The 55468-nt window shown below is 71.7% G+C and carries 59 protein-coding genes (1 of these 59 cut by a window edge); 32 read left to right on the forward strand and 27 right to left on the reverse strand.

Annotated features, from left to right (window positions below):
• Nucleotides 1–146: 146 nt before the first annotated feature.
• The 7 genes from MED01_RS12340 to MED01_RS12370 all read right to left on the reverse strand — a co-directional run bounded on the left by MED01_RS12340 (nt 147) and on the right by MED01_RS12370 (nt 5577).
• Nucleotides 147–896 (reverse strand): ZIP family metal transporter, encoded by a 750-nt coding sequence (locus MED01_RS12340; protein WP_238668667.1) that lies wholly within the window; start codon nt 894–896, stop codon nt 147–149.
• Nucleotides 897–950: 54 nt separating this feature from the next.
• Complete coding sequence (locus MED01_RS12345; protein ID WP_238668668.1) at nt 951–2126, reverse strand: GNAT family N-acetyltransferase; 1176 nt, start codon at nt 2124–2126, stop codon at nt 951–953.
• 83 nt (nt 2127–2209) lie between these two features.
• Nucleotides 2210–2902 (reverse strand): ABC transporter permease, encoded by a 693-nt coding sequence (locus MED01_RS12350; RefSeq protein ID WP_238668669.1) that lies wholly within the window; start codon nt 2900–2902, stop codon nt 2210–2212.
• A complete protein-coding gene (locus tag MED01_RS12355) occupies nt 2899–3744 on the reverse strand; it encodes an ABC transporter ATP-binding protein (RefSeq protein WP_238668670.1) in 846 nt (281 codons plus the stop codon). Before MED01_RS12355 ends, MED01_RS12350 begins: the two co-directional genes overlap by 4 nt.
• On the reverse strand, nt 3741–4079 hold the full coding sequence (locus tag MED01_RS12360; protein WP_238668671.1) for a PadR family transcriptional regulator: 339 nt from the start codon (nt 4077–4079) through the stop codon (nt 3741–3743). The genes MED01_RS12355 and MED01_RS12360 overlap by 4 nt, the downstream gene beginning before the upstream one ends.
• A gap of 102 nt (nt 4080–4181) precedes the next feature.
• Complete coding sequence (locus MED01_RS12365; protein ID WP_124770664.1) at nt 4182–4901, reverse strand: PP2C family protein-serine/threonine phosphatase; 720 nt, start codon at nt 4899–4901, stop codon at nt 4182–4184.
• A 115-nt stretch (nt 4902–5016) separates the two neighbouring features.
• Nucleotides 5017–5577, reverse strand: coding sequence for an XRE family transcriptional regulator (locus MED01_RS12370; RefSeq protein WP_238668672.1), 561 nt, complete (start codon nt 5575–5577; stop codon nt 5017–5019).
• Between the two features lie 55 nt (nt 5578–5632).
• Between MED01_RS12370 and MED01_RS12375 the strand changes: the two genes are divergently transcribed.
• The gene (locus MED01_RS12375; protein WP_238668673.1) at nt 5633–7078 is read left to right on the forward strand and encodes a benzoate/H(+) symporter BenE family transporter; all 1446 of its coding nucleotides are present in this window, start codon (nt 5633–5635) and stop codon (nt 7076–7078) included.
• Nucleotides 7079–7145: 67 nt separating this feature from the next.
• On the opposite strand, the gene MED01_RS12380 is transcribed toward MED01_RS12375, so the two are convergent.
• The 4 genes from MED01_RS12380 to MED01_RS12395 all read right to left on the reverse strand — a co-directional run bounded on the left by MED01_RS12380 (nt 7146) and on the right by MED01_RS12395 (nt 9499).
• Nucleotides 7146–7517: a hypothetical protein gene (locus tag MED01_RS12380; protein ID WP_091395802.1), complete on the reverse strand. Its 372-nt coding sequence runs from the start codon at nt 7515–7517 to the stop codon at nt 7146–7148.
• A gap of 431 nt (nt 7518–7948) precedes the next feature.
• The gene (locus MED01_RS12385; RefSeq protein WP_238668674.1) at nt 7949–8200 is read right to left on the reverse strand and encodes a hypothetical protein; all 252 of its coding nucleotides are present in this window, start codon (nt 8198–8200) and stop codon (nt 7949–7951) included.
• Between the two features lie 81 nt (nt 8201–8281).
• On the reverse strand, nt 8282–8743 hold the full coding sequence (gene mscL / locus MED01_RS12390) for a large conductance mechanosensitive channel protein MscL (protein ID WP_238668675.1): 462 nt from the start codon (nt 8741–8743) through the stop codon (nt 8282–8284).
• Nucleotides 8744–8782: 39 nt separating this feature from the next.
• Nucleotides 8783–9499: a FadR/GntR family transcriptional regulator gene (locus MED01_RS12395; RefSeq protein WP_372493652.1), complete on the reverse strand. Its 717-nt coding sequence runs from the start codon at nt 9497–9499 to the stop codon at nt 8783–8785.
• A 179-nt stretch (nt 9500–9678) separates the two neighbouring features.
• Here MED01_RS12395 and MED01_RS12400 point away from each other — a divergent pair, with 179 nt between their 5' ends.
• Nucleotides 9679–10830 (forward strand): MFS transporter, encoded by a 1152-nt coding sequence (locus MED01_RS12400; RefSeq protein ID WP_238668898.1) that lies wholly within the window; start codon nt 9679–9681, stop codon nt 10828–10830.
• Nucleotides 10831–10843: 13 nt separating this feature from the next.
• On the opposite strand, the gene MED01_RS12405 is transcribed toward MED01_RS12400, so the two are convergent.
• Nucleotides 10844–11200: an STAS domain-containing protein gene (locus MED01_RS12405; protein ID WP_238668677.1), complete on the reverse strand. Its 357-nt coding sequence runs from the start codon at nt 11198–11200 to the stop codon at nt 10844–10846.
• A gap of 163 nt (nt 11201–11363) precedes the next feature.
• Between MED01_RS12405 and MED01_RS12410 the strand changes: the two genes are divergently transcribed.
• The 6 genes from MED01_RS12410 to MED01_RS12435 are packed head-to-tail and all read left to right on the forward strand — an operon-like array spanning nt 11364 to nt 16961.
• Complete coding sequence (locus tag MED01_RS12410) at nt 11364–12224, forward strand: STAS domain-containing protein (protein ID WP_238668678.1); 861 nt, start codon at nt 11364–11366, stop codon at nt 12222–12224.
• Entirely contained in the window at nt 12224–12634 is a 411-nt protein-coding gene (locus MED01_RS12415; RefSeq protein ID WP_124854579.1) for an STAS domain-containing protein, read from the forward strand. The genes MED01_RS12410 and MED01_RS12415 overlap by 1 nt, the downstream gene beginning before the upstream one ends.
• A complete protein-coding gene (locus MED01_RS12420; protein WP_238668679.1) occupies nt 12631–13050 on the forward strand; it encodes an anti-sigma regulatory factor in 420 nt (139 codons plus the stop codon). The genes MED01_RS12415 and MED01_RS12420 overlap by 4 nt, the downstream gene beginning before the upstream one ends.
• Entirely contained in the window at nt 13047–14060 is a 1014-nt protein-coding gene (locus tag MED01_RS12425; protein ID WP_238668899.1) for a SpoIIE family protein phosphatase, read from the forward strand. The genes MED01_RS12420 and MED01_RS12425 overlap by 4 nt, the downstream gene beginning before the upstream one ends.
• 32 nt (nt 14061–14092) lie before the next feature.
• The gene (locus MED01_RS12430) at nt 14093–15418 is read left to right on the forward strand and encodes a sensor histidine kinase (RefSeq protein WP_238668900.1); all 1326 of its coding nucleotides are present in this window, start codon (nt 14093–14095) and stop codon (nt 15416–15418) included.
• A 4-nt stretch (nt 15419–15422) separates the two neighbouring features.
• Nucleotides 15423–16961 carry a SpoIIE family protein phosphatase gene (locus MED01_RS12435; protein WP_238668680.1) on the forward strand — a complete coding sequence of 513 codons (1539 nt, stop codon included), beginning with the start codon at nt 15423–15425 and terminating at the stop codon, nt 16959–16961.
• 39 nt (nt 16962–17000) lie between these two features.
• On the opposite strand, the gene MED01_RS12440 is transcribed toward MED01_RS12435, so the two are convergent.
• Entirely contained in the window at nt 17001–17828 is an 828-nt protein-coding gene (locus MED01_RS12440) for a helix-turn-helix domain-containing protein (RefSeq protein WP_238668681.1), read from the reverse strand.
• Between the two features lie 31 nt (nt 17829–17859).
• Between MED01_RS12440 and MED01_RS12445 the strand changes: the two genes are divergently transcribed.
• The 4 genes from MED01_RS12445 (at nt 17860) to MED01_RS12460 (ending at nt 21361) form a co-directional block, all read left to right on the forward strand.
• On the forward strand, nt 17860–18444 hold the full coding sequence (locus tag MED01_RS12445; protein ID WP_274525628.1) for a TIGR03086 family metal-binding protein: 585 nt from the start codon (nt 17860–17862) through the stop codon (nt 18442–18444).
• 162 nt (nt 18445–18606) lie between these two features.
• A complete protein-coding gene (locus MED01_RS12450) occupies nt 18607–19143 on the forward strand; it encodes a PadR family transcriptional regulator (RefSeq protein ID WP_238668682.1) in 537 nt (178 codons plus the stop codon).
• Nucleotides 19140–19841: an ABC transporter ATP-binding protein gene (locus MED01_RS12455; RefSeq protein WP_238668683.1), complete on the forward strand. Its 702-nt coding sequence runs from the start codon at nt 19140–19142 to the stop codon at nt 19839–19841. The genes MED01_RS12450 and MED01_RS12455 overlap by 4 nt, the downstream gene beginning before the upstream one ends.
• A complete protein-coding gene (locus MED01_RS12460) occupies nt 19838–21361 on the forward strand; it encodes an ABC transporter permease (protein WP_238668684.1) in 1524 nt (507 codons plus the stop codon). The genes MED01_RS12455 and MED01_RS12460 overlap by 4 nt, the downstream gene beginning before the upstream one ends.
• A 28-nt stretch (nt 21362–21389) precedes the next feature.
• On the opposite strand, the gene MED01_RS12465 is transcribed toward MED01_RS12460, so the two are convergent.
• Together MED01_RS12465 and MED01_RS12470 are read right to left on the reverse strand one after the other, a co-directional pair.
• Complete coding sequence (locus tag MED01_RS12465) at nt 21390–21575, reverse strand: hypothetical protein (protein WP_238668685.1); 186 nt, start codon at nt 21573–21575, stop codon at nt 21390–21392.
• A gap of 170 nt (nt 21576–21745) precedes the next feature.
• Complete coding sequence (locus MED01_RS12470) at nt 21746–23842, reverse strand: S9 family peptidase (protein WP_238668686.1); 2097 nt, start codon at nt 23840–23842, stop codon at nt 21746–21748.
• A 96-nt stretch (nt 23843–23938) separates the two neighbouring features.
• Here MED01_RS12470 and MED01_RS12475 point away from each other — a divergent pair, with 96 nt between their 5' ends.
• Complete coding sequence (locus MED01_RS12475; RefSeq protein ID WP_238668687.1) at nt 23939–25297, forward strand: FAD-binding oxidoreductase; 1359 nt, start codon at nt 23939–23941, stop codon at nt 25295–25297.
• Between the two features lie 17 nt (nt 25298–25314).
• On the opposite strand, the gene MED01_RS12480 is transcribed toward MED01_RS12475, so the two are convergent.
• Both MED01_RS12480 and MED01_RS12485 read right to left on the reverse strand, forming a co-directional pair.
• Nucleotides 25315–25722 carry a hypothetical protein gene (locus MED01_RS12480; RefSeq protein WP_238668688.1) on the reverse strand — a complete coding sequence of 136 codons (408 nt, stop codon included), beginning with the start codon at nt 25720–25722 and terminating at the stop codon, nt 25315–25317.
• Nucleotides 25723–25770: 48 nt separating this feature from the next.
• Complete coding sequence (locus tag MED01_RS12485; RefSeq protein WP_238668689.1) at nt 25771–27843, reverse strand: SpoIIE family protein phosphatase; 2073 nt, start codon at nt 27841–27843, stop codon at nt 25771–25773.
• Between the two features lie 294 nt (nt 27844–28137).
• On the opposite strand from MED01_RS12485, the gene MED01_RS12490 reads away from it, so the two are divergent.
• Together MED01_RS12490 and MED01_RS12495 are read left to right on the forward strand one after the other, a co-directional pair.
• The gene (locus MED01_RS12490; RefSeq protein WP_238668690.1) at nt 28138–32505 is read left to right on the forward strand and encodes a HAMP domain-containing protein; all 4368 of its coding nucleotides are present in this window, start codon (nt 28138–28140) and stop codon (nt 32503–32505) included.
• Nucleotides 32502–33056 carry a response regulator gene (locus MED01_RS12495; RefSeq protein WP_091395745.1) on the forward strand — a complete coding sequence of 185 codons (555 nt, stop codon included), beginning with the start codon at nt 32502–32504 and terminating at the stop codon, nt 33054–33056. The genes MED01_RS12490 and MED01_RS12495 overlap by 4 nt, the downstream gene beginning before the upstream one ends.
• A gap of 15 nt (nt 33057–33071) precedes the next feature.
• On the opposite strand, the gene MED01_RS12500 is transcribed toward MED01_RS12495, so the two are convergent.
• Complete coding sequence (locus MED01_RS12500) at nt 33072–33407, reverse strand: STAS domain-containing protein (RefSeq protein ID WP_088951070.1); 336 nt, start codon at nt 33405–33407, stop codon at nt 33072–33074.
• Nucleotides 33408–33583: 176 nt separating this feature from the next.
• On the opposite strand from MED01_RS12500, the gene hemL reads away from it, so the two are divergent.
• Genes hemL through ccsB form a run of 6 tightly spaced genes read left to right on the forward strand, consistent with a single transcriptional unit; the run spans nt 33584 to nt 39573 of the window.
• Nucleotides 33584–34921, forward strand: a complete 1338-nt coding sequence (hemL, locus tag MED01_RS12505; protein WP_238668691.1) for a glutamate-1-semialdehyde 2,1-aminomutase — start codon at nt 33584–33586, stop codon at nt 34919–34921.
• A 6-nt stretch (nt 34922–34927) separates the two neighbouring features.
• Nucleotides 34928–35575 (forward strand): histidine phosphatase family protein, encoded by a 648-nt coding sequence (locus tag MED01_RS12510; RefSeq protein WP_124854176.1) that lies wholly within the window; start codon nt 34928–34930, stop codon nt 35573–35575.
• Nucleotides 35575–36141 carry a TlpA family protein disulfide reductase gene (locus tag MED01_RS12515; protein ID WP_238668692.1) on the forward strand — a complete coding sequence of 189 codons (567 nt, stop codon included), beginning with the start codon at nt 35575–35577 and terminating at the stop codon, nt 36139–36141. The genes MED01_RS12510 and MED01_RS12515 overlap by 1 nt, the downstream gene beginning before the upstream one ends.
• On the forward strand, nt 36141–36959 hold the full coding sequence (locus MED01_RS12520) for a cytochrome c biogenesis CcdA family protein (RefSeq protein ID WP_238668693.1): 819 nt from the start codon (nt 36141–36143) through the stop codon (nt 36957–36959). Before MED01_RS12515 ends, MED01_RS12520 begins: the two co-directional genes overlap by 1 nt.
• The gene (gene resB, locus MED01_RS12525) at nt 36959–38602 is read left to right on the forward strand and encodes a cytochrome c biogenesis protein ResB (protein WP_238668694.1); all 1644 of its coding nucleotides are present in this window, start codon (nt 36959–36961) and stop codon (nt 38600–38602) included. Before MED01_RS12520 ends, resB begins: the two co-directional genes overlap by 1 nt.
• Nucleotides 38602–39573 (forward strand): c-type cytochrome biogenesis protein CcsB, encoded by a 972-nt coding sequence (gene ccsB, locus MED01_RS12530; protein WP_238668695.1) that lies wholly within the window; start codon nt 38602–38604, stop codon nt 39571–39573. Before resB ends, ccsB begins: the two co-directional genes overlap by 1 nt.
• A 36-nt stretch (nt 39574–39609) precedes the next feature.
• On the opposite strand, the gene MED01_RS12535 is transcribed toward ccsB, so the two are convergent.
• Nucleotides 39610–39828 carry a hypothetical protein gene (locus MED01_RS12535; protein WP_124774705.1) on the reverse strand — a complete coding sequence of 73 codons (219 nt, stop codon included), beginning with the start codon at nt 39826–39828 and terminating at the stop codon, nt 39610–39612.
• 330 nt (nt 39829–40158) lie between these two features.
• On the opposite strand from MED01_RS12535, the gene MED01_RS12540 reads away from it, so the two are divergent.
• Both MED01_RS12540 and MED01_RS12545 read left to right on the forward strand, forming a co-directional pair.
• Nucleotides 40159–40965, forward strand: a complete 807-nt coding sequence (locus MED01_RS12540; RefSeq protein WP_238668696.1) for a helix-turn-helix domain-containing protein — start codon at nt 40159–40161, stop codon at nt 40963–40965.
• Entirely contained in the window at nt 40956–41144 is a 189-nt protein-coding gene (locus tag MED01_RS12545) for a DUF397 domain-containing protein (protein ID WP_238668697.1), read from the forward strand. The genes MED01_RS12540 and MED01_RS12545 overlap by 10 nt, the downstream gene beginning before the upstream one ends.
• Nucleotides 41145–41235: 91 nt before the next feature.
• Here the strand turns inward: MED01_RS12545 and MED01_RS12550 are convergent, their stop codons facing one another.
• The gene (locus MED01_RS12550) at nt 41236–41712 is read right to left on the reverse strand and encodes a MarR family winged helix-turn-helix transcriptional regulator (protein WP_238668698.1); all 477 of its coding nucleotides are present in this window, start codon (nt 41710–41712) and stop codon (nt 41236–41238) included.
• Between the two features lie 82 nt (nt 41713–41794).
• On the opposite strand from MED01_RS12550, the gene MED01_RS12555 reads away from it, so the two are divergent.
• Nucleotides 41795–42349 carry a carboxymuconolactone decarboxylase family protein gene (locus tag MED01_RS12555; RefSeq protein ID WP_238668699.1) on the forward strand — a complete coding sequence of 185 codons (555 nt, stop codon included), beginning with the start codon at nt 41795–41797 and terminating at the stop codon, nt 42347–42349.
• Nucleotides 42350–42373: 24 nt separating this feature from the next.
• Here MED01_RS12555 and MED01_RS12560 read toward each other — a convergent pair whose 3' ends face one another.
• Complete coding sequence (locus tag MED01_RS12560; protein ID WP_238668700.1) at nt 42374–43411, reverse strand: alpha/beta fold hydrolase; 1038 nt, start codon at nt 43409–43411, stop codon at nt 42374–42376.
• Between the two features lie 100 nt (nt 43412–43511).
• Here MED01_RS12560 and MED01_RS12565 point away from each other — a divergent pair, with 100 nt between their 5' ends.
• Nucleotides 43512–44972: a menaquinone biosynthesis decarboxylase gene (locus MED01_RS12565; protein ID WP_238668701.1), complete on the forward strand. Its 1461-nt coding sequence runs from the start codon at nt 43512–43514 to the stop codon at nt 44970–44972.
• Nucleotides 44972–45883 carry a menaquinone biosynthesis prenyltransferase MqnP gene (mqnP, locus tag MED01_RS12570; protein WP_238668702.1) on the forward strand — a complete coding sequence of 304 codons (912 nt, stop codon included), beginning with the start codon at nt 44972–44974 and terminating at the stop codon, nt 45881–45883. The genes MED01_RS12565 and mqnP overlap by 1 nt, the downstream gene beginning before the upstream one ends.
• A gap of 21 nt (nt 45884–45904) precedes the next feature.
• On the opposite strand, the gene MED01_RS12575 is transcribed toward mqnP, so the two are convergent.
• A complete protein-coding gene (locus tag MED01_RS12575; protein WP_238668703.1) occupies nt 45905–46891 on the reverse strand; it encodes a terpene synthase family protein in 987 nt (328 codons plus the stop codon).
• 151 nt (nt 46892–47042) lie between these two features.
• On the opposite strand from MED01_RS12575, the gene MED01_RS12580 reads away from it, so the two are divergent.
• Nucleotides 47043–47672: a UbiX family flavin prenyltransferase gene (locus MED01_RS12580; RefSeq protein ID WP_238668704.1), complete on the forward strand. Its 630-nt coding sequence runs from the start codon at nt 47043–47045 to the stop codon at nt 47670–47672.
• 143 nt (nt 47673–47815) lie between these two features.
• Here MED01_RS12580 and MED01_RS12585 read toward each other — a convergent pair whose 3' ends face one another.
• Nucleotides 47816–48082, reverse strand: coding sequence for a BldC family transcriptional regulator (locus tag MED01_RS12585; protein WP_007454516.1), 267 nt, complete (start codon nt 48080–48082; stop codon nt 47816–47818).
• 270 nt (nt 48083–48352) lie between these two features.
• On the opposite strand from MED01_RS12585, the gene MED01_RS12590 reads away from it, so the two are divergent.
• Genes MED01_RS12590 through cds1 form a run of 3 tightly spaced genes read left to right on the forward strand, consistent with a single transcriptional unit; the run spans nt 48353 to nt 50814 of the window.
• Nucleotides 48353–48811, forward strand: coding sequence for an Lrp/AsnC family transcriptional regulator (locus MED01_RS12590; protein ID WP_238668705.1), 459 nt, complete (start codon nt 48353–48355; stop codon nt 48809–48811).
• Nucleotides 48812–48859: 48 nt separating this feature from the next.
• Nucleotides 48860–49690 carry an SDR family NAD(P)-dependent oxidoreductase gene (locus MED01_RS12595; protein ID WP_238668706.1) on the forward strand — a complete coding sequence of 277 codons (831 nt, stop codon included), beginning with the start codon at nt 48860–48862 and terminating at the stop codon, nt 49688–49690.
• Nucleotides 49691–49722: 32 nt separating this feature from the next.
• A complete protein-coding gene (gene cds1, locus MED01_RS12600) occupies nt 49723–50814 on the forward strand; it encodes an L-cysteine desulfhydrase Cds1 (RefSeq protein WP_238668707.1) in 1092 nt (363 codons plus the stop codon).
• 90 nt (nt 50815–50904) lie between these two features.
• On the opposite strand, the gene MED01_RS12605 is transcribed toward cds1, so the two are convergent.
• The 3 genes from MED01_RS12605 to MED01_RS12615 form a co-directional block, all read right to left on the reverse strand.
• On the reverse strand, nt 50905–51525 hold the full coding sequence (locus MED01_RS12605) for a putative glycolipid-binding domain-containing protein (RefSeq protein WP_238668901.1): 621 nt from the start codon (nt 51523–51525) through the stop codon (nt 50905–50907).
• 102 nt (nt 51526–51627) lie between these two features.
• Nucleotides 51628–53586 carry a DEAD/DEAH box helicase gene (locus MED01_RS12610; protein WP_372493654.1) on the reverse strand — a complete coding sequence of 653 codons (1959 nt, stop codon included), beginning with the start codon at nt 53584–53586 and terminating at the stop codon, nt 51628–51630.
• Between the two features lie 197 nt (nt 53587–53783).
• Complete coding sequence (locus MED01_RS12615) at nt 53784–54140, reverse strand: hypothetical protein (RefSeq protein WP_238668708.1); 357 nt, start codon at nt 54138–54140, stop codon at nt 53784–53786.
• A 13-nt stretch (nt 54141–54153) separates the two neighbouring features.
• On the opposite strand from MED01_RS12615, the gene MED01_RS12620 reads away from it, so the two are divergent.
• Both MED01_RS12620 and MED01_RS12625 read left to right on the forward strand, forming a co-directional pair.
• Complete coding sequence (locus MED01_RS12620) at nt 54154–54747, forward strand: hypothetical protein (RefSeq protein ID WP_238668709.1); 594 nt, start codon at nt 54154–54156, stop codon at nt 54745–54747.
• Between the two features lie 9 nt (nt 54748–54756).
• Complete coding sequence (locus tag MED01_RS12625) at nt 54757–54909, forward strand: hypothetical protein (protein WP_238668710.1); 153 nt, start codon at nt 54757–54759, stop codon at nt 54907–54909.
• A gap of 548 nt (nt 54910–55457) precedes the next feature.
• On the opposite strand, the gene MED01_RS12630 is transcribed toward MED01_RS12625, so the two are convergent.
• Nucleotides 55458–55468: the 3' end of a C40 family peptidase gene (locus MED01_RS12630; RefSeq protein ID WP_238668711.1), read on the reverse strand. Its footprint extends 1537 nt past the window's final position; only the last 11 of its 1548 coding nucleotides appear in the window; the start codon falls outside the window, past its right edge; its stop codon occupies nt 55458–55460.

Below are 55468 nucleotides of genomic sequence, written 5' to 3' on the forward strand. Positions count from 1 at the left end.
TTATATTCTTTCAGTTTTTTTTGTAAGGGTACGACGACCACCGTGAGCCGCCCGTCGCCGCTCGCCCGCCGCCCGGGCTCGCCCGCCGCTCGCCGTCGCCGGCCGCCCGCAGACCGCCGCGCCGGTTGTGGCGGCGTGACCGGTGGTCAGGTGTGGGAGAGGGCGAAGGCGGTCAGGAAGCCGGCGACCGTGATCAGACCGACGAGCAGGTGCGCGTTCTCGAACGCCTCCGGGACCATGGTGTCGGTGATCATCGCGAGGATCGCCCCGGCGGCCAACGCGGTGATGGCGGCCATTACCTCCGGCGGCGCGCCGCCCAGCAGCGTGTTGCCGACCAGCGCGGCGACGCCACTGATCAGCGCGATCCCGGTCCAGAGCAGGAACACGTACCGTCGGCTGCGGCCGGCCTGGCGCATGCCGGCCGCGCTGGACAGTCCTTCCGGAACGTTGCTGAGGAACACCGCCGCCACGGTGACCAGGCTGACGGTGCCGCCGCCGAGCAGGCTGGCGCCGATCACCACCGATTCCGGTACGCCGTCGAGCAGCGCGCCGACGGCGAGCGCCGAGCCGGAACCGGGCTGCTCGCTCTCCGAGGGTTGCTGGTCGCCGGACCGCTTCCGGTGCCGGGCGCCGTGCCGGGCGAGTGCCAGGTTGGCGAGGGTGTAGGTCACCGCACCGGTGGCAGCGCCGAGAGCGGTGGGCAGCAGCCCGCCCTGCGCATGCGCCTCGGCGATCAACTCGAACGACACGGCGGAGAGCAGCACCCCCGCACCGAACGCCATGATCGACGCGATGACGCGCTGCGGCACCCGGGCGAACCAGCCGACCGCCGCCCCGACCAGCAGAGCCGACCCGGCCAGCAACCCCCAGCCACCCGCCTGTAACCACTCCGGCATTCGCGGGACCGTACCCACGCCTGCCGAGGCGACAAACCCGATTGTGAGGAGGGCTCAGAAGTCGGCGAAGAGGTACGGCACCCGGCGGGGGAAGAGGCCGCGCAGTTCCGTGGCGGCGTCCACCGGCACCTCGCCCAGACCGCGTAGCGGCAGCTCGGCCGGGTCCAGCACCCCGTACGCGAGGGCGGAGAGCCCGGCGGCGGTGAGCGTTGCCGTCGGCGCGCGGCCGGTGGTGTCGTCGACCAACTCCAGCGCGCCGGTAGTGCCGTCGAGCAGGTGGGTGCCGGCCAGCCAGCGGTCCCCGGTCAGCTCGATCCGCACCCGACCAGGGCCGGCGGGTAGCCCGCTCAACGCGTCCAGCGACAGCAGCCGGGCCATCGGCGCTGACGAACCAGGCACTGCCGTACGGGCCTCGACGTGTACGTCCAGGTCGGTCAGCCACAGCTCGGGCAACTCGTCCGGCGGAACCTGAACGCTGATCCGCTCGATCTGGTCGACGTGCCGGGCGAAGAACTGCAACAGCAGCGTCCGCGCGAGCGGGTCGGTGACAAGCAGTTCGTTGCCGTGCAGCGTGCCGCCGTGTTCGTCGATCCGGTACGTCACCGCGCCGGTGACCGCCCCGTCGACCCGCGCGGTGAGCAGCCAGTACTCGTCACGGTCACGCATTCCGACCGCCCGGTAGTCCGGGAAGATCGCGAAGCCGTGTCGTTCCTGGAGGTTGCGCTCGGTGAACGCCCGCCACGCCGGATAGCCGGCGGCGACGCGTTCCCAGCCGACCTCGCCGGGCAGGTCCACCCGGAGCAGCGAGCCCAGGTTGGCCGGAGTGAAGGTGACCCGGCGCGGCTTGGGCAGCCCGATGTAGCCGAACCGGGCGTAGAAGCTGGGCCGGAACGGGTAGAGCGCGCTGAGCGGGTGGCCCTCGTCGCGCATCTCGTCGAGGAGTTGGTGCAGCAACGTCCGGACGTGCCCCTGCCGGCGGGCCAGCGGATGGGTCGCCACCCCGGCGACACCGGCCATCGACAGCACCACCCCGCGCAGGTTCTGTCGCATCGGGATGGCCGAGACGGCGGCCAACGTGATGCCGTCCTCCTCGGCGATCAACGTCCGGTTGCCCTGGTTGTAGGGCAGGTAGTCCCGGAACTCCGCGGTCCGGGTGGCGCTGAGCGGCGAGGACTCGAAGGCGTACGCGGCCAGCGGGAAGCTGGTGGTGAGACGGTCGTCGTCGGTCACCCGGCGGATGGTCATTCGCCCATCTCAACCCGCCGCGCGGGTCGCAGCAACCGGATTGGCCCGATCCGCGGCCGGCACGGCGGTCAGCCGACCGGCAGGTGCCGCAGGTGGCGACGGCGGCGCAGGCGGACGCTGGCCACCGCGGCCACGCCCACTGCCAGCAGGGCGGTGACGGCGAGCCCGTGCAGCAGGCCACGGGAGAGGTAGCCCTGGTCGGTGTTGTCGACCGTCCAGGTGGCGATCTCCCGACTCGACCAGAACGGCGTCAACCTCGCCCCGGACCCGGCCGGGTCGATCAGCATCTGCACCGTCACCACTGTGAGCAGCAGCAGCGTGCCCTCCAACTCGCGGGGCAGCAGCGCACCGATCAGCATCCCGAACGGCGCCGCCACCGCCACTGAACAGAGCAGCGCCGCCGCCAGGCCGCCGTACCGCAGGTCCGCGCCGTCGATCATCGGGAGCAGGAAGAAGGGTACGGAGATGACCAGCCCCACCGTCCACAGGCCGAGCATCCGACCGAGATAGAGATGGTGTGGGCGGTACCCGGCCAGCCGCAGCCTCGGCTCCAGTTCGCGGGCCGCGGTCGTGGCGAACAGCGCGGCGGTGCTCACCGCCCAGCCCACGCCGAGCAGCAGCGAGCGAACCGACTGCCCGAGGTAGGCGTCCCGCCGGATCAGGTAGAAGGTCAACGGCATCAACAACAACAGCAGGAGTACGCCCCGACGTCGCAGCAGCTCCCGCACTGTCATCTCGGCGACGGTGACGAGCCGGTTCACTGGCGGCCTCCCTGGCTGTCGCGCGCGTGCCGCACGGTCTCACGTGCCGGGGTCAGGTCGAGCACGATGTCCACCCGGTCGAGTTGGTTGAGCAGGTGGGTCACCACGACGATGGCCGTGCCGGCGTCGCGCAACCTGCTGAGCTGGTCCCAGAAGTTGACGTACGTGCCCTGGTCGAAGCCCTGGTACGGCTCGTCGAGCAGCAGCACGTCAGGGGCGCTGAGCGTGGACATTGTCAGGTTGAGCTTCTGTCGGGTGCCGCCGGAGAGATGGCGGGCCTGCACGTCGCCGCCCGCCTCCCAACCGAGCTGCCGCGCCGCCGCCCGACCGGCACGGCGGGCCGGGCCCCGGGCCACACCCTGACCGGCACCGACCAGCACGAAGTGCTCGTCGGCGAGCAGGAAGTCGGCGGTCCCGCCGGACTGCGGGCAGTAGCCGAGCCGCCCGGAGACGGCCACCTCGCCGGCGTCGGGTGACATGAGTCCGGCGCAGATCCGGAGGAAGGTGCTCTTGCCGCAGCCGTTCGCGCCGACGACGGCGGCGATCTGTCCGGCCCGGACGGTCAGCGTGGCGTCGCGCAGCACGGTTCGTCGGCCGTACCTCTTGGTGATGCCCGCCGCGTGCAGCCGGACCGGCCCGGGGCGCGGTCCGGGCGCGGTGCCGATGCTCTCCACGACCGCGCCCGCGTACTGCTGGGGTGGGCCGAAGACGACCCAGGGGTCGCCGCCGCCCTCGCGCAGGTGGGTGGCGGCCTCGGCGACCACGTGCCGTGCGGCGTCCGCCGCGACCCGGCGCTGGTGCAGCTCGGCTGTGAGCGTACGCAGCCAATCGTCGGCGTTCACCGGGTGACCCCCTTCGTGACGATGTCGTTCACCGGCCGGACGAAGCTGAGCCAGGCGCTGCCACCGGCGCGGAGCGCCGCGTGCCCGTCGTCGGTGAGCCGGTAGTACTTGCGGGCCGGCCCGGCGCTGCCCTCCCGCCACTGCGCGGTCACCAGGCCGGTCTTCTGCAGGCGTAGCAGCACGGGATAGAGCGTGCCGCCCTGGATCGGCCCGACGCCCGCCACGTCGAGCGCCTGGGCGAGCTGGTAGCCGTAGGACTCGCCTTCGGACAGCAGGGCCAGGACGCAGATGTCGAGCACCCCCCGCAGCCACTGCCCGCGCCGGTCGGAATCCACGCGTCGGACAGTAGCGGCGCAAGCTAGATGGCACAACCACCTACTGTGGCAGCGGAACCCGAACCAGTCGGTCCGGGTGAGCCGCCGAGTGAGCCGTACGGGTCAGCGGGCGACGACGTCGGAGACCACGACTGTGACGTTGTCCGGCGCGCCGGCGTGGTGGGCCAGCTTCACCAGCTGCTCACCGCACTGCTGGCGGTCGGCGTACATGCCCAGGGCCGCGGCGATGGCCTCGTCCTCGACGTAGTCGGAGAGCCCGTCGCTGCACAGCAGCAGCCGGTCACCAGGGACCACTGTGAGCACCCCGACCGCGGGTGGGGTGTCGGCGCCCTGCACGGCCCGGGTCACCAGGGACCGCTGTGGGTGGTGGCGGGCCTGCTCGGGAGAGAGGGTGCCCTGATCGACAAGCGCCTGCACGAACGTGTCGTCCCGGGTGAGCTGGGTCAGCTCCCCGTCGCGCAGCAGGTAGCAGCGGGAGTCGCCCACCTGGGCCAGCACCAGTGTCTCCCCGGCCAGCAGGGCCGCGGTGAGCGTCGTACCCATGCCGTCCCGGCTCGGGTCGACGGTGATCGCGGCGTGGATGCGCTGGTTGGCGGTGCTGACCACGGCACGCAGCGCGTCGGCGGCGCCGTCGGGGTCGGTGGGCGGAGCCAGCTCGTCCAGGATCCGGATCACGATCTCGCTCGCCACCTCGCCCGCAGGCAGCCCACCCATGCCGTCGGCGACGGCGATCAGGCGGTCACCGGCGAGGGCGGAGTCCTCGTTGTTGGTGCGCACCAAGCCGATGTCGTTGAGGATGACCGAGCGGAGGATCAGCGTCATGGGGTCAAGCTTGCCAAGAACAACCCGCATTCGTCTCTACGCCTCCTACCTAGGTCGAGAAATGATTGCGATTTTCGTCGACGAGGCCGACGGTCCGTAACCGATCGGCGGGGTCTCAGCGGCGCGGGTAGCGCAGTAGCAGGCTCGCGGCGACCTCCTCGTCACCCACCGCCGCGTAGCTGTGTGGCACGTCCGACACCCAGCGGAGGTGACCGCCGGCCGGGGCGGTCAGCGGCGCGTCGGCCGGCCCGGCGCGCAGCACCCCGGCGAACACTGTGACGTGCTCGGTGACTCCCGCCGGGTGGGCGGGGGAGAGCTGGCCGGGGCCGGGCGTCACCCGCATCCGGTACAGCTCGTAGGTCGCGTCGGTGTCGGTGAAGACCTCCAGCAGGGTGGCGGTGACAGCGGTGCCGTGCACTGTGGGCCCGGCGGCCGGCTCCGCCAGCACCGCCGTCAGCGGTACGCCGAGCTGCGCCGTGACCGCCCAGAGCGTCTCCAGGGTCGGATTGCGGGTGCCGTGCTCCAGGCCGGAGAGGGTGGCCTTTCCGACACCGGCGAGCCGGGCGAGTGTGGACAGCGAGATCCCCTGCTCCTCGCGCAGGGCACGGACCCGGCGACCGACGACGGCGGGATCCACGTCGAGGCCCGGGCGCGGGGCTGGTGGTGGGTGCGGCACCCGGCTATCGTGCTACACGCTTCCGTTCCGTAAACGGAACAGTCGGGAGGATGGGGTGGCCGGACGCGTGCAACCGGTGCTGGCCGGGGTGGTGACCGCGCTGGTCGGCTTCGCCAGCTCGTTCACAGTCGTGCTGGCCGGGCTCCGAGCGGCGGGCGCGTCGGACGCGCAGGCCGCCTCCGGCCTGCTCGCTCTCTGTGTGGCGAGTGGGTTCGTCGCCGCCTGGCTGGGCTGGCGGTACCGGATACCGATGAGCGCGGCCTGGTCCACTCCGGGCGCTGCGCTGCTGGTGGCGACCGGGCCACCGCCGGGCGGATGGCCGGTGGCGGTGGGCGCCTTCCTCGTCTCCGGTGTGCTGATCGTCGCGGCCGGGTTGTTCCCGCCGCTCGGCCGTGCGGTGGCCGCCATCCCCAAGCCGGTGGCCGGCGCCATGCTCGCCGGGGTGCTGCTGCCGCTGTGCACCGCCCCGGTCCGCGCGCTGGTTGAGCTGCCGGTGGTGGCCGGGTCGGTGGTGGTCGGTTGGCTGCTGCTGCACCGGTTCGCCCGACGCTGGGCGGTGCCCGGTGCGCTGGTGGTGGCCGTGGCGGCGATCGCACTGACCGCACCGCCGACCGGCCTGACCGGGGCCGCGCTGATCCCGTCGGTCACGCTGACCACGCCGGCCTGGAATGCGTCCGCACTGGTCGGGTTGGCCCTGCCGCTGTTCCTGGTCACCATGGCCGCGCAGAACGTACCCGGCATGGCGGTGCTGGTCGGCTACGGCTACCGCCCGCCGTTCGGTGCCGCGCTGCGGACCACCGGTCTGGCCAGTCTGCTCGCCGCCCCGGCCGGCGGGCACGCGGTGAACCTCGCGGCGATCACCGCCGCGCTGGCCGCCGGCCCCGACGCGCACCCCGACCCGGAACGCCGGTGGATCGCCTCGGTCACCGCGGGCGCTGGTCTGGCAGTGCTCGGACTGGGCGCCGGCGTGGCCACCACGCTGGTGGCGGTCGCCCCACCGATCCTCATCGAGGCGGTCGCCGGGCTGGCGCTACTGGGCGCCCTCGCCACAGCGCTCGCCTCGGCGGTGACCGACCCGGCGACCCGCGAGGCCGCCGTGATCACCTTCGTGGTGACCGCGTCCGGGGTGACGCTGATCGGCGTGGGCGGCGCGTTCTGGGGCCTGGTCGCGGGCTGCCTGATGCTGCTGCTCTTCCACCGCCGCCAGCCCGCCGCGCCCGACCAGCCCGCCGCGCCCGACCAGCCAGCCACGCCCGACCAGCCCGCCGCGTCCGACCAGCCCGCCGCGTCCGACCAACCCGCCGCGCCCGACCAGCCCGCCCTCACGGCGCCCGACCAACCCGCCGCGCCCGACCAGCCCGCCCTCACGGCGCCCGACCAACCCGCCACGCCCGACCAGCCCGCCCTCACGGCGCCGGATCAACCCGCCGCGCCGGGTCAGCCTGCCGCGCCGGGTCAGCCTGCCGCCGAGGCGCAGGGGAGATCGACTCGGGTTTCATGAAGTTGGGCTGTCCCGAGGCGCCGGACGCCCCGATTTCATGAAACCCGAGTCGATCAGGGCGGTTGGGTCACTCCTCGGGCGGCAGATCGGCCACCCCGACGGCCAGGAGGACCCGTCCATCGGCCACCGACCCGATCCGGTCGGCCGGTACGTAGACAGCGCCGGTGCGGGTCAGGTCGGTCGAGACCTTCAGATAGCCGCTGTGCAGCAGCCGCGCCGCCAGGTCGGCCGGGACGTCCGGCTCCTCGACAGCGGTCGCCTCGATCAGTTCGTCCAGGCTGCTGCCCGGGTCGGCGGTCGGTGTCTGGACCGTCACCGCGTTCGGGTCACCCCGCTGGACGAGGTCCACCGTGCCGACCTCGGTGCCAGCTGAGTCGATCACCGGCATCCCGGTGGTGATCCGCGAGATGGTCGCCTGCTGCTCGTCCTGCTGGTCCATCCCGCTGCGGTTCCCAGGGCGGCGCGCCGCTAAACGCCGGCCGCGCCCGCGCCTGCCCGCTCGCCGTTCGGCCGGCTCCGCACGCACGCCTCCGCCCGCCCGCCGTTCGGCCCGGCTCCACCCGCCCAGACGCTCACCCGCCCAGATGCTCAGCCGCTCAGCCGCTCAGCCGCTCAGCCGCCCAGCCGCAGACGCAGCCGCAGCCGCAGCCGCAGCGGCGGCAGCCGTAGCCTCGGCCGCGGTGTGGGTCGGCACCTTGGCCCAGAGCAGCGGCGTCCCAGAGTAGCGGCGGCGTTCCAGCGCAGCGGCGTTTCAGGGCGGCGGCTTGGAGGCCCGGAGGCAATGGTCCGGAGAGCGTGATGACTCTGAGTCATAGCTATGACTCAGAGTCATCACCGTCGACAGCAATGCCGCCTCCACGGCCCGTCCACTCAGCTGTTCGGGAGGGTCCAGCCGCCGGGCTGGCGGGGGGACAGCTCCCGCCAGGTGTCCGGGCCGTCGAGCAGCGCCCGGACAGTCTCCTCGGCCTCGTCCACACTGCCGTACTCGTAGAATCGGGAGATGCCCTCGGCGCCGCCGGCCCGCTGCTCGACGTGCCACCGGTCGGCGTCCACCCGGAGGAAGACGTCCCGCCGGGCCAGCCGCCCCCACTTCCCGTTCCACCAGTGCTTTCGCTGCTCCATGGCGGGACTCTATCGAACACACGTACGAGAAGGTGCGGCCCCTGCGGGAATCCCGCAGGGGCCGATGTGCATCCGTTCGGGTCAGCGCTGCGTCGGCGGCTCCGGGCGGCGGCCCAGCACGTCGTCCAGCGCCCCGCGCTGCTGGCCGGGGGTGGTGTGGCCGGCGGAGACCAGGGCGTCCCGGATCTCGGTGAGCAGCTTGACCTCTTCGCTCGGCGCCGCCGGCGGCGGCTCCTCGCCCCGACGCCGCCGCTCGGCCAGCTTGTTCATCGGGAACACCACGAAGAAGTAGAGCACCGCCGCGGTGAGCAGGAAGGTGATCAGGGCGTTGATGAACCCCGCCCAGTCCATGTTGTTGCCCTTGGTGATCTCCCACGTCCCGGCCGACAGGCCACTGCCCCCGCCGACTGCCTTGATCAGTGGTTCGAGGAACGACTTGGTGAGCTGGGTGACCAAGCCTGTGAACGCGGCGCCGATGACGATACCGACCGCCAGGTCGACGACGTTGCCGCGCATGATGAAGTCTTTGAAGCCCTTGAGCATTCGTACTCCCGAGGTGTCCGCTTTTCTGTCGGGCACAACCTATGCCCGTTCGGCGGGTTCCAGAAAAGCGCCGGCTTCGAGCGCCGCCCGGCCGGGATCGCCGACCCGGATCGCCTCGACCAGCCGGGTGTGGTCGACGTAGCGCTCGGGGGTGAGCTCCCCGCCCATGGCCTGGGCGACGGTGCTGCGCAGGGCGGTGCCCACCGAGGCGTACAGCTCGGCGAGCATGGCGTTGTGCGCGGCGGCGACCACCGCCGTGTGCAGTGCCGCGTCGGCCTCGACGAACGCGTCGACCCGGCCGCCGTGCCAGGCGGCCTCGCGTTGGGCGAGCGCGCCGTCGAGCGCTGCCAGGTCCTGCGGGGTACGCCGCAACGCGGCGAGCCGGGCGGCCTCCACCTCGAAGGCGCGGCGTACCTCGATGACCTCGGTCATCCGGTCGTCGCCGAGTCGGCGGGCGACCACCGGTGCCAGTTCGTCGGTGGACACCACGTAGGTGCCGGAGCCCTGCCGGCACTCCAGCACCCCGGCGTGCACCAGGGCGCGGACGGCCTCGCGGACCGTGTTGCGCCCGACGCCCAGCGCGGCGACCAGTTGCGGCTCGGTGGGGATGCGCCCGCCGACGGGCCATTCGCCACCGAGGATCCGGGCGCGGAGTTGCTCGGTGGTCTGCCGGACCCGGTGGCCGCGGGGCGGCACGGCGGGCTGGCCGCGGGGCGGCGCCGGCGGCGCGGGGGGGAATTCAACCGACGGTGGCACTGGTTACATCACCGGTCCCAAATTCATCCCATGATTGTAGGTTAACGGTCATGACCCCGCCACCAACAGCCGCTCCGGCGCTGCCCGCCCCCGTCGCCGTCGATCCTCGCCCGACGCGGGACCCCGGCACCGGCCGGCGGACGCACCCGGCGACCGGTGGCGCGCTGGTGCTGGTCGGGATGCTGCTGGTCGCGCTCAACCTGCGCGCCGTGGTGACCAGCCTCGGCGCACTGCTCGACGAGGTCCGCGACGGGCTCGGCCTCTCCGGCGTCACCGCCGGCCTGGTCACCACCCTGCCGACCATCGCGTTCGCCGGCCTCGGCGCGCTCACCCCGTGGCTGGTACGCCGGGTGGCGCCGGCCCGGGTGCTGGTGGTCGCCATGTTCGCCCTCGCCGTGGGCCAGGTGCTCCGGGTCGTCACCGACTCGGCCTTGATCTTCGTGCTCACCAGCGCGCTGGCCCTGTCCGGCATCGCGGTCGCCAACATCCTGCTGCCGATGCTGGTCAAGCAGCACTTCCCGCACCGCACCGGCCTGGTCACCGGGGCGTACACGATGGCGTTGACAGTGGGCACGACGGTGGCCGCCGCCTCCGCGGTGCCGATCGCGCACGCCTTCGGGTCCTGGCGGGCCGGGCTCGGCGTCTGGGCTGCGATGGCCGCGGTGGCCGTACTCCCGTGGGTGCCGCTGGCACTGCGGACCCGCGCCGCGGCGCGGCGGGCGACCCCGACGGCGGTCGTCGCCACGCCGACGCGGGTCCGGCCGGTGCGGACCCGACTGGGCTGGGCGATGGCGGTCTACTTCGGGGCGCAGTCGCTCAGTGGGTACGCGATCATGGGCTGGCTGGCCCAACTGTTCCGCGACGCCGGTTACCAGCCGGAGTCGGCCGGGCTGCTGCTCGCGGGGGTGACCGCGCTCGGGGTGCCGATCGCGCTGCTGATGCCCACCCTGGCCGGTCGGCTCGGCAGCCTGCGGCCGCTGGTGCTCGGGCTCACCACCGCGTCGGCACTGGCCTACCTGGGGTTGGCGCTCGCACCGCACGGCGCCGCGCTGCTCTGGGTCGCCCTGCTGGCGATCGGTCAGGGCGCGTTCCCGATGATCCTGACCGCCATCGGCCTACGCGCCCGCACCGCCGAGGGCACTGTCGCGCTCTCCGCGTTCGCGCAGAGCACCGGGTACGTGATCGCCGCCCTCGGCCCGCTGATGGTCGGCATCCTCTACGAGGCCACCGGCGGCTGGACCGCGCCGATCGGGTTCCTGCTGGGTGCCCTCGCCGTGCAGACGACGGCGGGCATGGCTATCGCTCGTCCCCGTTACGTCGAGGACGAGTGACGAACGCCGACGGTCAGGAGGACGCCGGCGTCGATTCGCCAGCGACTGCCTCATCCACCGTCGGGTAGGTGTGCAGCACCTCGACCAGCCCGCTCACCTCAAGGATGCGCAGCACACCGCGCTGCGGTGCGGCCAGCCGGACCACGCCGCCGGCCTCGTCGCAGCTGTTCTTGGCGCGGACAAAGACCGACAGACCGGTCGAGTCGCAGAACGAGACCTCCGCCAGGTCGAACACCAGCCGGTTGCGGCCCTTGTCGAGCAGGTCGGTGATCTGGTCCTGTAGCTGCGGTGCGGTGGCCATGTCCAGCTCGCCCGCGACCGACACGACGACCACGTCGCCGCGTTGTTCCGTGTGCACCGTCAACGACATTCGCCAGACCTCCTGTTATCGGGGGAACGGTATCCCACGACCACCCCCGGAGGTAGAACGGGAGCCGCCATCCGGTGGCCATCGTCATTCCGTTGCTACGGGGCAAGTAGTTGGTCAGGCCCCGGTGATAGAGTCCGCCCGGTCCAGGTCAAGGGGGTTCGAAATGGCGTTGAGCACCGAAGAAAGTGGTCGGCTCGTCGCGCTGCTCAACGGGCAGGACGAACGGGTCACGACTCGGTGGACCGAGATCGTCACCAGTTCGTTGCGAGGCCGGCTGAGCCAGGCGGAGCTGCGCCGACAGGTCCAGGACCTGCACCGTGCCATCGTCGCCAGCGGCGAGCAGGGCACCATCGATCTGTCCGCCGACAGTGCCGCCGAACTGCGCGCCGCGCTCTCCGAGCTGTCCCGTGGCCGGGCCCGGCAGGGCTTCTCCGCCACCGAGACCACCATCAGCGTCTTCGCGCTGAAGGACGTGCTGGCCGAGCTGGTGCAGGAGGCCGGTGGCACTGACGCGCTGAAGGACTACGTCGCCTTCTCGAAGCTTGTCGACGAGATGGGCCTGTTCACCTTCGAGAGCTTCGTCCGCACCCGGGAGAGCCTGATCGCGGACCAGGCCGAGCAACTGCTCGAACTCTCCACGCCGGTGGTCAAGCTCTGGGAGGGTGTCGTCGCCGTCCCGCTGGTCGGCACCCTGGACTCGGCCCGGGCCCAGGTCGTCATGGAACGGCTGTTGCAGACCCTCGTCGACACCGGCTCGCCGTACGCGATCATCGACATCACCGGCGTGCCGGCGGTGGACACCCAGGTCGCCCAGCACATCCTGAAGACCGTGGTGGCCGCCCGGCTGATGGGCGCCGACTGCATCATCTCCGGCATCCGCCCGCAGATCGCGCAGACCATCGTGGCGCTCGGCATCGAGTTCGGCGACATCGCCACCAAGGCGAGCCTCGCCGACGCGCTGCGCCACGTGCTGCGGCTCAACGGGGTAGAGACCGCCCGCCGCCAGCCGCGCCGGGACATCTGATGGAGCGGGTGCCGATCCTCAAGATCGGGGACATCCTGCTCGTCTCCATCCAACTGGACATGTCCGACCAGACGGCGGTCGCGCTCCAGGAGGATCTGGCCCAGCGGATCGTCGACACCGGCTGCCACGGCGTCATCATCGACATCACAGCGCTGGACATCGTCGACTCGTTCGTCGGGCGGATGCTCTCCACCATCGCGTCGATCTCCAAGGTGCTCGACGCGGAGACGGTGGTGGTCGGGATGCGTCCAGCCGTCGCCATCACCCTTGTCGAACTCGGGCTGTCGCTGAACGGCATCCGTACCGCGCTGAACGTGGAGCGCGGCATGGAGCTGATCGCGGCGGCCCACGCCGACGAGCTCGACTACCAGCTCGACGACGAACCGGACGCCGAGACGGCCACGCCGTGACCACGGGCGTCGACCTGGGCCAGCCGCAGGCTCAGTCGGTTCGCAGCGATGAGGACGTGGTGCGCGTCCGGCAGTTGGTCCGCGCCGTGGCGGTGTCCGTCAAGCTGTCCCTCGTCGACCAGACCAAGGTGGTCACCGCGGCGAGCGAGTTGGCCCGAAACACCCTGGTGTACGGCGGTGGCGGGTCGGTCGAGGTGACGGTGGTCAACAACGGCCGACGCAATGGCGTGCAGATAGTGTTCGCCGACTCCGGGCCGGGCATCGCCGACCTCGACCTGGCCATGACCGACGGCTACACCAGCGGCGGCGGCCTCGGCCTCGGGCTCAGCGGGTCCCGCCGGCTGGTCGACGAGTTCCAGATCGAGACGTCGGCGGAGAGCGGTACGCGAATCACGGTCACCAAGTGGTCCAGGTGAACGCCGACGCGGTCACCGACAGCGGCATCTGGTTCCGGGTGGAGGCCAGCAGCGCGGCGAGCGCCGTCCGGCGCGCCGCTGAGCGCCTCGGCGCGCAGGTGGAGATGGGGGCGGCGCGCATCGCCGACCTGGCCATCGTGGCGGCCGAGCTGACCAGCAACCTGGTCAAGCACGCCGACGAGGGTGTCCTGCTGCTCCGGCCGGTACGCCGCGCCGGGCAGGCCGGGGTGGAGTTGGTGGCCATCGACTCCGGGCCCGGCATGGCCGACCTGACCGTCTCGTCCCAGGACGGGCACTCGACCACCGGCACACTCGGCATCGGTCTGGGTGCCATCGTCCGGCAGGCCAGCTGGTTCGACGGATATTCGCTGCCCGGCCGGGGCACCGTCCTCGCCGTGCAGGTCTGGCCGGCCGAGGCGGCGCGGCCGTCCTGGGCCGGCGCCCTCACCCGACCCCTGACCGGCGAGACGGTCAGCGGCGACGGCTACGCCGTCCGGGTCGTCGACGGGCGGCACCAGGTGCTGGTGAGCGACGGGTTGGGGCACGGCCCGCTGGCAAACGCCGCCACCGAAGCCGCGCTGGCCGCGTTCCGTGACGCCCCGGCCGGCCCACCGGCGGTGGTGGTCGGTCACCTGCACCGGAGCATGTCGCACACCCGGGGTGCCGCGCTCGCCGTCGGAGAGCTGATGCCGGAGGCCGGCGTGCTGCACTACGCCGGCCTGGGCAACATCTCCGGCGTGGTCGTCGAGGGTGACGGCCGCCGTCGAGGGCTGGTGTCGCTGCCCGGCATCGCCGGCCACCAACGGCCCACGATCCGGGAGTACGACTACCCGTTCGGTCCCGGCGCCCGGCTGGTGATGCACAGCGACGGGGTGGTCGACCGGTGGCGGATGACCGACTACCCGGGCCTGGCGGAGCGATCCCCGCTGGTGATGGCGGCGACCCTGCTCCGTGACGCCGGTGTGCGACGCGACGACGCCTGCGTACTTGTCGCGAGGTCGTGGGCGTGAGCGGGCAGCCGGCAGCGCTGCCGCTGCTCCAGATGGCGCTGCGGGTCGAGCAGGACATCTTCGTGATCCGTCAGCGGGGGCGCGAGGTGGCCGCTGTGGTCGGCCTCGAACACCAGGACCAGGTGCGGATCGCCACCGCGCTCAGCGAGGTCGCCCGCGATCTGCTGCGGACGACCGGCGGTGCCGACGTCTCCTTCCACGTCGACACAGCCGCCGACGGCCGGTTTCACCTGCGCGCCGACCTGGCCCCGATGTCCCCGCTGCCGGACGGCCGCTACGAACCGCAGTCCGGCGCGGTGTCCCGACTGGTCGACACACTCAGCGTGTCGGCCGTCGAGGGGGTTACGGTCGTACGGATGTCCCGACGAGTCCCGGCGAACGCGCCGACGCCGACCCTGGAGCGGCTCGCCGAGTTCCGTGCCGAACTCGGCCGTACCGCGCCGGCCAGTGCGCTGGATGAGCTGACCGTGCAGAACGGGCAGCTCATCTCCGCACTCGACGAGGTGCGCAGTCAGCGCGACGAGCTGGCCGTGCTGAACGAGGAGCTGGCCGAGACCAACCGCGGCGTGCTGGCGCTCTACAACCAGCTCACCGAGGAGTTGGAGGAGACCAACCGCGGTGTCGTCGCCCTCTACGCCGAGCTGGACGAAAAGTCGGCCCAGCTCCGGGCGGCAAGTGAGTCGAAGAGCCGGTTCCTGGCCAACGTGAGCCACGAGCTGCGCGCCCCGGTCACCGCGATCATCGGCCTGGGGCGGCTGCTCACCGACTCCGCCTCCGACCCGCTCACCGACGAGCAGGGCCGCCAGGTCGATCTGATCCGCTCGTCGGCGGCAGATCTGCTCAACCTGGTGAACGAACTCCTCGACCTGGCCAAGGCGGAATCCGGTCGGATCGAGCCGGAGCTGGCCGAGGTCGACCTGCGGCCGGTCTTCGGGCAACTGCGCGGCACCCTGCGCGCGCTGGCCACCCGCCCGGAGGTGGAGCTGGTCGTGGAGGAGCCCAGCGGGCCGGCAGTGCTGCGCACCGACGAGGTGCTGCTCGGTCAGGTGCTGCGCAACCTGCTGCACAACGGGTTGAAGTTCACCGAGCGCGGCGAGGTGCGACTGCGGGCCAGCCACCACGGCGACCGCTGGCAGTTCGAGGTCAGCGACACCGGGCCGGGCATCGCTCCTGAGCTGCGCGACCGGATCTTCGAGGAGTTCTACCAGATCCCCGGAGCCACCCGGGTCGGCGGCACCGGCCTCGGTCTGCCGTACGCCCGGCGGTTGGTGACACTGCTCGGCGGGTCACTGGAGCTGACCAGCACGCCCGGCGAAGGCAGCACGTTCACCGTCTCCCTACCCGTCGGCGGGGCGTGACGGCGTGGACGGCGTACCGACAACCATCCTGGTGGTCGACGACAGTCGTACCAAGCGTTACCTGCTGGTCAGTTGGCTGACCCGGGCCGGCTTCACAGTGCTGGAGGCCGAGAACGGCGCCGATGCGTTGGCTCGGGTCGAGGTGGAACGGATCGACCTGGTGGTTCTCGACGTCCGGCTGCCCGACCTGAGTGGCTACGAGGTTTGCGAGCAGATCAAGGCACGGCACCCGGCGATGCCGGTGGTCCACGTGTCTGCGCACGCAGTGGACGTGGCCGACCGCGCCCAGGGGCTGACCCGGGGCGCTGACGCGTACCTGACCGAGCCGATCGAGCCCGAGGAGCTGATCGCCACCACCCGGGCGGTGCTGCGCTACTACCAGGCCCGGCAGCGCGCCGAACTGCTCGCCGAGCGGCTGCTCGGGTTGGCCGACACGACGGTGGCGGTGCACGCCGCGCCGACCTTCGCGCGCCTGCTGGAGGCCGCCGCCGAGGGCGCCGCCCAGATCTTCAAGAGCCCGGCCGCGGTGATCGCCGAGACCTTCGACGGCGACTGCCTCGCGGGTGTCTGCGCCGGTCCCGGCGAGGTGGCCGCCGTGGTGCCATGGGTCGTCGACGACACCGGGGTGCCGACCGGTGCCACAGTGCGAGTGGAGACCCCGGCGAACTGGGCGCTCGTCGAGTGGCCGGCGGACGACACGGTGACCGTCGCCGCCGCCCGACTGCGCGAGGACCGGGCCCCGCTGTACGTGGTGGTCCCGACCGCTACCCAGACCGCGCGGACCCCGGTGCTCAAGCAACTGGCTCAGGCGGTGGCGGCGGCAGTGGAGGGGCAGCGCTCGTTCGACGAGGAGCACCGCATCGCTGTCACCCTCCAACGCAGCCTGCTCCCGCGCGGACTGCCCACCGTGGCGGGCCTCGACCTCGCGGTGCGCTACGAGCCGGCCAGCGCGCAGACCGAGGTGGGCGGCGACTTCTACGAGCTGGTGATGCTCGATGGTCACCTGCTGCTCGCGATCGGGGACGTCGCCGGGCACTCACTGCACGCGGCCACAGTGATGGCCGAGCTGCGGCACGCGGTGCGGGCGTACGCGGTCGAGGGCCACCAGCCCGGCGAGATCCTGCACCGGGTCAACGAGCTGATGCGCACACTGCTGCCGAACGAGGTGGCGACGCTCTGCGTACTGCTGATGCACCCGCCGACCGGACGGGTCCGGCTGGCCAGTGCCGGGCACCTGCCACCGCTGCTGATCCAGGACGGCAAGGTCGAGTTCGTGCAGCATTCAGCGCCGCTGCTCGGCGTCCGTGCCCCGCGCCCGGCAGACCTGGAGTTCGTGGTGCCGGCCGGGGCCACGCTGGTCTTCTACACCGACGGGCTGATCGAGCGGCGGGACGCCACCATCGACGAGGGGCTTGCCGCACTGGCCGGGGTCGCCGCGACCGTCGACGGTGACCTGGACCAGTTCTGCGCCCGGCTGCTGGTGGAACTGGCCCCACCGGAGATCCAGGACGACGTCGCCGTGGTCGTCCTGCGGCGGCGCTGATCTGCCAGCGCTGCCGGCGCTGTCAGCTCCTCGGCTTGCTCAGCGCACCGAGCGGGCGTACGCGGCGGGGGACACCCCGGCGACGGCGGTGAAGTCGCGGACCAGGTGGGCCTGGTCGCTGTAGCCGAGGTCGGCGGCGAGGTCAGCCCAGCTCAGGGGGCCACCAGCGGCCTGTTCGACAGCCTCCTGGAGCCGGTAGCGGCGGATCACCCACTTCGGCCCGACCCCCACGTACTCGATGAAGAGCCGCTGCAACCGGCGGACCGGAACGTCGTGCCGCGCGGCGAAGTCGTCGACGCGCAGCACCGTCCGGTCGGTACGGATCGCCTCGGCCAGTCGGACAGCCTCCTCGGCCATCGGGTCCGGCTCCGGTTGCCAGGCGGTGAGGAGGGTGTCCAGCGCCCGGCAGCGCTCGTCGTCGCCGGCCGCCGAGGTGGGTGCTCCCGGGGACGTGCCTGCGCCCACCGGGACGTCGGGGTGGGTCAGCCGGCCGGCGGGCAGCGGCACCCTACGGCCGGTCAGCTCACTGACCGCGCGCCGCCAGAACGGGTGGAAGCCGCCGGGGCGGAACTGCACACCGGACACCCGGCCGGTGCCACTGAGCGTGATCCGGAACAGATCGCGGCCCACCCCGGCCACCTCGCCGGACTCGGGCCCGTCGTCGTCCCGTCGGAACACGACGTTCACCGCCGGGTGCGGCACGACCCGCTGCTCGAACGGCGCGCTCAACGCCCAGTCGATCAACCAGTAGTGCTCGACCCACTGGCGTAGCGACTTAGCCGGCAGGTGTCGGCGGAAGCGCATCTCGCGCAGCAGGCGCCCGGGGTCGAGAATCCCCCGGCTGTCGCCACGCGGTCGCTGTCGCATTTGTTCAAGACCACCCTCATACGCTGGCCCTATGTCCACTCAGACTAGCGAGCTGCTGGCGGCCGCCGCGCCGCGAACCGTCGATGTCGTACGGGGTGTCTCCGACGACCAACTGGACCTGCCCACCCCGTGCAGCGACTACCTGGTCCGTGATCTGCTCAATCACCTCTTCCAGGTGGTGGTCAACTTTCAGGACCTGGCCGAGAAGCGTCAGGTGGAGTGGGCCGAGAAGCCCGACCACCTGGGTGACGGCTGGCGGGACCGCTTCGAGGCGGAGGTCGGCCGGTTGGTGACCGCCTGGTCGGACCCGTCCACACTGGAGGGCGTGTCACCGGGCATGGGTATGCCGCAACCAGTCATCGGCGGCATGGCCCTGCTGGACCTGACAGTGCACGGCTGGGATCTCGCGGTCGCCACCGGCCAGCCGTACCACCCAGCTCCGGAGGCGGTGGCCGAGCTGCACGCGCTGGTGGAGCGGTTGGGTCCCACCGCCCGCAAGATGGGCGTCTTCGCCGACCCACTACCCACCCCCATCCCAACCCCCGACCTGCCCCCCGACCTGACCCACCTCCTGACCCAAACCGGCCGCACCCCCACCTGGCCCCAAACCCCCTAACCCCACCCCCCACCCCCCACCCCCCACCCCCACTCCGTTCATCATGAAGTTATTGCCATCTGTCGCGGCGTGTCGGCGCAATAACTTCATGATCAACAGCGGGAGGGGTGGGTGGGGTGGGGGTTGTTGACTTGGGTATTCGCTGGGTGAATAGTGGGCGGGGTGTCCACGCCGCATGTTCTGCTCGGGCTGCTCGCTGGGGGCAGCCGGCACGGGTATGAGCTGAAGCGTGCGCACGACGAGCGGCTGCCGAGGGCTCGGCCGCTGGCCTTCGGGCAGGTCTACGCCACTCTCGGCCGCCTCGAACGTGACGGGCTGGTGGCTTCCGCCGGGCAGGACCGGGTGGGCGGGCCGGATCGCACCGCGTACGCGCTGACCGACCAGGGGCGGGACGCACTGGACCAGTGGCTGTCCACTGTGGAAGCACCAATGCCGTACGTGGCCAGCACGCTCTTCGCCAAGGTGGTCGTGGCGCTGCTGGTCGCCGATGTCGATCGGGCCCGGTCGTACCTGGTCGCCCAGCGGGCCGCGCACACCGCACGGCTGCGTGAGCTGACCACGGTCAAGGGTGACCCGGCCGCCACCCTCAGCGACGTGGTAGCAGCCGATTTCGCGATCGCCCACCTCGACGCGGATCTGCGGTGGCTGCACGCCACCCTGGGCCGGGTCGCCGACTGGCACCGGGAGGTGCATCCGTGACGCAACTCCAGGCTCGCGGCGTGGTTCGGGCGTACGGCCCGACGCCGGCGCTGCGCGGCGTGACGCTCGAGGTGGCGGAGGGCGAGATCGTCGCCGTCACCGGGCCGAGTGGCTGCGGCAAGTCGACCCTGCTGCACTGCCTGGCCGGGATTCTCCGGCCGGACGTCGGCGAGGTCACCTGGCGTGGGCACCGCATCGACACCTGGTCGGAGGCGGCCCGGTCCCGGCTGCGGCGCACCGAGTTCGGGGTGCTGTTCCAGTTCGGTCAACTGGTGGCCGAGTTGACCGCTGCCGAGAACGTCGCCCTGCCCCTGCTCCTCGCCGGCACGGGGCGGCGAGAGGCACGGACGGCGGCGCTCACCTGGCTGGAGCGGTTCGGGGTGGCCGAGGTGGCCGACGTGCGGCCGGGTGAGATGTCCGGGGGTCAGCAGCAACGCTGCGCCACGGCGCGGGCGCTGGTGACCGAGCCTCGGGTGCTCTTCGCCGACGAGCCGACCGGCGCACTGGACACGCTCGCCGGCGAGCAGGTCCTCACCCAACTGGTCCGGCTCGCCCGCGAGCAGCGCACCGCCGTCGTGCTGGTCACCCACGAGCCGCGGATCGCCGCGTACGCGGATCGGGAGATCGTGCTGCGCGACGGCCTGGTGGACCACACCGGCCTGGGGCTCGACGTGCCGCTGGCCGGCGGTGCCCGTTGAGACCGACGACGCTGCTCCGCCTCGCGCTCGCCGGCACCCGCACCGACACCGCCCGGGTGGTCCTCACCGCGCTCAGCGCCCTGCTGGCGGCCCTGGCCGGGCTGACGGCGCTCACCGTGTTGGCCATCGAGAAGCCCGCCGGCGACGCCTGGGCCCAGTCGGAGCAGTACCGCAACGCGCTGCTGCGCGAGCCCGGGTTGCGCGGTGGCACGGCGTTCGCGCTGCTGATGCTGATGATCCCGGTGCTGGCGCTGGCCGGTCAGTGCGCCCGGCTCGGCGCGCCGGCACGGGACCGCCGGTTGGCCGCGCTCCGGTTGGCCGGCGCCACGCCCGGGCAGGTCACCCGGCTGGTGGTGCTGGAGACCGGCGTGGCTGCTCTGCTCGGCACGCTCGTCGGGCTGGGTGTCTATCTGGTCGGCCGCGATCTGCTGCACCGCCCGGACGCGCAGGGTCGACTGGCCCTGCCCACCGACGTGCTGCCGTCGACCGGCGCGCTGGCCGGAGTGGTGCTCGGTCTGCCGGTTGTGGCGGCGCTGGCCACCGTCCTGATGCTTCGTACTGTCACCACCAGCCCGCTCGGGGTGACCCGCAAGGCCGCCCGCGAGCGTGGTCCGGGTCCGTGGGCGGGGCTCCTGATCGGGTTCGGCGTGGCCTCGTTCGCGGTGATCCGCCCGGTGGTGAATTCGATCGACGACGACGGAGGGCTGACCTGGCTGGTGCCGCTGTTGTTCGCGGTGGGTGCGCTCGCGGCGATGATCGGGGTGGTGATCGGCACCGGCTGGCTGTCGTACCACTGCGGGCGGTTGTTGCGCCGGCACGCCCGGGGCCCGGCTGCCCTGCTCGCGGCGGGCCGGCTGATGGCCGACCCGTGGGCGGGTAGCCGCACGTTCGCGGCGCTGCTCGCCGCCCTGATCTTCGGCGGGGGTGCGGCCGCCCAGCGGGCCTACTTCGGGGCCAAGGACCAGCTTGAGCGGGAGCAGAACCGGGTCGCCGGGTTGGATGGTGGCACCAACCCCTTCTACCTGTCCACAATGGATTACGTCGATGGCGCGATTGCCGTGGCCATCCTGATCGCGACGGGCGGGCTGATCGTCGCGCTGGTCGAGGGGATCGTCGCCCGTCGACGCGCCTACGCCGCGTTGGTCGCCACCGGGGTGCCCCGCGCCACGCTGAGCCGTTCGGTGGCCTGGCAGGCGTTGGCGCCGGCCGTACCGGCGATCCTGCTCGCCCTCACAGTGGGCACGCTGCTCGGCCGCGGGCTTGCCGCGGCGGAGGTGTCGGCGGGCGGCGGGTCGGCGATGATCTGCGAGGCCACGGCAGCGCTCTGTGCGGACCCTGCCACCAGCGCACAGTACAACCGGATCGTGCACATTCCCGAGGTGCAGCGCGCCGTTCCCGTACCTCTGGAGCACCTGGCGTGGCTCGGCGCCGGCGCGTTGGCCGCGGTGCTGGTGACGATCGGCGTCGGCCTGCTCTTCCTGCGCGTCAGCACCGCCCTGGACGAGCTGCGGACGACCTGAGTCGAGCCGAACCCGCCGCCCGGCCGGGTCAGGCGGCGAGCAGGCCGGAGGAGAGTGCGATAAAGGTGCCGACCACTGCCGAACAACAGCAGACCAGCAGGCCGGCGACCACAGCGAGGATCAGCCAGACCCGGCGATCCCGCGCCACCGCCGCCACGCTCGGACGGCGGCCCTCCTCGGCGGCCCCGCCGTCACCATCCGTAGCCCCGGTCACCCCGGAAGTCTAGGCCGCGACATCCGCTGCGACCCGGGAACACCGGGCGCGCGGCGCCCGCCACCCGCGACCCGCCGGTGATCGCGCCCGATCAGGGAAGTGGCGCCCTCTCGACGACCGAGGGGACGGACCACCTCCGGGATCGGGCGCGATCACCGCGACCCAACGGGTCAGGCCCGGCCGATGCGGTCCAGGATCCAGGCGTTGATGAACGCCTCCTCGCGCCAGGAGTCGTAGCGACCGCTCGGGCCGCCGTGCCCGGCACCCATCTCGGTCTTCAGCAGGTAGTCGCCGCTCGGTGCCACCGCCCGCAGTCGGGCGATCCACTTCGCCGGCTCCGAGTAGAGCACCCGGGTGTCGTTGAGGCTGGTCACCGCGAGGATCGCTGGATAGTCCACGGCGGCCACGTTCTCGTACGGCGTGTAGGACTTCATGTACGCGTACACCTCGGGGTCGTCGAGGGGGTTGCCCCACTCCTCCCACTCGGTGACTGTCAGCGGCAGCGACGGGTCGAGGATCGACGTGAGCGCGTCCACGAACGGCACCTGCGCCACGATCCCGGTGAACGCTTCCGGCGCGAGGTTGGCCACAGCGCCCATCAGCAGGCCACCGGCCGAGGCGCCCCGGGCGACCAGCCGGTCGCTGGACGTCCAGCCGGCCTTGACGAGGTGCTGGGCGCATGCCACGAAATCGGTGAAGGTGTTCTTCTTGGCCAGCAGCTTGCCCTGGTCGTACCACCGCCGGCCCAGCTCACCGCCGCCCCGGATGTGCGCCACGGCGAAGACCACACCCCGGTCCAACAGGGACAGTCGGGCCACCGAGAACCACGGGTCCATGCTGGCCTCGTACGAGCCGTAGCCATACAACTCGCAGGGCGCCGAGCCGTCCCGGGGGGTGCCGACGCGGCAGACCAGTGAGATCGGCACCCGGGTGCCGTCGTCGGCGAGTGCCCAGTCGCGGTGCTGCTCGTACTCGGCCGGGTCGTACGGTCGCCCGTCCGGACCGGGCAGCACCGGCTTCTGCTTGAGCAGCACCATCTGCCGGGTGACCAGGTCGTAGTCGTACACCGAGTCGGGGGTGATCAGCGAGGAGTAGCGCAGCCGGACCTGGCCGGTGCGGTACTCCGGGTTGGCGTCCAACCCGACGCTGTACAGCGGCTCGGGGAAGTCGATGTCGTACCCGTCGTCACTGCCCACCGGCAGCACCCGCAGCCCGGTGAGCCCCTCGGTGCGCAACGACACCACCAGGTGGTTGGCGAAGGCGTCGACGGCTTCCAGTCGGGTGCCGGGGGTGTGCTCGATCAGCGGAACCCAGTCGCCCGGTACGTCCGCCGAGGTGAACGCCAGCGCGAAGTCCTCCGCGCCGTCGTTGTGCAGGATCAGGAAACGGTGGCCGTGGTGCTCGACCGTGTATTCGACGCCCTGTCGGCGGGGGGCGATCACGGCCGGCGCGCCGGTCGGGTTGCCGGCGGGGATCACCAGCACCTCGCTGGTCACCTTGCTGTGCACGTCGATGAGGATGAACTTCTCCGACCGGGTCAGCTCCACCCCCACCCAGAACCGCTCGTCGTCCTCCTGGTGGACGACCACGTCGTCGGCTGCTGCGGAGCCGATGGTGTGCCGCCAGACCCGGTTCGGCCGCCAGGCGTCGTCCACTGTCACGTAGAACAGCACCGAGGCGTCGGACGACCAGGCGGTGCCGTAGAAGGTGTCCGGCACCTCGTCCGGCAGCAGCTCGCCGGTGGTCAGGTCCTTCACCCGCAGGGTGAAGCGTTCGTCACCGGAGAAGTCGGTGGAGTAGGCCAGCCAGCGTCCGTCCGGGCTGACGTCGAACGCGCCGAGCGAGAGGAAGTCGTGCCCCTCGGCCAGCAGGTTGCCGTCGAGCAGCACCTCCTCGCCGTCGAGCGGGGCGCCGTCCGCGCTGACCGGCGGGTCGGTCTCACCGTCGCGGACTGCCCGGCGACACTGCACTCCGTACTGTTGCCCCTCGACCGTCCGGGTGTAGTACCAGTGCCCGCCCTTGCGGGTCGGCACGGACAGGTCGGTCTCCTGGGTGCGTCGGCGAGTCTCCTCGAACAGGTCGGCGCGCAGGTCGGCCAGGTGTGCGGTGCGCGCGTCGGTGTACTCGTTCTCGGCGGTCAGGTAGGCGATCGTCTCCGGGTCGTCCTTGGCGGCGAGCCAGGCGTACTCGTCGACGACGGTGTCGCCGTGGTGGGTGCGCTCGCTGGGCACCCGCTTCGCCGCGGGCGGGGCAGTCTCGGTGGTCACGGCGGCCACGTTACCGGCCGGCAGCCGCAGCGCGCCGGACCAGCGGCATCCCGATACTCGCCACCGCGGCTTTAGAACACATGTACGATGGCCGGCATGGCGGCAGCAGCGAGTTCCCTCGGCCGGTCCGGAGCCCTTGAGATCACCCGGCGGTTGGCGGCGATCTGCGGTCCACCGTTCTCCCGGCTGGCCGGGCCGGCCGACGAGGTGGCGGGGCGACCGGCGCGTTGGGTGGCCGTCCCGGGTGGCCCGCACGCCGCCGCCGAGGTGCTGCGGCTGGCCGCCGTGCACGATCTGGCGGTGGTGCCCCGAGGCGCGGGCACGAAGATCGACTGGGGTGCCGCCCCCGTTCAGGTCGACATCCTGCTCGACACCGGCCGACTGGCCGGCATCGGTCACGAGCCGGTCGACTCGCTGGTGACCGAGGTGGGTGCCGGCACTCCACTGCGGGCGGTGCAGGCCACCCTGGAGCGCACCGGCCAGCGGCTCGCGATGGACGCCCCCTCACCCGGCGCGACAGTGGGCGGCGTGCTCGCCGCCGGCGAGGCCGGCCCGCTGCGCCACCGCCATGGCAGCCCCTGCGACCAACTTCTCGGTGTGCGTTACCTCGCCGCCGACGGCGAGCTGACCAGCGTCGGCGGTGGCGCGCCCGGGCTCGACCTGGCCCGCCTGCTCTGCGGCTCCCAGGGCGCGCTCGGCGTGCTGGTGTCGGCGAGCCTGCGGGTGCAGCCGGTGCCGGCGAGCAGGCTCTGGGTGTCCCGCCCGGTGTGGACGCCGTTGGAGGTGCACGACCTGGTCCGGACGATCCTCGCCGCTCGGCTGGAGCCGGCGGCCATCGAGCTGGACCTGCCCGGAGGCACCCCCCGCCCACGTACGCCGTACCCGCCCGGTCACCCGGCGGCCACCGCCCGGGAGCGCCATCCGTCGATGTCCGGCCGGGCCGGCGCTCCGTCCCGGGCCGGCAGCCTGGTGGTGCTGCTGGAAGGCGGCCCCGCCGACGTCACCGAGCGTGCCGAGCGGCTTGTCGGCCTGCTGCACGGGGAGGCGACGATCGCGCACTCCGCGCCGACGTGGTGGCGCCGCTACCCGTTCGCGCCGGGTGACACGGCGCTGCGCCTGGAGGTGCCGATCGGCGACCTGCACGCCGCCGTCTACGCGCTACGCGACGCGGCCGGAGCGCCGGTGCCGATACGTGGGTCCGCCGGGCTGGGCGTGGTGCACGCGGCGTTGCCCGGGGCGCTGGCAGCCGACCGGGTGGCGTCCATCCTGGCCGCAGTCCGAGGGGTGCTGCTGGCCCGGCAGGGCCGCTGCGTGGTGGTCTCCGCTCCGGCGGCGGTCCGCCAGGCGGTCGACCTCTGGGGCGAGTTGGCCGGCCTGGCCCAGTTGCGGGCCGCGAAGCGGCACCTCGATCCGGAGCACCGGCTCGCGCCCGGGCGGCTCCCCGGCGGCCTGTGAGGCCCGGCCGGCCGTGCTCAGTCCAGCCACCACCGGTGCATGTCCAGCAGCGGCGGGGTGAGGCGGGCCACCAGCACCAGCAGGCTGCCGGCCGCCCCGGCCAGCAGCAGTGACCGGGTTGCCCGGGGCAGGGCCTCGCGCTCCCGGACGACCAGCGCCACCGCGACGATCGCCAACGGCAGCCCGAGCACAGCACCCGTCAGGTAGAGCACCGCCACCACGGGGTGGAGCACCCCGAAGAAGGCCATGTCCTTCGGGTCGTACGCGCCGGTCAGCATCTCGGCCGGGCCGACGCCGGCGCTCGCCATCTGACCGACGTAGAGCAGCAGCACGGCGAGGAACCCGCCGATGGTCGCGAACTGCGCGACGATCAGGGCCCGGACAAACGGCCGGGAGTACGACGTGACCTGCGCGGCACTCGACATGGTCGTCAATCTACCGAGCGGACCCGATAGCCGTTGGCCGCGCTGCGGTCAGGTCGCGTCGTTGCGGAGCACCAGGACGGCGATGTCGTCCCGGGGTGGCTCGACCGAGAAGTTGATCGCCGCGGCGCGCAGCCGGGCGGCCACCACGTCGGCCGAATACCCGGCCAGGGGAGCGGCGGCGTCCCGCAGCCGGTCGGTGCCGAACAGCTCCCGGCCGCGCCTCCGCTCGGTGACGCCATCGGTGTAGAAGATCAGCGAATCGCCCGGTGCGAGCGTGATCTCCGCCGTCGGCGAGGTGATCGTGTCGAGCAGGCCGAGCGCGGTGCCGCCGGTGCCGACGAACCCGGCGCCGCCCGCTGCGGCGAGCAGCACCGGCCGGTCGTGCCCGGCGAGGTGCAGCGAGACGTCCAACTGGTCACCCTCGCCCGGCCCGACCGCTGCCAGGGCCAGCGTGCAGTAGCGACCACCACCGCGCTCGACAAGCGTCTCGTTGAGCCGCGCCAGCGCCTCGGGTAACGGTTTGCCGTCGCCGACCAGCACCCGGATCACGTCCCGGACCAGCCCGGTCACCGCGGCGGCCTGGACACCCTTGCCCGAGACGTCACCGATCACCACCAGCCAGCGCCCGTCGGGCAGCGGCACCACGTCGTAGAAGTCGCCACCCACCTCGGCGTCGTCGCCGGTCGGGACGTACTCGGCGGCGAAACCGATCCCGTCCACAAGCGGCAGCACCGGCGGCAGCAGAGACTGCTGGAGCGTCTGCGCCACCCGACGGCGTTCGGCGTGGATCCGGGCGTTCTCGATGGCCAGCGCGGCCCGTCGAGCCACGTCCTCCAACACGGCCACCTCGTCCGGGTCGTGCCGGTGCCGCTGGTGCCGCCCCACCGCCAGGGTCCCGAGCCGCTGCCCGCGGGCGATCAGCGGGACGGCGAAACCCTCCATCGGCCCGCCCAGGGGGATCTGCGCCGCGCTGCGGGACGCCTCGCGGAGACGGGCCTGGATCGAATCCGGCCCGGTCTCCGCCAGCACCTTGTGCAACTGCGGAAGCATCGACTCGTCGGCGTGGCTGGCAGCCGCCAGCCGGAGCCGACCCCATTCGTCGGCGGTGTGCACAGCGCACCACTGACCGAGTCGCGGCACCACCAACTGCGGCACCAGCGCCATGGTCAGGTCGACGTCGAGCGACTGGGCCAGCAGTTCGCTCGCCTCGGCCAGGAAGGTAAGCCACACCTGCCGGCGGACGTCGGCCCGGCGCAGCCGGTCGTTCTCCAGGTGCAGCGACAGCCGCTCGGCGGTGAGCACCGCCAACGGTTGGGCGTACGCCGACGGCGCGGCGTCCAACTCCAACTCCCCGGCGTACGGGCGGTGCACAGTCAGTGGCACCCGGAGCAGGTCGCTGCCGGGGCGGGGCGGCCGACCGAAGCGGGCCAGCACCTGGCTGCCCTGCCCGTCGCCCCGGTCCAGGCGGATGGTGCCGCCGGCTGCGCCCACCATCTCGGCGACCCGGCTGAGCAGGCTGGTGGCGAAGTCGGGCAACGGGTCGTCCCCGTACAGGTCGGGGGCTGTCTGCATGAGTTCGCTCATCGCGCTGGCGCTCGGCGCGGACCCGTCGGTGCTCGTTCTAGGGCCGGCGTTGGCCGGTGTCGATTCGCCGATGGTCCCGCTGGAGGGCGGGCCCGCGCCGGGGCGGTCCAGCCGGAACCAGACGCCCTTTCCGGTGGGCAGGTACGTGGTGCCCCAGCGGCTGGCGAAGTGGTCGACCAGCAACAGGCCCCGGCCCCGCACGGAGACCTCGTTGATCTCGGTGGAGTCGTTGCGGTCGCCGACTGTCAGCTCGTCGCCGGAACCGGGGGCGAAGTCGGAGACGGTGACGGTCAGCCCGATCTCGTCCGCGACGACCTCGATGTCCAGTTCGGTACGGGCGTGCTCGACGGCGTTGGTGGTCAGCTCGGTGGTGAGCAGCAGCGCCTCGTTGGCCAGTTCGTCGAGGTGTGACTCGGTCAACACCGAGCGGACCACGGCGCGGGCGGCGGCCGGCGTACGGCGGTCGGCGGGCAGCCGCACACGCCGGACGGCCCCGTCCCGGGCCCCGGCCGTCGCGGGCCCCGCCTCGGCTGACACCCCCGTATCCTCCACCGTCCCCCTGCCGGGTGCCAAGCCGATCACCGATCGCGGGCTGTCGCGTCGGTCAGCGGCACCGGCGGCAGGGGGCTGGTCGACGCGTCGAAACGAACGGTCCGGGAGTCGGGCGAGGTTTGCGGCGCGCCGTGCCGGCTCGACCCTGATCGGGCGGGTCGACGGGCGATCGATGCCACCTGGCGGGTCGCGCACCCTGGCACCACGGCGCGCGCGGGCACAATATGGGGTGCCGGTGTGCCCGCACGGACCGGTGCCCCCCGAGTTGAGCGAGGAATGATGACCACGTCGAAGCAGTCGGTGGCGGATCCGTCCGCGTCCGACCACGAGGCGCTCCTCGGTGAGTTGGCCGAGGCACTGCGACGGATCGGGCGCGGTGACCTGAAGGTCCGGCTTCCCCGCCGGGCCGGCGCGGCCGGTGAGGTGGCGGACGCCTTCAACGAGGTGGTCTCGCTCCAGGAGCGGCAGTACCTGGACCTGCGGCGGATCAGCCGGATCGTCGGTCGCGACGGCCGGCTCACCGAGCGGCTCGACGACGAGGGGTTGGACGGCTCGTGGGCGGAGGGGCAGCGGGCGATCAACTCGCTGATCGACGACCTGGGTCGACCGACCACCGAGATCGCCCGGGTGATCGTGGCGGTCGCCGACGGTGACCTGTCCCAGCACATGGCGTTGGAGATCGACGGTCGGCCGCTGCGCGGTGAGTACCTGCGCATCGGGCGCACTGTGAACACGATGGTGGACCAGCTGTCGTCGTTCTCCAACGAGGTGACCCGGGTGGCCCGTGAGGTGGGCACCGAGGGCAAGTTGGGTGGCCAGGCCGACGTGCGGGGCGTCGCCGGCACCTGGAAGGACCTCACCGACTCGGTGAACACCATGGCGTCGAACCTGACCGGCCAGGTGCGGTCGATCTCGCAGGTGGCGACGGCGGTGGCCAAGGGTGACCTGTCGCAGAAGATCACGGTCAGCGCGCGTGGTGAGGTGGCCGAGCTGGCCGCCACGATGAACTACCTCACCGACACGCTGCGGCTCTTCGCCGAGCAGGTGACCCGGGTGGCCCGTGAGGTGGGCACCGAGGGCAAGTTGGGTGGCCAGGCCGAGGTGCCGAACGTGGCAGGCACCTGGAAGGACCTGACCGACAGCGTCAACTCGATGGCGTCGAACCTGACCGCCCAGGTCCGTAACATCGCCCAGGTCTCCACTGCTGTGGCGCGCGGCGACCTGTCGCAGAAGATCACGGTGGCGGCGCAGGGCGAGATCCTGGAGCTGAAGGACACCGTCAACACGATGGTGGACCAGTTGTCGTCGTTCGCCGACGAGGTGACCCGGGTCGCGCGTGAGGTGGGCATCGAGGGCAAGTTGGGTGGTCAGGCCCAGGTGCGCGGCGTCTCCGGCACCTGGCGGGACCTCACCGAGAACGTCAACCAGTTGGCCGGCAACCTGACCAGCCAGGTCCGCAACATCTCCCAGGTCTCCACCGCCGTGGCGAAGGGTGACCTGTCGCAGAAGATCACGGTGGACGCCCAGGGCGAGATCCTGGAGCTGAAGAACACCGTCAACACCATGGTCGACCAGTTGTCGTCGTTCGCCGACGAGGTGACCCGGGTGGCCCGTGAGGTGGGCACCGAGGGCAACCTGGGCGGTCAGGCGCAGGTGAAGGGTGTCTCGGGCACCTGGCGGGATCTGACCGACAACGTGAACTCGATGGCGTCGAACCTGACCAGCCAGGTCCGCAACATCGCCTCGGTGACCACCGCCGTGGCGAAGGGTGACCTGTCGCAGAAGATCACGGTGGACGCGCGGGGCGAGATCCTGGAGTTGAAGTCGACTGTCAACACGATGGTGGACCAGTTGTCGTCGTTCGCCGACGAGGTGACCCGGGTCGCGCGTGAGGTGGGCACCGAGGGCAAGTTGGGCGGTCAGGCGCAGGTGCGCGGGGTCGCCGGCACGTGGCGGGATCTGACCGACAACGTGAACTCGATGGCGTCGAACCTGACCGCCCAGGTCCGCAACATCGCCCAGGTCTCCACCGCTGTGGCGAAGGGTGACCTGTCGCAGAAGATCACGGTGGACGCGCGGGGCGAGATCCTGGAGTTGAAGTCGACTGTCAACACGATGGTGGACCAGTTGTCGTCGTTCGCCGACGAGGTGACCCGGGTCGCGCGCGAGGTGGGCACCGAGGGCAAGCTCGGCGGTCAGGCGCAGGTGAAGGGTGTCTCGGGCACCTGGCGGGATCTGACCGACAACGTGAACTCGATGGCGTCGAACCTGACCAGCCAGGTCCGCAACATCGCCTCGGTGACCACCGCCGTGGCGAAGGGTGACCTGTCGCAGAAGATCACCGTGGACGCCCAGGGCGAGATCCTGGAGCTGAAGTCGACTGTCAACACGATGGTCGACCAGCTGTCGTCGTTCGCCGACGAGGTGACCCGGGTGGCCCGCGAGGTCGGTATCGAGGGCAAGCTCGGCGGCCAGGCGCAGGTGAAGGGCGTCTCCGGCACCTGGCGCGACCTCACCGAGAACGTCAACCAGCTCGCCTCGACGCTGACCACGCAGTTGCGGGCCATCGCCCAGGTGTCCACCTCGGTGACCCGGGGCGACCTGACCCAGCGGATCGCTGTCAAGGCGCAGGGCGAGGTCGCCGAGCTGAAGGACAACATCAACCAGATGATCGTCACCCTTCGGGAGACGACAAAGAAGAACGCCGAGCAGGGCTGGCTGGACTCCAACCTCGCCCGGATCGGCGGCCTCCTGCAGGGCCAGCGCGACCTCGGCGAGGTCTGCCGCATGATCATGACGGAGGTGACCCCGCTGGTCGACGCCCAGCTCGGCGCCTTCTTCCTGGCCGACGACACAGACGGCAGCATGCGGCTGCGGCTGACCTCCTCGTACGGGTACGTGGCGCGGGGGCACGACGTCACCTTCGGGCCGGGTGAGGGGCTGGTCGGGCAGACAGCGCTCTCCCGTCGCACGATCCGGGTCAGCGCCTCCCCGAACAGTCGGCTCACCCTGCGGTCCGGCCTGGCCGAGACACCCCCGTCCGACCTGGTGGTGCTCCCCGTCCTGTTCGAGGGCGAGCTGCTCGGGGTGATCGAGTTCGCCAGTGTGTCGGCCTTCTCCGAACTGCACCTGTCGTTCCTGGAGCGGTTGGTGCTCACCATCGGCATCGCCGTCAACACCATCCAGGCCAACCGGCGTACGGAGGAGCTGTTGGCCCAGTCGCAGCGGCTGGCCCACGAGATGCAGGAGCAGTCGGCGGAGTTGCAGCGCACCAACGCCGAGCTGGAGGAGAAGGCCACTCTGCTGTCCGAGCAGAAGGGCAACATCGAGACGAAGAACCGGGAGATCGAGCTGGCGCGGCTGGGCCTGGAGGAGAAGGCGCAGCAGCTGACCCGGGCGTCGGCGTACAAGTCGGAGTTCCTGGCCAACATGAGCCACGAGCTGCGGACCCCGCTGAACTCGTTGCTGTTGCTGGCCCGTCTGCTGGCCGAGAACTCGGAGCAGAACCTCAGCCCGAAGCAGATCGAGTTCGCCCGGACCATCCACGGGTCCGGCTCCGACCTGCTGCGACTGATCGACGACATCCTCGACCTGTCCAAGATCGAGGCGGGCCGGATGGACGTCGAGCCGACCGAGATCCGCTTCACCGAGCTGCGCGGCTACGTGGAGCAGGCGTTCGCGCCGCAGGCCGAGGAGAAGAACCTGGACTTCCAGGTACGGGTCAGCAAGGATCTGCCGCCGGCGTTGGTGACCGACGCGCAGCGGTTGCAGCAGATCCTGCGCAACCTGCTATCCAATGCTGTGAAGTTCACCGACAACGGGGCCGTGACGTTGCGGATCGCCCCGGCCGCGGAGAACGCGGTCTTCGACGTGCCGGCGCTGACGAACGCCCAGCAGGTGATCGCGTTCACCGTGATCGACACCGGGATCGGCATCTCCGACGACAAGCTGTCGATCATCTTCGAGGCGTTCCAGCAGGCCGACGGCACTACCAGTCGCCGGTACGGCGGCACCGGCCTGGGCCTGTCGATCAGCCGCGATCTGGCCCGACTGATCGGCGGCACCATCACCGTCTCGTCCGCGCCCGGCCAGGGCTCGACCTTCACCCTGTTCGTGCCGCAGGTGCTGGCCCCGGACGCGGTGGTCGCGCCGCAGACTCCGTCGCCGCAGCGCGCCGGGCTGCCGTCGTCGCTGCTGATGCCGCCGCTGGAACTGCTGTCGGAACGGCCGGAGGCGCCGGCCACCCGTCAACTGGACGGTGCCACGGTGCTGATCGTGGATGACGACGTCCGCAACGTCTTCGCCTTGACCAGCGCGTTGGAGCTGCACGGGATGACCGTGCTGTACTCGGACAACGGGGCGGACGGTGTCCGTCTGCTGGCCGAGCATCCGGAGGTGGACATCGTGCTGATGGACGCCATGATGCCCGACCAGGATGGTTACGAGACCACCCGCCAGATTCGCCGCAACCACCGGTTCGCCGACCTTCCGGTGGTCTTCCTGACCGCGAAGGCGATGCCGGGTGACCGTGAGTCGGCCCTCGCTGCCGGGGGCAGCGACTACATCACCAAGCCGGTCGACCTGGACGACCTGATCGAACTGATGTCGTCCTGGATCAACGGCAGCCGGACCGAGGAGACTTCGTGACCCAGATGGCCAAAGCGCTGCTCGTGGACGACCGGCGGCAGAACCTGACAGCCCTGGAGGCGATCCTCCAGGGGCTGCCGGTCCAGTCGGTGGCGGTGGAGAGCGGCGAGGCGGCGCTCAAGCAGCTGCTGGTGGACGACTTCGCGGTGATCCTGCTGGACGCGCAGATGCCGGACATGGACGGCTTCGAGACGGCGAGTCACATCAAGCGCCGCGAGCGGACCCGGCACGTGCCGATCATCTTCCTCACCGCCGCCGACCGGGACGCCCAGCTCGCCCTTCGGGGTTACCAGGTGGGCGCGGTGGACTACCTCACCAAGCCGTTCGACCCGTGGGTGCTCCGGGCCAAGGTGTCGGTCTTCGTCGAGCTGTGGGTGAAGACCCGGCAGCTCGCAACCCAGTCGGATCTGGTCCGGGAGCGCGACACGCAGTGGCGGCGGCTCACCGACGCGGTTGACGAGGCGACCGCGCAGCTCCGTTCGGACGACCCGGAGGTCCGCGACCGGGCGGTACGGCTGCTCGAACAGGCCCGTTGGGGCAACACCGCCTGACGGCGGCGGGGCGGCTCAGCCGGTGGGCTGGTCGTTGCGGATCATCAGGGCGCTGCGCAGGCCGGTGATGTCCAGCACGCGGATCAGGAAGTCGCCCACGTGCGTCAGCATCAGCAGGCTCTGCGCGTGGCTGGCCTTGCGGCTGAGCACGACAAGGGTGCCCAGGCCCTGCGAGTCGCAGAAGGTGACGCCGCCGAGGTCGAGCACGATCTTCGGCGGCGGGTCGGCCAGCACCTCGTTGACGACGGTGGAGAGCTGGGCCGCCGTGAGCATGTCGATCTCACCGGCCAGGCGCAAGACTGCTTCGTCGCCCGTCCGGTGTAGCGTGATGGACAGTTCGGCACGATCCACCCGGTCAGCCTAGCGCGATCCGACCGACCTGGCCTGTCGAGGCCGCGAGCCGTCGCCGTCCAGGCCACGAGCCCCGTTTCGGCGCTGTTGACCGAGGCGGGTCGCAGGTGAGCCGGGTAACCCCGCCACGGGGTGGCTGCTGGTTGACCGTCCGGCGCTGTCACAATGGCGGCATCGTGACCGACATCTTTCCTGCCGGATCCGGCCGCTACCCAGCCGACGCGCCGGCCTCCGAGGCCCTGTTCGACCGCGCCCGCGCCATCGTGCCGGGCGGGGTGAACTCCCCTGTGCGCGCCTTCCAGGCGGTCGGCGGCACCCCACGTTTCATGGTCCGTGGTGAGGGCCCGTGGCTGTACGACGCCGACGGTCGCCGCTACGTCGATCTGGTCTGCTCCTGGGGTCCGTTGATCCTCGGGCACGCCCACCCGGAGGTGGTGGAGGCCGTTCAGGCCGCCGCCGCCCGGGGCACCAGCTTCGGCACTCCCACCCCCGGTGAGGTGGAGCTGGCCGACGAGATCGTCGCCCGGACCCCGGTCGAGCAGGTCCGCCTGGTCAACTCCGGCACCGAGGCGACCATGTCGGCGATCCGGCTGGCCCGTGGCTTCACCGGCCGCTCGAAGATCATCAAGTTCGCCGGCTGCTACCACGGCCACGTCGACGCGTTGCTCGCCGCCGCCGGCTCCGGCGTGGCCACCCTGGGCCTGCCCGACTCGCCCGGCGTGACCGGCGCGGCGGCCAGCGAGACGATAGTGCTTCCGTACAACGACATCCGGGCCGTCGAGGAGGCCTTCGCCGCCGAGGGCCCGCACATCGCCGCGGTGATCACCGAGGCCGCCGCCGGCAACATGGGCGTGGTGGCCCCCCGCGACGGCTTCAACCAGCAGCTCGCCCGGATCGCGCACGCGCACGGCGCACTGCTGGTGGTGGACGAGGTGATGACCGGGTTCCGGGTCTCTCGCGCCGGGTGGCACGGCCTCGACGCCTCCGACGCCGATCTGTGGACGTACGGCAAGGTCATGGGGGGTGGCCTGCCCGCCGCGGCGTTCGGCGGGCGCGCGGACATCATGGCGCGTCTCGCGCCGGCCGGCCCGGTCTACCAGGCCGGCACCCTCTCCGGTAACCCGCTGGCCTGCGCCGCCGGCCTGGCGACCCTGCGGCTCGCCGACGACGCGTTGTACCAGCGCCTCGACGAGACGGCCGCCGTCGTGGGCAAGCTCGCGTCCGACGCGTTGGCCGCCGCCGGGGTCCCGCACCGACTGTCGTACGCGGGCAGCATGTTCTCGGTCTTCTTCACCGACGCCGATGTGGTCGACTACGACAGCGCGCGCACCCAGCAGGTGCCGGCGTTCAAGGCGTTCTTCCACGCGATGCTCGCCGCTGGCGTCTACCTGCCGCCGAGCGCGTTCGAGTCGTGGTTCGTGTCGGCGGCGCTCGACGACGCCGCTCTGGAACACATCGCCGACGCGCTGCCCACGGCGGCGAACGCGGCGGCAGCGGCCGGTCACGGGGGGTAGAAGATCTTGAGCAAGACGGTGGTCCACGTGCTTCGGCACGGCGAGGTGTACAACCCCGACCAGATCCTCTATGGCCGGCTGCCCGGGTTCCGTCTCTCCGAGCTGGGTGTGCAGATGGCCAAGGCCGCCGCGCAGGGCCTGGCCGAGCGGGAGATCGTGCACGTGGTGGCCAGCCCGCTGGAGCGCGCCCAGCAGACCGCCGAGCCGATCGCCGCCCAGTTCGGGCTGCCGGTGGGGGTGGACGAGCGGCTGATCGAGAGCGCCAACTGGTTCGAGGGCAAGAAGGTCTCCCCGGGTGACGGGTCGTTCCGCGACCCGCGCAACTGGTGGGTGCTGCGCGACCCGGTGACCCCGTCCTGGGGTGAGGCGTACCGGGTGATCGCCGAGCGGATGTTCGCTGCCGTGCACGCCGCCCGGGTCGCCGCCGAGGGACGTGAGGCGGTGCTGGTGTCGCACCAGCTCCCGATCTGGACGTTGCGTCGTTACGTCGAGCGCAAGCGGCTCTGGCACGACCCGCGCAGGCGGCAGTGCGGGCTGGCGAGTCTCACCTCGTTCCACTTCGACGGCGCGAAGGTGGCGGGCATCGGCTACAGCGAGCCGGCCGCGCACCTGATCGCTCTCTCCGCGACCGCCCGGACGGCCAAGGGGGCCTGATGAACGCCCGGAGGTGGACCGCCGGTCTGCTCGCCACCGTCGCCGCGGTGGCGCTGGTCGGCTGCACGTCCGGGGGCGGCGGGGAGAAGGACTGCACAAGTGATGGCCTCACGATCACCTGTGCGCCGGACCAGCGGTCGAAGACCCCCAAGGTGATCGGCGAACTGCTCACCGGCGGCCAGTACGACGTCTCCCAGGCGCGCGGCCAGGTGGTGGTGGTCAACTTCTGGGGTTCCTGGTGCGCTCCCTGCCGTGCGGAGGCCGACGACCTGGAGGACACCTACCAGGCCACCAAGGCGTCCGGGGTGACCTTCCTCGGGGTCAACGTGCAGGACAGCAAGGACAAGGCGATCGCCTTCGAGCAGGGGCGGGCCACCTACCCGAGCATCTTCGACCCCTCCAGCCGCCAGGCGCTGAACTTCGACATCCCGCCCAATTCGACACCGGCGACTGTTGTCCTCGACCGCGACGGACGGATCGCAGTGGTGATCCGTCGCGCTGTGACGAAGGACGAGCTGCTGCCGATCGTCGAACGGGTCGCCGCCGAGAAGCCGGCCCCGAACTGATGGGGGAGACCTTCGAGCAACTGGCCCTCCGCGGGCCGCTGCTGCTCGCCATCGGCGCGGCGGCGCTCGCCGGCCTGGTCAGTTTCCTCTCCCCGTGCGTGCTTCCGCTCGTCCCCGGCTACCTGTCGTACGTGACCGGTCTGGCCGGCGCCGACCTGGAGGGCCGGCGGCCGGAGGCCGATCCCGCTCCGGCCGGCGGGGGCGTCGCCGTCAAGGAGCGGGTCGCGCGGGTCGGCGCGGTCAAGGGTCGGGTACTCGCCGGGACGCTTCTCTTCATCGGCGGCTTCACAGTCGTCTTCGTGGCCACCGCGATCCTCTTCGCCAGCATCGGCCGGGTGTTCTTCGACTACAAGCGCGAGTTGCAGATCGGCGTCGGCGTGCTGATCATCGTGGCGGGGTTGAGCTACCTCGGGATGATCCCGGCCCTGCAACGGGAGTTCCGGATCTCCCGGTTGCCGTCGGCCGGACTGCTCGGCGCACCGGTCTTCGGGGCGGTCTTCGCGCTCAGTTGGGTGCCCTGCACCGGCCCCACGCTCGGCGCGGTGATGGGCATGGCCACCGCAAGCGGCCAGAGCGACCGAGCCGTGGTGCTCGCCGTGGCGTACTGCCTCGGGTTGGGGATACCGTTCATCGTCTTCGGGTTGGGCTTCGAACGCCTGCTCGGGGTCTTCCGCGCCGTTCGGCGCAACAGCCGCTGGGTCACCCGGGTCGGTGGCGCCCTGCTCATCCTGATCGGTCTGGCCCTGGTCACCGGCGGATGGCAGAGCTTCGTGATCTGGCTGCAGACCACCGTCGGGGTGGGCGAGGTGAGCATCTGATGACTGTCGTCGAGGACCGACCGGAGACCGCGGCGCCCGCGCCACGCCGCCGGCCGAACCGGCTGCTGGCCCTGCTGCGCAACTCGTGGCGGCAGCTCACCAGCATGCGTACGGCGCTGATCCTGCTCTTCCTGCTCGCGATCGCCGCCATCCCCGGCTCGGTGCTGCCGCAGCGCGGGATCAGCCCGGAGAAGGTCAACGAGTACTTCGTCGACCACCCGGACTGGGCCCCCCGGCTGGACCGGATCGGCGCGTTCGAGGTCTTCGGGTCGGTCTGGTTCTCCGCGATCTACCTGCTGCTGTTCACCTCCCTGATCGGCTGCATCACGCCCCGGCTGCGTGACCACGTCCGCACGCTGCGCTCGCGTCCGCCGGCCGCGCCGAAGCGGATGGCCCGGCTGCCGCAGCACACAGTGCTGCCCGCCCCGCCCGGTGGGGCGGCGGCCATCGCGGAGGCGCTGCGCAAGCGCCGCTGGCGTGTCGAGGTGCGCGGCGACGAGGTCTCCGCCGAGAAGGGCTACCTCAAGGAGACCGGCAACCTGCTGTTCCACACCTCGCTGATCGCGGTGCTGATCGGCGTGGCGCTCGGCTCCTGGTACGGCTGGAGCGGCAACCGGCTGCTGGTGGCCGGCGCTGACAACGCGTTCTGCAACACCCGTCAGCAGTACGCCGAGGCGAAGCTCGGCCCTCAGGTGGACAGCGCCGACCTGCCCGGCTTCTGCCTGCGGCTGGACGACTTCGAGGCCCGGTTCCTGGCGTCCGGCCAACCGGAGTTCTTCAACGCCACTGTCACAGTCGACGGCCCGGACGAGCCGACCCGCAGCGCCGACTTCTCGGTGAACTCGCCGCTGCGCCTCAACGACGCGAGCGTTTACCTGCTCGGCCACGGGTACGCCCCGGTGATCCGCTACACCGACCGGTTCGGCAACAGCCAGATCAGTGACGAACCGTTCCTGACCACCGGCGACATGGGCCTGACCAGCGAAGGGTTGGCGGCCTTCCCGGACGCGAACGTCGACCCGGCGACCGGTCAGCGCGCACCGGATCTGCAGATGGCGTTCACCGGCATCTACCTGCCCACGGCACCCGAGCAGGCGCCGTTCGTCCGCTCGCAGTACCCGACCGAGCGCAACCCGGCGCTGAACCTGGTCGCCTACCGGGGCAACCTCGGCCTGGACGCCGGTATCCCCGGCTCGGTCTACCAACTCGACCAGCGGCAGGTGCGGGCCGGCAAGGTCAAGGAGGTCGGCACCAAACTGCTCCGCAAGGGCGAGACCTGGAAGCTGGACGACGGCACGACAGTCGAGTTCCTGGGCACCGAGCGGTACGTCACCCTCTCCATCCGGCACGATCCGGGCTCGACGATGCTGCTGGTCAGCTGCGGCGTCCTGCTGGTCGGGTTGATGGGTTCGCTGTTCGGGAAACGCCGCCGGGTGTTCTTCCGGGTGGTGCCGGCCGACCCCGGGGAAGGATCTCCGACGAGCGGTAGTAGCTTGATGGAGGTCGGCGGGTTGCCGCGTACCGACTATCCAGGGTTCGCCGACGAGTTCACCCAGCTGGTCGCCGCCGTCAGCGGTGCCGAACGGGCTGGTGCTGGCGCTGACTCCGCTGACCGGGCCGGCGTGCGAGAAGGAGCCGAGTGATGTCCGCACTCTCCGACAATCTGGTGACATTCGCGATCCTGGCGTACCTGATCGCGATGATCGGCCACGCCGTCGAGTACGCGCTGGGCAACGTGCGTACCCGGGTCGCCACGGCGGCTCCGGTGCGCGAGTTGGTCGGTGCGGGTGGCGGTGTCGTCCCGACGCCGCCGGCGCCGGTCCCGTCGCCGCCCACGGTCGACCGTTCCGCCGGGCGGGCCCGGCTCGCGGGCCTGATCGGGGTGGGCGCCACTGCTGTCGCCGCCGCGCTGCACCTGGCGGCGCTGGTGACCCGTGGGCTCGCTGCGGACCGGATGCCCTGGGGCAACATGTACGAGTTCGTGCTCACTGTGACGTTCATCGGGGTGGCCGCCTGGCTGGTGGTGCTCTGGAAGCGACAGTCGCTGCGCAAGCTCGGGCTCTTCCTCACCCTGGTGATGGTGCTGCTGGTCGCCACCGCCGAGCTGGTGCTGTACGTGCCGATCGTGCCGCTGGTGCCGGCGCTGAACTCGTACTGGTTCATCATCCACGTCTCGACGATCGTCTTCGCGTCCGGCATCTTTCTGCTCGGTGTGGTGCCGGCGGTCGGCTTCCTGATGCGCAACGGGTACGAGCAGGGCAAGCGCAGCTTCCCGTACACACTGGCCAAGCGGCTGCCCGGCGCGGCGGGCCTGGAGCGGCTGACCTTCGCGCTGCACGCCTTCGCCTTCCCGATCTTCACCTTCGCGGTGATCGCCGGTGCCATCTGGGCCGAGGCGGCCTGGGGCCGGCCGTGGGGCTGGGACCCGAAGGAGACCTGGGCGTTCATCTCCTGGGTGGTGTACGCCGGCTACCTGCACGCCCGCGCGACGCCCAGCGTCAAGCGGAACGTGGCCACCTGGATCGCGGTGCTCGGCTTCCTCACCATGCTGATGAACCTGTTCGGCGTGAACATCTTCTTCACCGGCCTGCACTCGTACGGCGGGCTGGACTGATCCTGGCAACGCGGTGCGGGCCGGTCACGGATTCCGTCAGTGAGCGGCCCGCGTCCACCGGGTGGGTTGCCAGGCCCGCAACGCCCGCTCGACCTGGATGGTGACCTGGTAGGACACCTCCGGTAGATCGGCCAGCTCGATCCGCTCACCGCGCATCGCCAGTTGGGCGTGCAGTTCCCGGGCGACGGCGTCACGAAGTTCGACCAGCAGGGGCGACAACCCGTCCGGGTCGCCGACGACGTAGGCGTCCGACATGAAGCCACTCTGCGCCCGCTTCCCGCCGTTCGGCCAGGCCCGGTGAGATGTGTCTGCCGGGCTTGACCCGGTCCTGATCGGCGATATGGCGGTGTCCCGCGCCCGGTCGGCCGTTGATCCACTCGGCTTCCAGGAAGTCGGGGCGTCCTGCGGCCCGGGACACCGCGACTTTCTGAAACCCGGGTGGATCTTGTGGTGGCCGCCGGTGAGCCGGGGTCGCAGCTCGCGTTACCGCGATATGCGCGTCATGGGGTGACGCAGCGTCGAGGGCTCGCTACCGTGCGGCAGGTGGGTCGTGCGACCCGACGATCGCGGCGGAAGGTGGATGCAGTGACCACAGTGGTGTCCACGGCGGCGCTGATCCGGGAGCAGCTCCGGCGGTCCCGGCTCGCGGCCGGGCTGACTCAGGAGGAGTACGGCAAACGCGCGCACTACTCGCCGTCAATGGTGTCGGCCGTCGAGCTGGGGCAGGCGGCGCCCAACGAGGCGTACCTGATCCGGGCCGACGAGGTGCTCGACACCGGCGGCCTGCTGGTCTCACTGCGGGAGCTGGGTCGGCGCGACGGCGAGCCGGTCTGGTTCCGCCCCTGGCTGGAGGTCGAGCGGGTCGCCACCCAACTGCGCTGCTTCGGCGCGACGATGATCCCCGGGCTGTTGCAGACCGCCGACTACGCCCGGGCGGTGTTCCGGCTCGACCTGGGGCTGACAGCCGACCGGGTGGAGGAGTTGGTGGCGGCCCGGTTGGAGCGGCAGACGATCCTCGACAGGGAGCACCCGCCGCAGCTCACCGCCGTGATCGACGAGGCCGCGTTGCAGCGCTTCGCGGAGGGCTGCGCCGGGGTGCTGGCCGAGCAACTGCGGCACCTGGTGACGTGCGCCCGCCGCCCGCACATCAGGGTGCACGTGCTGCCGCAGGGTGTGGGCCTGCACGCCGGCCTCTTCGGGCCGTTCATCCTCGGCCGCACCGCCGACGGCAGTTGGCTTGGCTTCCTTGACAACCAGACCGGTGGCACCGCCGTGGACGACATCAACGAGGTGGCGACGCTGCTCGGAAGGTGGGAGAGTCTGCGCAGTGACGCGCTGCCCCGGCAGCAGTCGATCGACCTGCTCGAGGAGATCGTGAAGCCATGGATCTGACCGGAGCCCGCTGGCACAAGTCCACCCGGAGCGGCAATGACGCTGGCGCCTGCGTCGAGGTCGCTGACAACCTGCCCGGCCGGGTGCACGTCCGCGATTCCAAGGACCGCGACGGCGATTTGCTGACCTTCACCCCGGCCTCGTGGCGGGCCTTCGTCGAGCTGGCCCGCACCCACTGACCGTCCGCTCAGCCGGGTAGCCGCAGGCGTTCCCGCCCCCGGCCCGGGCCACCCCAGCAGGATGGCCCGGAGGTCTCGCCCGCGCCCGCGATCAGCCGCCGAACCAGCCGGGCACGTCGAGCCGGAACCAGTTGGCCGAGGCCATGGTGCCGAGGTCGTCTTCCATCGCGGTGACCCGTTCCGGGCCGAGCGTGTCCACCCACTGTGCCCGCAGCCGGTCGAAGATCTCGGCCGAGCGGCGTAGCCCGTCGGCGCCACGCGCTGTCACTCGGACCAGCCGCCGTCGGGCGTCGGTGGGGTCGTCGACCCGCTCCAGGTAGCCGACGGCGACCAACCGGTCGACGGTCTTGCCGGCTGCCTGTTTGGAGATGCCCAGCCGCTGACCCAGCTCGGTGGCGGTGGTGCCGTCCACGCCGACGGCCTGGAGCACGAACCCGTGCAGCGGTCGCAGCTCCGGATGCCCCTCCCGGGCCAGCTCGGCGTGCAGGTCGTCGATCAGCGTCCGGAAGCCGGCCAGCAGCAGCAGCGGCAGCGCGAAGCCGGGCCGCGCGGGATCAGGGGTTGCCATGTTCGACAACCACGTTTACTATTTCGTCAACCACGTTGACTATCTTACGTCACCCGATCCGCACTCTGGAAAGTAGGCAGCCATGCCCGTCTTCACCGCTCACACCGCCGAGACCGCGCCCGCCGCCGCCCGACGAGCCATCGAGGGCGTAGCCGGCCGGTTCGGCTGGCTGCCCAGCGCGGTGGCGCTGATAGCCGACTCGCCGCAGTTGCTCACCGGCTTCCTCACCGCCAGCGCGGGCTTCGAGCAGACCGACCTCGCCCCGCTGGAACGGGAGGTGGTCATCCTGGCGATCTCCACCAGTCACGAATGCCATTTCTGCGTCGCCCTGCACACCGGCAAGCTCACCCAACTCGGCGCGACGCCCGAACTGATCACCGCACTACGCGCTGGCTCGGCGCTGCCCGAGCCGCGCCTGGAGGCCCTGCGCCGCTTCACGCTGGCCGTGCTCGACCACCGAGGCGCAGTGCCCGACGACGAGTTGGACGCCTTCCTGACCGCCGGCTACCAGCCCCGGCACGCGCTGGACGTGGTGCTCGGCGTCGGCGCGTACACAATGTCCACCTTCGCCAACCGGCTCACCCGGGCGCCGCTCGACCCACCGCTGGCCGCCCACGCCTGGACGCCCACCGCCTGACCTGGAACGCCTGCCAACCGCTGCTCAGGACGCCCCGAGGAAGTCGCGCAGCAGGGCGAGCATCTCGTCCGGACGCTCCTCGTACAGCCAGTGCCCGCAGTCCTGGACCACCTCACCGCGGACAGTGTCGGCGTACCGGCGAACCTGCTCGGCGACCTGCCCGCCGAGGCTGGCCGCCGCGCCGACGGCCAGCACCGGCATGGTCAGCTTCGTGCCCCGGTACGCCGCGTTGTCGGCGATGTCCTGCTCGAACGCCCGGAAGTAGGCGAAGCTCGCCCGCAGATGCGCAGGGTCACGCAGATGGCTGGCGAACTCCTCGATGTCGGGCGCGGCGATGCTGCCCTTGCGCACCATCAGCGCGTCGGTGAACCGATCCACCCAGAGTGACTCCCGCCCGTCGACCAACGCCTCCGGAAGCCCGTTGCCGATGGAGAAGTAGCCGAAGTTCCACACCCCGGGCCCGGCCGAGGTGAGCGCGGGGAACGTGTAGATGCTCTCGTCGGGGATCGGCGCCTCGCTGAGCACCAGCCGACTCACCCGCTGCGGATGGGCGGCGGCGTACGCGTACGCCACCATGGTCCCCAGGTCGTGCCCGACCAGCCGAAGGTCACTGGCCAGGCCGAGCTGGTCGAGTAGTCCATGCAGGTCGGAGGCGACAGTCTTCTTGTCGTACCCGCCGTCCGGGGCGTCGCTGCCCCCGAAACCGCGCAGGTCGGGCGCGACCACGTCGAAGGAGCGCCCCAACTCGGGCAGCAGATGCCGCCACATGTGCCAGCACTGCGGGTACCCGTGCAGCAGCACCAGTGGCGGGCCGGCACCGCCACGAACGTAGTTCATGGTGATCTGACCGACCCGAGCCCGCTGCTCGGTGAACCCCGCCGGAACCCGCTCCCCACCCATCGCCGCCTCCATCCGCCGCCGCCCGCCGTGCGTGCCCTCTGCCGTCCGCCCGCCGCCTGCCCGGCTACCCGCTCCGCCGCCCGCCATGCCCGCGAGATTCGGGTCCTGCCGGTTGATCGACTCGTCTTCCTTGAAGTCGCGGTGTCCGGCGGCCCGGGACACCGCGACTTCAAGGAACCCGAGTCGATCTAGACGCGCCGATCGCGAGCGTCACAGCACCCGGCTTGGGCCCTGCGGGAGTCGGTGCGGGAGACTGGGCGACATGGCGGCTCGTGGCTTCCCGTACACCGATCTCAAGGACTTCATCGCGGCGCTGGAGCGCGCGGGGGAGTTGCGCCGGATCGACGTCCCGGTCGATCCGACCCTGGAGATCAGCGAGGTGGTCACCCGCACGGTGCGGGCCGGCGGCCCGGCGCTGCTCTTCGAGCGTCCGACCCGGGGCGAGATGCCGGTGGCGATCAACCTGTTCGGCACCGAGAAGCGGATGGCGATGGCGCTCGGCGTCGACTCGCTGGACGAGATCGGTGCCCGGATCGGCGCGATGATCAAGCCGGAGTTGCCGGTCGGCTGGTCGGGCATCCGGGAGGGCCTCGGCAAGGTCATGCAGCTCAAGTCGTTGCCGCCACGCAAGGTGAAGACAGCCCCCTGCCAGGAGGTCGTCTACCGGGGTGAGGACGTCGACCTCAACCGGCTGCCGGGCTTGCAGGTCTGGCCCGACGACGGCGGGATCTTCCACAACTACGGGCTGACCCACACCAAGCACCCGGAGACCGGCAAGCGCAACCTCGGCCTGTACCGACTCCAGCAGCACGGCCGCAACACCCTGGGCATGCACTGGCAGATCCACAAGGACTCCACGGCGCACCACGCGGTCGCCGAGCGGCTCGGGCAGCGCCTGCCGGTCGCGGTCGCGATCGGCTGCGACCCGGTCGTCTCGTACGCGGCCAGCGCGCCGCTGCCCAGCGACATCGACGAGTACCTGTTCGCTGGGTTCCTGCGCGGCGAACGGGTGGAGATGGTCGACTGCCTCACCGTGCCGCTGCAGGTGCCGGCGCACGCGCAGATCGTGCTGGAGGGCTACCTGGAGCCGGGTGAGCGGCTGCCCGAGGGGCCGTTCGGCGACCACACCGGCTTCTACACGCCGGTCGAGCCGTTCCCCGTGCTGCACATCGAAGCGATGACCATGCAGCGCAAGCCGGTCTACCACTCGATCGTCACCTCGAAGCCGCCGCAGGAGGACCACGGCCTCGGCAAGGCCACCGAACGGATCTTCCAGCCGCTGCTCAAGCTGATGATCCCGGACATCGTCGACTACGACCTTCCGGCCGCGGGCGTCTTCCACAACTGCGCGATCGTCTCGATCCGCAAGCGCTACCCGAAGCACGCCCAGAAGGTGATGAACGCGATCTGGGGCGCGCACCTGATGTCGCTCACCAAGCTGATCGTGATCGTCGACGAGGACTGCGACGTGCACGACTACAACGAGGTCGCCTTCCGGGCCTTCGGCAACGTCGACTACGCCCGCGACCTGCTGCTCACCGAGGGTCCGGTGGACCATCTCGACCACTCGTCGTACCAGCAGTTCTGGGGCGGCAAGGCTGGCGTCGACGCGACCCGCAAGCTGCCCACCGAGGGCTACACCCGCGGTTGGCCGGAGGAAATGAGCATGAGCCCCGAAGTCACCGCCCTGGTCGACAAGCGCTGGAAGGAGTACGGGATCTGATGGCCGTCATCGACGCACCGACGGCGAAGCCGGGCCGGACCAAGTCCTTCCTGAAGCTCGTCGCCGTCGAGCACTCGGTCTTCGCGCTGCCGTTCGCGTTCCTCTCCGCGCTGACCGCCATGCAGATCAACGGCGGCCGGGTACGGTGGCTCGACCTGCTGTTGATCACAGTGGCGATGGTCGGGGCGCGGACGTTCGCGATGGCAGCCAACCGGATCCTCGATCGCAAGATCGACGCGCGGAATCCGCGTACCGCCGGTCGGGAACTGGTCACCGGAGCGGTGAGCGTGCGGACGGCCTGGACCGGCGCGGCCGTCGCACTTGTGGTCTTCCTCGTCGCCGCCGCCCTGCTCAACCCGCTCTGCCTGGTGCTCGCGCCGCTCGCCGTGGTGCCGCTGGTCGTCTACCCCTACGCGAAGCGGTTCACCAACTGGCCGCACGCCATCCTCGGGATCGCCCAGGCGGTCGGCCCGGTCGGCGCCTGGCTGGCGGTCACCGGCACCCTGGACGGCTCCGGGCCGGCGTGGCTGCTCGGCGCGGCAGTGGGGCTGTGGATCGGCGGCTTCGACCTGATCTACGCCTGCCAGGACTCCGAGATCGACCGGGAGATCGGCGTGCACAGCGTGCCGGCCCGGTACGGTCGGCGTTTCGCGCTGCACGCCTCCACCGTCGCGCACGTGGTGACCTTCGCGCTGTTCATCTGGTTCGGTGCGCTGATCGGTCTCGGCTGGCTCTGGTGGATCGGGCTGGCGCTGACCGCTGTGGCGTTCGGCTACCAGCACCTGGTGGTCACCCCGACCGACCTCAGCAAGGTCAACCGGGCGTTCTTCACCGCAAACGGCTTCGTCGGCATCGCGCTGTTCCTCTTCGCCCTGCTCGACCTGGTGATCCGGCTCGGCCTACGGCAGTGAGGCCGGGTGGTCCGGCTCGGCCTACGGCACTGAGGCTGGTGGGCTGGTGCTGACGGGGTAGCGGGCGCTCTCGAAGGTCCAGTCGATGGTTCCGCGCACGGCGTTAGCGATCCCGTCGAGATGATCGGCGACCGCCTCGTCCAACGCCGGGCCGAATGACGGCACCGCGGCGCGCAACGCGACGAAGCGGCGCATCGCCTCCCGCCAGTGCTCGGCAGCCCGTTCGGCCGCCTCCGCCTCCGGCACGCCCAGTTCGGCCTCGATGGCGAGGACGAGGTTGTGCCCGCCGGCGGTCCTCCGGTCCCGTTCCAGCGACGCCAGGTCGTTGTACCAGGAGAGCAGGTCGTTGCCGGTGCGGGCGATCTGACGCAGCAGCGGGTGGTGGTAGACCGGGTCGGGCAGTGCCCGGCCGCTGACGAACTCCACAAGCGGGTACGACACCTCCGCCGCCGAGGTCGACCGACGTAGCTCGACGTACTCGTCCACGCTCGGACGGCGCCCGGCTTCCTTGGTGACGGCCTCCTGCCAGGTGCCGTCGAGGTGCCGGGCCACCGCGTCGGCGAAACGCTGCCGCCACCGTGCCGGCATCCGGCGGCGCGGCTCCCGCCAGGCCAGCACCAGCAGTCGGCGCAGCGGGCCGGTCAGCCCGGCCTGCCGTAGCCGGGTGCCGTCGTGCAGCAGCGCCAGGGTGCCGTTGCGCAGCGCCCGGATCTGCTCCGGCGTCAACCGACTCGGCCCGTCGCAGGCGTCGTCGACCAGGAAGAACCAGGTGAACAGCGCGGTCAGCACCCGCAGATCGGCTTCGGTCGCCGTCGGGTAGAGCCGCGCGGCGTACCTGGCGAATGCGCCCTGGGACAGCCGGCGCAGCGCGGCGTCGTCCAGTGGAAGGCCAAGGTCGGGCAGCAGACCGAGCAGCCAGTCCTGCACACGATCGACGTGTGGTGGTGGGAGCCGGGGCGGGATCGGACATTCGGCACGCAGTGCCCGGAGGATCTCGCCGGTAGTCACCGATGCCTCCTCTTCGAGATGGTTCCGGTGCAATCGCCAGCGGCAGCATGTCAGGTCGGTGGGATGCGCAGGTGCCCCGTCCGACATGTCGGACCGGACCAACCCCGGGGGTGCCCACCAGCGGGCCAGCCGGACCAGGCAGGCTGGGGGCATGCGGGAACCATGGGTGGTCGGGGTCTCCGGTGCCTCCGGTACGCCGTACGCGGCGGCAGTCGTCGGCGGACTACTCGACGCCGGCGAACCGGTGGACCTGATCGTGTCCCGGGCGGCACGACTCACAGTGCTCGACGAGACCGGCCGGCCCTTCCGCGACGGGCACTGGGCCGAGGACCTCGCCGCCTGGCTGGATCGGGACCTGACCAGTGCGGATGTGCGGCACTGGCCGGCCGGCGACCTGGCCGCCGGGCCGAGCAGCGGCTCCTACCGGGTACGCGGGATGGCGGTGGTCCCGGCCAGCACGGCCGCCTGCGCGGGCATCGCGATCGGGCTCTCCAAGGACCTGTTGCAGCGCGCCGCAGAGGTCAACCTCAAGGAACGCCGTCCCGTGGTGCTGGTCCCCCGGGAGACACCGGTGACCCGCAGCCATCTGGAGCACCTCATCGCCCTGCACGACGCGGGCGCTGTGGTGCTGCCGGCCAGCCCCGGCTTCTACGGCGCCGGGGCGGCGGCCAGCGCCCAGCAGTTGGTCGACTTCGTGGCCGGCAAGGTGCTGGACGCGCTCGGCGTCCCGCACACCCTGTTCCGGCGGTGGTCCGGCCAGCTCGGCGCAGCCCGAAGCTGAGCCGCACCGCTCGTGCTGGGCCGTCCGCTCGCGCTGGGCACCGTTGTGCTGCTCAGCACGCGCGGTGCTGCCGCCCGGCGGTTGGCCGAAGCGGGACGCGGACCGGACTGGTGTCCGGTCCGCGTGGCGTTGTCCGCACCAGTTCAGTACATGCCGGCGTTGGCCGGACCCGGCCCCGTGGATGCCGCCGGCCCCACATTGCGGGGCTTACCGACCTCATCCACCTCGTCCAGCATGCCCTCCCCCTCAAGCAGGGCTCGCACCTCGGATTCCCGAAACCGGCGATGCCCGCCTGGAGTCCGGATGCTTCCTATCCGGCCGGCCGCCGCCCATCTCGTCACAGTTTTCGGGTCTACCCGAAACAGCGCGGCGACCTCACCCGGTGTCAGCAGGCGATCTCCAGTGTCCACAGCCCCCTCCTCGCGTCGACGAAGCCCCCGGCTGAACACACTGCCCCCGGCTGGTGCGTAGCCCAGAGCCGTCATGAGGGACGTATGGCAATTACAGCACCAGGGACATGGCCTGTCCGCCCAAACGCGAAAAATGCACTGAGTGGGGAGTTAGTAATGTTACTGGTGCTACCTCTGCCCTGACCGGCGGTTTATGAACAGTGACTCACCGCTCAGTCCAACGGGTGCCGAAGGCAGCACGTTACGTGTCAGCGGTTAAGGTCACTCTCTGTGGATGCCATCGACCTGAGCCTCGTCGACCTGCTGCGCGGCAATGCCCGACTCTCGTACGCCGAGTTGGCCCGACAGGTGGGCCTCTCGGCCCCGGCCGTGCACGAGCGGGTCGGCAAGCTGGAGAGCAGCGGCGTGGTCCGGGGCTACCGCGCGGACGTGGCCCCGGAGTCGATCGGGTTGGGAGTCACAGCGCTGATCGGCATCGTCGAGGACTCCGGTGCCGACACCGACGACATGCTCGAGTCGCTGCGGGTGCTGCCCGAGATCGAGTCCTGCTACTTCATGGCCGGAGTGGAGTCGTTCCTGCTCAAGGCGCGGGTTGGCACCATCGCCGAGCTGGAGCAGTTGATCGTGCGGTTGAACCGGACGCCGGGGGTGGCCTCCACCCGTACCGCCATCGCGCTCTCCACCAAGTGGGAGAACCGCCCCCAGCCGGTCGGCTCGCCCGCGGCCTGACCGCCGGACCCCTGGTGTCGCCCGGGCGGCCGGCGGTAGCGTGCGCCGATGACCCCGCCGGCGCGCCCAGTGGCCGTGGTGACCGGCGCTGCCGGCGGCCTGGGCCACGCCATCGCCACCGCGCTGCACACCGACGGCTGGTCGGTGCTGCTCACCGACCTTGACCCGGCGGCGGTGCGGAGCGCCGCGGCGCCGCTCGGCGGGTGGTCGGCCGCCCTGGACGTCCGGGACGAGGATGCCTGCGCCGCGATCGCCGCGAACGCGGCAGGCCGGGGCGATCTCGCCCTCTGGGTCAACAACGCCGGCATCCTGGTCACCGGGGCGTCGTGGGAGCACGACGCCGCGACCCGCCGTCGGCTGCTCGACGTGAACACCCACGGCGCCATGAACGGCACCCTCGCCGCGCTGAGCGTGATGCGCGGGCAGGGCCACGGCCACGTGCTCAACGTCGTCTCGTTGGCCGGGCTGGTCGCCGCGCCCGGCGAGACGGTGTACGCCGCCAGCAAGCACGCCCTGCTGGCGTTCAGCCTCGGCACCCTGTCCGACCTGCGAATGGCCGGGTACCGGCGGGTGAACGTCTCCTGCCTCTGCCCGGACGGCATCTGGACCCCGATGCTGCACGACCGGCTGGACGACCCGGGGGCGGTAGCCTCGTTCACCGGATCGATGCTGACCGCGCAGCAGGTGGCGGCCCGCGCGGTCCGGCTGGCCCGCCGGCCACGTCCGGTGGTCAGCCTGCCCCGCTGGCGGGGAGCGCAGGTGCGCCTGTTGGACGCACTCCCAAGGTTGGCCGTCGCACTCACCCCCCTCGTCCGGGCCGCCGGCCGCGCCGGTCAGCGCCGCCAACGCCGCAGGTCAACGCCGCCGGACCGGCGCTGACCACAGCCGGCCCGCTTGCTAGGTTTCCGAGCGTGACTCATCTCGACCGGTGCGACGAATCCAGCCGAACCTGGGTGACCGAGGCGATCGCCGCCGTCGAGGCAGACGCGAACCGGTCCGCCGACACCCACCTGCTGCCGTTCCCGCTGCCCCGGGAGTGGGGGATCGACCTCTACCTCAAGGACGAGTCGTCACACCCCACCGGCTCGCTGAAGCACCGGCTGGCCCGTTCACTGTTCCTCTACGGGCTCTGCAACGGCTGGATCGGGCCGCGCACCACGATCGTCGAGGCGTCGTCGGGTTCCACTGCCGTCTCCGAGGCGTACTTCGCCCGGATGCTGGGCCTGCCGTTCATCGCTGTCATGCCCGCCTCCACCTCGCCCGAGAAGATCACGCAGATCGAGTTCCAGGGCGGCCGGTGCCACCTGGTGGATGATCCGGCGAGCGTGGTGGTCGAGGCCCGGTGGCTCGCCGAGGACTCCGGCGGGCACTTCATGGACCAGTTCACCTACGCCGAGCGGGCGACCGACTGGCGGGGCAACAACAACATCGCCGAGTCGATCTACGCACAGTTGGAACTGGAGCGGCACCCGATCCCCGCCTGGGTCGTGGTCGGCGCCGGCACCGGGGGCACCAGCGCGACAATCGGCCGCTACGCCCGGTACCGCCGGCTCGCCACCAAGCTCTGCGTCGTCGATCCGGAAAACTCGGCGTTCTACCCGGCCTGGCAGGCCGCCGACTGGTCGGTACGCACCGGGAAGGGCTCCCGCATCGAGGGGATCGGCCGGCCCACCGTGGAGGCGTCGTTCCTGCCCTCGGTGGTGGACCGGATGGTCCAGGTGCCGGACGCAGCGTCGGTGGCCGCCATGCGCGCCGGATCGGCGCTGCTCGGCCGCCGGGTGGGCGGGTCCACCGGCACCAACCTGTGGGGCGCGTTCGGCCTGATCGCCGCGATGCTCGCCGAGCGTCGGACCGGCTCGGTCGTCACCCTGATCTGCGACCCGGGCGACCGGTACGCCGACACGTACTACGCCGACGACTGGGTGGCCGCCCAGGGCCTCGACCTGACCCCGCACCTGGCCACCATCGACCGCTTCCTGGCCAGCGGGGACTGGCCCGTCTGACGCGGTCAGCGGGCCTGGCCCGCCTGGGCCGTCAGCGGGCCTGGCTCGCCCAAGGCCGATCGGCCGGACCCGGCCCACCCGGGATGCTGATCAGCGGGGGTCGATCCGTTCGGCCAGCCCGGGGTAGCGCACCACGTAGCCGCTGTCATCAAGATCGATGTCGGCCGTGAAGGTGCCGCTGGCGAACCGCACCCGACCCGGCCCGAGCCCGGTGTAGATCTGCTCGGCCGGCACCACCTCAAGACCGGGTAGCAGCACCCAGGCAACGGTGATCCGGTGTGCCACGTCGGCCGGCTCGGCCGCCATCCGAAGGCGGTGGACCGGCAGGGTGTTGAACAGCGGCGAACCGCTCAGGTCGACGTCGAGCGCGTCGGCCAGCCGGTCCGGGTCGTCCGTACCCGGCAGACCGGCCCGGCGGTGACCGGCCGCGACCAGGGCCGCGTCCAGGTCGCCCTGTTCGGCTGTGGTCACCCGCCAACGGCCCGCGGCCCGCTCCAGGGTCACCCGGCGCAGCCAGCCGAGACCCTCGGCCTCGACCTCGACCCGGGTGGTGGCCCAGTCCGGCGTGGTGGTCAGCTGGTAGCGGGCGGTCCACGGGATCGGGTCCACGGCGAGCAGAGTGCCCCGGGCCGCCAACCCTTGGCCGTCGTCGAGCAGAACCTGCTCACTGCCGGCGGTGTCCGTCCGGGACCAGAAGATTGACTTCGGCATGGTCGGCATGAGCCGGACCTTACGCGACCTGCTCGGTATCGGCAGGGCATGCGCGAACGCCGCCGCGAAGCCTGGGCTTCGCGACGGCGTTCAGTGGATCAATCAGTGGGTACGCGCTGCGGGTCGCCCGCCAAAACCCCGCCGATCGTCACGTGGACGGTCCTCGCGGGGCCGGTCGTCGCGGGGCCGGTCGTCCCGGACCCGGCTCTCCGGGCGGAACCCACCCCGAGCGTCCCGGTCGCCGAAGCGCCGCTCGCCCTGCGGCCGGTCGCCGAAGCGACGCTCGCCGGTCGGTCGGTCGCCCCGACCGTCCCGGTCGCCGAACTGCTGCCGGTCGCCGAACCGACGCTCGCCCTGCGGCCGGTCGCCGTACCCCCGGGTGTCCCGATCGGCGTAACGCCGCTCGCCCTGCGGGCGGTCGCCGTAGCTCCGGTCACCCTGCGGGCGGTCGCTGTGCTGCCGGTCGCCGAACCGGCGCTCGCCCTGCGGGCGGTCGCTGTAGCTCCGGTCGCCCTGCGGCCGGTCACCGAAGCGGCGCTCGCCGGTGGGCCGGTCGCCGTAGCGGCGCTCGCCCTGCGGGCGGTCGCTGTAGCCCCGGTCACCCTGCGGACGGTCGCCGTAGCGGCGCTCGCCTCCCGTGCGGTCGCCGAACCGGCGCGGGCCGCCGGAGCGGTCGTCGAACCGGCGCGGGCCGCCGGAGCGGTCGCCGTAACCCCGGGGCTCCGCCTCGACGCGGACCGGGACGCCACTGGGCTCGCGGGCGCCGACCAGCTCGGCCAACGCCGCGTCGCCGACCCGGACCCGGGTCTCGGCCGGCGCCACGCCGGCCTTCTCCATCATCGCCAGGGTGGTGCGACGCTGCTTGGGCAGCACCAGCGTGGCAACCGCGCCCGACTCGCCGGCCCGGGCGGTACGCCCCGCGCGGTGCAGGTAGTCCTTGGGGTCCTTCGGCGGGTCGACGTGCAGCACCAGGGTGACCCCGTCGACGTGGATGCCTCGTGCCGCCACGTCCGTGGCGACCAGCACGTTCATCCGGCCCTCACGGAACTCGGCGAGCGTCTTGGTGCGCATCCGCTGGGTCTTGCCGCCGTGCAGCCCACCGGCGCGTACGCCGACGGCCGCGAGCTGCTCGACCAGCCGGTCCACCCCGAGCTGGGTACGGGCGAAGACCATCGTCCGGCCGTCCCGAGCGGCGATCGAGGCCGCCACCGGGAACTTCTCGTGCGGCGGGATCAACAGCATGTGGTGGTCCATGGTGGACACCGAGGCGGTGGACGGCGCCGTGGAGTGGGTGACCGGGTCGGTCATGAACCGCTTGACCAACGCGTCGACGTCACCGTCCAGGGTGGCCGAGAAGAGCAGCCGCTGACCGTTCGCGGGCGTCTTCGCCAGCAGATCGGTCACCTCGGGCAGGAAGCCCATGTCGGCCATCTGGTCGGCCTCGTCGAGCACCGTGACCTCGACGTCGTCGAGCTGGCAGATGCCCCGCTCGATGAGGTCACCGAGCCGGCCCGGGGTGGCCACGATGACCTCCACGCCGCGGCGCAGCGCGTCGATCTGACGGTCGTACGGAACACCGCCGACGGCGGTCTTGAGGAAGATGCCGACGGACTTGCCCAGCGGCACCAGGGCGTCGTTGACCTGCATGGCCAGCTCGCGGGTGGGCACCAGGACCAGGGCGCGCGGACGCATCGGCCGGGCCCGGTTGCGGTTGGCCAGCCGGGCGACCATCGGCAGCCCGAAGGCGAGCGTCTTGCCCGAACCGGTCTGCCCGCGGCCCAGCACGTCGCGGCCAGCGAGCGCGTCCGGAACGGTGGCCCGCTGGATCTCGAACGGGCTGGTGATGCCCTGCTGCGCGAGCGCGCGGACCAGCGGCTCGGGCAGGCCGAGAGCGGCGAAGCTCATCGGCTCGGCGGTCTCGGTCGGCTCGGCCTGAGCTGTCGCTACCGGCGGGGTGCCGGCCTCGCTCGAGGCGACGTCGAGCTGCTCCCGAGCGGCGTCGGCCGCCGGGACTGAGTTGAAAACGGACGTAACGGTGCTGGGGTCAGCAGAGGTGGTCAACAAAAACCTTTCGAGCGGGGCGCATCTTCGCGATGGCCTGCCGCGGCTGTACCGCCGGATCGCCCGCAAGATCGCCCAGGGGCGCACACCACGCGCGCCGGGTCAGTGATCTCAGCCAGTGTACGGCGGTCTGGCGAAGCCGCCAGCCGGTTGACCGACCGTAGTGGGCGGACTCACCATCGCTGGCGCTCGCTGGCTCACCCGTTGAGCACGCTGCCCACCAGACCGTCCAGGGCGTCACCGGCCAGCAGAACGACCATGACGCTGATCGCCACCAGCAGCCCCAGAGCGGCGGCCAGGACGATCATCACCCGGGCGTTACTGGACCGCTCGGCCGGCGTGTCGGACCAGCCCTGGGCCAGGATGTGTCCGGTCAGCGAGCCGGAGGTCTCCACCGCGTTGGCGGGTATCGCGACAGTGGTGAAGCCGGCGCCCTCGCCGTTGCCGTAGACGGTGCCGGCCAGGTCGGTACGACTGTCGTGCCGCCCACCACGGGCGCCGGCAGCGTCCCGTCCGGCGGAACCAGCCGGTGGGCCGCTCGGCGGCGAGGTCACGCGGGAGTTTCCGGTGTTCCCGTTTCCGGTGTTCCTGGTCGACGAGGGGGCCCCGGTGGTGGATGGTGGCCAGCTCGGCAGCGCTGGTGCGGGCACTACCGGCGGCGCGGAGGCGGGTGCCCCGGCCCATCCGGCACCGGACGTCGGGCGGGTCGCCCCACCGGGGGACGCCCACCCGGCCGGTGGTGCGGAAACTGAAGCGCTGGCCCGTACGCCGGGCGTGTCGGACATCGCGGGCGGCGGCGGGAACGGCGGTGCCGGCATCGGGGCGGGCGGTGCCGGTGGCGCCGGCACCGGCGGACCGGGTGGCGGCAGCGGCGGGCTCGGGACGGGCGGCGTCGGCGGGCCGGGAATGGGCGGCACCGGCGAGGGCGGTGGGGTGGGCGGGCCCGGGACTGGTGGAACCGGACCGGGCGGCGGCGTGGGCCGAGGACCCGGCGTCGGCACCGGGCCGGGCGGGTACGGGCCAGGGGCCGGCGCGGGCTCCGGTTCCGGTGGCGGCGGCTGGGTCGGCCCGGGGCCGGGTGGCGTGGGGTCCGGCTCCGGCTCCGGAGTCGACGGCGTCGGAGGCTGGGCCGGCTCGGCACCCACCGGCGCGGCTCGATAGACGGCCGGCGTGCTCTCGCGACGGTCCGGGGTGCCCAGGGCGCTGGCAGTGCCCCGGCTGCTGCTCGGAACCGTGGCGCTGGCCCGGGCCGGGGTGGAGGAGTCGCTTCGCTGGCCCGGCAACGACACGTCGGCTGGGCTGGCCGAGCCTGTCGCACGGTAGGTGGTAGCGGTGACCGGAGCGCTGGCCGGCAGGTCACTGCGGAGAGCACCGGCGGTCACGACGCTGGCACGTGCGCGGACCGGTGCCGCAGCCGCGCTCTGGCGCTCGTCGCCGCCGGCGGATGCGTCGTCATCGGCCTCGGCGGCGTCCGCGACGTCCGTCGCAGTGCCGCTGCCGACCGGGTCGCTGCCGACTGGGTCGCTGCCGACTGGGTCGCTGCCGACTGGGCCGCTGACAGCGGAGGCGGCGTCGCCGTCAGTGGAGCCGGAGTCGGCCGAGCTGGTGGCAGTCGAGCTGGTGTCGCTGCCTGTCGAGCTGGTGGCAGCCGGGCTGGCGTCGCTGGCGGCCACCGGGTCGGCGTTGTCCGGCCCTGATGGGCCGGCCTGGTCGACCACGGGGTCGACAGTCTCCACCGGATCTCTCTGCTCGGCCATTTCCGCCCTCCGCGCCAATGCTCGCACCCGGACCCGTGACGTCGAGTCGGATGTGCCTGGTTGTCACGGTGCCACAGATCGTCCCGAGCGGACAGCCGGAGCGGTCGTGGCGGATCAGCCCGTGG

It is taken from the genome of Micromonospora alfalfae, from assembly GCF_022230925.1.
GTDB lineage: Bacteria > Actinomycetota > Actinomycetes > Mycobacteriales > Micromonosporaceae > Micromonospora > Micromonospora alfalfae.

What these genes read in the sequence shown, in the direction of transcription:
- MED01_RS12340 (WP_238668667.1), bottom strand. Translation starts at nt 896, where the DNA reads ATGCCGGAGTGGTTACAGGCGGGTGGCTGGGGGTTGCTGGCCGGGTCG.
- MED01_RS12365 (WP_124770664.1), bottom strand. Translation starts at nt 4,901, where the DNA reads ATGACGCTGATCCTCCGCTCGGTCATCCTCAACGACATCGGCTTGGTG.
- MED01_RS12380 (WP_091395802.1), bottom strand. Translation starts at nt 7,517, where the DNA reads ATGGACCAGCAGGACGAGCAGCAGGCGACCATCTCGCGGATCACCACC.
- MED01_RS12385 (WP_238668674.1), bottom strand. Translation starts at nt 8,200, where the DNA reads ATGGAGCAGCGAAAGCACTGGTGGAACGGGAAGTGGGGGCGGCTGGCC.
- mscL (WP_238668675.1), bottom strand. Translation starts at nt 8,743, where the DNA reads ATGCTCAAGGGCTTCAAAGACTTCATCATGCGCGGCAACGTCGTCGAC.
- MED01_RS12400 (WP_238668898.1), top strand. Translation starts at nt 9,679, where the DNA reads ATGCTGCTGGTCGCGCTCAACCTGCGCGCCGTGGTGACCAGCCTCGGC.
- MED01_RS12405 (WP_238668677.1), bottom strand. Translation starts at nt 11,200, where the DNA reads ATGTCGTTGACGGTGCACACGGAACAACGCGGCGACGTGGTCGTCGTG.
- MED01_RS12410 (WP_238668678.1), top strand. Translation starts at nt 11,364, where the DNA reads ATGGCGTTGAGCACCGAAGAAAGTGGTCGGCTCGTCGCGCTGCTCAAC.
- MED01_RS12415 (WP_124854579.1), top strand. Translation starts at nt 12,224, where the DNA reads ATGGAGCGGGTGCCGATCCTCAAGATCGGGGACATCCTGCTCGTCTCC.
- MED01_RS12430 (WP_238668900.1), top strand. Translation starts at nt 14,093, where the DNA reads ATGGCGCTGCGGGTCGAGCAGGACATCTTCGTGATCCGTCAGCGGGGG.
- MED01_RS12440 (WP_238668681.1), bottom strand. Translation starts at nt 17,828, where the DNA reads ATGCGACAGCGACCGCGTGGCGACAGCCGGGGGATTCTCGACCCCGGG.
- MED01_RS12445 (WP_274525628.1), top strand. Translation starts at nt 17,860, where the DNA reads ATGTCCACTCAGACTAGCGAGCTGCTGGCGGCCGCCGCGCCGCGAACC.
- MED01_RS12475 (WP_238668687.1), top strand. Translation starts at nt 23,939, where the DNA reads ATGGCGGCAGCAGCGAGTTCCCTCGGCCGGTCCGGAGCCCTTGAGATC.
- MED01_RS12480 (WP_238668688.1), bottom strand. Translation starts at nt 25,722, where the DNA reads ATGTCGAGTGCCGCGCAGGTCACGTCGTACTCCCGGCCGTTTGTCCGG.
- MED01_RS12490 (WP_238668690.1), top strand. Translation starts at nt 28,138, where the DNA reads ATGACCACGTCGAAGCAGTCGGTGGCGGATCCGTCCGCGTCCGACCAC.
- MED01_RS12515 (WP_238668692.1), top strand. Translation starts at nt 35,575, where the DNA reads ATGAACGCCCGGAGGTGGACCGCCGGTCTGCTCGCCACCGTCGCCGCG.
- MED01_RS12520 (WP_238668693.1), top strand. Translation starts at nt 36,141, where the DNA reads ATGGGGGAGACCTTCGAGCAACTGGCCCTCCGCGGGCCGCTGCTGCTC.
- resB (WP_238668694.1), top strand. Translation starts at nt 36,959, where the DNA reads ATGACTGTCGTCGAGGACCGACCGGAGACCGCGGCGCCCGCGCCACGC.
- ccsB (WP_238668695.1), top strand. Translation starts at nt 38,602, where the DNA reads ATGTCCGCACTCTCCGACAATCTGGTGACATTCGCGATCCTGGCGTAC.
- MED01_RS12535 (WP_124774705.1), bottom strand. Translation starts at nt 39,828, where the DNA reads ATGTCGGACGCCTACGTCGTCGGCGACCCGGACGGGTTGTCGCCCCTG.
- MED01_RS12545 (WP_238668697.1), top strand. Translation starts at nt 40,956, where the DNA reads ATGGATCTGACCGGAGCCCGCTGGCACAAGTCCACCCGGAGCGGCAAT.
- MED01_RS12550 (WP_238668698.1), bottom strand. Translation starts at nt 41,712, where the DNA reads ATGGCAACCCCTGATCCCGCGCGGCCCGGCTTCGCGCTGCCGCTGCTG.
- MED01_RS12555 (WP_238668699.1), top strand. Translation starts at nt 41,795, where the DNA reads ATGCCCGTCTTCACCGCTCACACCGCCGAGACCGCGCCCGCCGCCGCC.
- MED01_RS12565 (WP_238668701.1), top strand. Translation starts at nt 43,512, where the DNA reads ATGGCGGCTCGTGGCTTCCCGTACACCGATCTCAAGGACTTCATCGCG.
- mqnP (WP_238668702.1), top strand. Translation starts at nt 44,972, where the DNA reads ATGGCCGTCATCGACGCACCGACGGCGAAGCCGGGCCGGACCAAGTCC.
- MED01_RS12580 (WP_238668704.1), top strand. Translation starts at nt 47,043, where the DNA reads ATGCGGGAACCATGGGTGGTCGGGGTCTCCGGTGCCTCCGGTACGCCG.
- MED01_RS12595 (WP_238668706.1), top strand. Translation starts at nt 48,860, where the DNA reads ATGACCCCGCCGGCGCGCCCAGTGGCCGTGGTGACCGGCGCTGCCGGC.
- MED01_RS12605 (WP_238668901.1), bottom strand. Translation starts at nt 51,525, where the DNA reads ATGCCGAAGTCAATCTTCTGGTCCCGGACGGACACCGCCGGCAGTGAG.